The sequence below is a fragment of the Kitasatospora sp. NPDC023120 genome (assembly GCF_055560835.1).
In genome coordinates this window covers 1-55,313 of the sequence record NZ_JBVHHY010000035.1, presented here as the reverse complement: position 1 = coordinate 55,313, position 55,313 = coordinate 1, and the positions used below count along the sequence as shown (strand labels likewise).

Below are 55,313 nucleotides of genomic sequence, written 5' to 3'. Positions count from 1 at the left end.
GTCGGCCAGCCGGGCAAGCTGATCGAGCTGGACGACACCCAGCGGATCTTCTCCAACCCGTCGGTCCAGGCGACCGAGGACTACATCTCCGGCCGCTTCGGCTAGACCGGACCCCGTCACCAGCGGCGCCGCGGCGAGCACGCCGGCGAGCCGCGGCGAGTGACGGAACGCGAGCTGTCCCGTGGTGCTGCATGGCGGTGCCGCCGCGGGACATGAAAAGGGCCCGCCCCCGAGATGTGGGGGCGGGCCCTGTCATGTTCCGCGTGCCGTCCGGGGGAGTCCCCGCGGGATCAGCCCCAGAACAGGTGGACGAACCAGTACACCAGCGCTGCGACGATGGCGGCCGCCGGCATCGTGATGAACCAGCCGAGCACGATGTTCTTCGCGACGCCCCAGCGCACCGCGCGGATCCGCTTGGTGGCCCCCACACCCATGATCGCGGAGGTGATCACGTGGGTGGTGGAGATCGGCGCCTTGTAGACGAACGACGTGATGTACATGACCACCGAGGCGGTGGTCTCGGCCGCGAAGCCCTGCGGCGGGTCCAGCTCGATGATCTTGCGGCCGAGCGTCCGCATGATCCGCCAGCCGCCCGCGTAGGTGCCCAGCGAGAGCATCGTGGCGCAGGAGATCTTCACCCAGACCGGGATGTCGTAGGTGGCCTGCTGGCCGGAGATGACGAGCGCCATGACCACGATGCCCATGGTCTTCTGGGCGTCCTGCAGACCGTGCGCCAGGGCCATCGCGGCGGCCGAGGCGGTCTGGGCGACCCGGAAGCCGCGCTTGGCCCGGTGCGGATTGGCCCGGCGGAAGATCCAGAGGATCGCCAGCATCACCAGGAAGCCGCCGATCAGGCCGACCACCGGCGAGACGACCATCGGAATGATGATCTTGTCGATGACGCCGTCCCAGAGCACCTCGGTGCCGCCGGCCAGCGCCGCACCCACCAGGCCGCCGAACAGGGCGTGCGAGGAGGAGGACGGCAGGCCGAAGTACCAGGTGATCAGGTTCCAGGCGATCGCGCCGATCAGGGCGGCGAACAGGATCGCCATCCCCTGGTTGCCCTTCGGGGTCTCGATGATCCCCTTGGAGACGGTGTGCGCCACGCCGCTGCCCAGGAAGGCGCCGGCCAGGTTCATCACCGCGGCCATCGCGAGCGCGGCCCTGGGGGTGAGCGCCCGGGTGGAGACCGAGGTGGCGATCGCGTTCGCCGAGTCGTGGAAGCCGTTGGTGTAGGTGAAGAAGAACGCCACGCCGATGACGGCGATGAGTGCAGCCGTGTCCACGAGGGTCAGGACTCCTTGACGGCGATGGTCTCCACCGTGTTGGCGACGTGCTCGAACGCGTCCGCCGCCTCCTCAAGGACGTCCACGATCTGCTTGAGCTTGAGCACCTCGATGGCGTCGTACTGACCGGAGAACAGGTGGGCGAGCAGCTTGCGGTGGATCTGGTCGGCCTGGTTCTCCAGCCGGTTGACCTCGATCCAGTACTCGGTGAGGTTCGACATGCTCCGCAGGTTCGGCATCGCCTCCGCGGTGAGCTCGGCGGCCCGCGCCAGCACCTCGATCTGCTGCTCGATCCCCTTCGGCAGGGTCTGGATGTCGTAGAGGACGACCAGGTCGACGGCCTCCTCCATGAAGTCCATGATGTCGTCCAGCGACGAGGCGAGGCTGTAGATGTCCTCGCGGTCGAAGGGCGTGATGAAGGACGAGTTCAGCTGGTGGAAGACGGCATGGGTGGTGTCGTCCCCGGCGTGCTCGGCGGCGCGCATGCGCTCGACGATCTCCGCGCGGGCCGACACGTCTGATCCCAGCAGCTCCAGCAGGAGCTTCGATCCGACGACGAGGTTCTCCGCCGCGGCGGCGAACATGTCGTAGAAGCTCGTCTCCTTCGGGGTCAGGCTAAAACGCACGGAAATCTCCGATGTGCGGGGTAGGGACTGAACGATGCTAGGTGCAACCAAGCGCAATCACGCAAACGGGGGGCCGGGAAAGGAGCCGGAACCTCCCCTTCCGTTCGGCTGCCGCACCGGCTGGTCCGGCCCGCACCACCACGTACGGACCAGGGCCCCAGTCTGACGGAACCTCGCCCGGATTGTCCCCGTCGTGCGTGGGGAAGACCGGGGCGACGCTCAGACGGGTTAACCGCCGCACCGCCCCCGCCGAGGCCCCCGCCCGGCGGCACATGCCGCGTCGGTCGTCGGAACACCACGGGAAGCCCCGGTGTTGGACACTGGTGGCCGACGCAGCCACCAGGCACTCACGACGAAGGCGGGGCCGATGACCACGACGCAAGCGCGTACCGAGCCGAACCACGCGCAGGGGACGGACCCGCAGGCCGAGCACGCCGCACCCGCGGCCGGGCACGGCCCGCACGGCTACAGCGCGCAGAAGGACGCCCACCTGAAGCGGCTGCGCCGGATCGAGGGCCAGATCCGCGGCCTCCAGCGCATGGTCGACGAGGACGTCTACTGCATCGACGTGCTCACCCAGGTCTCGGCCAGCACCAAGGCGCTGCAGTCCTTCGCGCTCTCCCTGCTGGAGGAGCACCTGCGGCACTGCGTCGCCGCGGCCGCCGAGGAGGGCGGCACCGAGCTGGACGCCAAGGTGGCGGAGGCCACGGCCGCGATCAGCCGCCTGCTGCGCAGCTGAGCCCCCGGCCCGCTGCCCTCTGCCGCCCGCTGTCCTGCTGTCCTCGGGCCGACCGGGCCCGCCCCTAGCCGTCGACCTCCCGCTCGGCCGACCCGGGGTCGGTCCGGTCGAGCAGCACCTCGTCGATCCGTTCGGTCGGCAGCCGGTCGCCGGAGCTGGCCGTCGCGGCGATCATCAGCTCGCCGGCCAGCTCGATCTCGTCGAGGGCCGCGTCGTCGTGGCCGCCGCTGCGGCCGCCCGTGGACGACACCACCTGCACCACCCCTTCAGTGCCTCGCCAGCCAGGGCGGCAGCCACCCGACGTCCAGCCTAGGCACTCCGGGGCCCGTCCACATGGCACGGACGGGCCATCTCGGCCCGCCGAAACGGGTGGCCGTCGCTCCCCGGACGGCCACCCGCTCCGGCGGCGCCCCGTCTCGCCCCGGCGCCGGAGCGCTGTCCCGGCGGCCTACTTGGGGCTCTCCGTGGGCTTCATCTGGTAGATGTCCGAGGCCGACGGCTCGGCCGCCTCGACCGGCTTGCCGAAGTCCGACAGCGCGGTGGTCGAGGTCACCTTCACCTGGTCCTTGGGCTCCTTCGACCCGGCCACCCCGGCGAAGGTGAACACCTCGACGACCTTGTGCAGCCGCCCCTGGTCGTCCAGCCAGGCGTCGTACGGGACCTCCTTGACGGTGAAGGTCTGCGCGCCCATCCGCAGGCCGTCCCCGCCCCGCCCGCCGGTCGCGTCGGCCGCCTTGGCAAGGTCCAGGGTGCCTCGGAAGTGGTGCAGCGGGACCCCGTCCACGGTCTCGGTGCCGACCGGCTCCGCCTTCTGCGCCCCGCGCAGAGCCCCCGCCGCCGAGGCCGGGTCGGTCGCGCCACTGCTCACCAGGTTGCCGTCCGGCAGCTGGCGCACGTCCAGCTTGACCCACTTGCCCTCGGGCACCTTGGCGCCGCTGTTCTGCAGGTAGACGGTGCCCGGCAGGACCACCTCGACGATCTTCCCGGTGGTCGCCGCGCCCGGCGGCACCTGGACCTCCAGCCGACCGACCCGCTTCACGTAGTCGTAGCCGCCCGAGCCACTGAAGGCGGCCTTCTTCTCGGCGGACTCGGTGACCAGCTCGGTGGCGGTGCGTGCGGAGCCGGTGCGGCCGGTGATGTCGGCGGCGTTGCGCACCGCCGTCAGCGGGTCCGCGGCGAGCTGGTCCGGGGCGCTCGATTGCCGGTCCGAGGAGCCGCCGGAGCCGCCCGAGCAGCCGGCTGCCCCTGCCGCCAGCGCGGCGGCGAGCAGGGCGGCTCCGGCCGCCGAGCGCAGGTGCGGACCCGGACGGCACATTGGCCGCCCGGTGCGCTGCTGGTCGCTCATCTTCATCCTCGCGACAACCCCCTCGGGCCCGACTGCCCTGCCGGACACCACCGGGCGGGCAGAGCTCTTGCCGGACAAACGAGTTGGGACGCAAAGGGTTACGGGTGTCCGCCGTTCGGAGGGCGTCGCGCACCGGGGGTCCGGCGCGTTACGGTGAACCACGTGCACAGTGAGCTGCCGGCCGCGCCCGGCACCCGGATGCCCGAGCACCACCTCGCGATCAGCGAGCGGGGCTCCTTTGCCTTCGCCTCCTGCAGCTGCGGCTGGTACTCCCCGGCTCGCCGCTCCCGTGACCTGGCCCGCCGCGAGGGGGCCGACCACCTCGCCGAGAGCGGCGTCGAACCGGACTGACCGCGCCGTACCGACGGGCCCGGCGCAGCAGCGGCTCAGGCCGCGAGGTCGGACTCCGGCGGCTGCTCCCCGGCCCGCACCGCCCCGCGCCGACGGCCGCGCGGACCGGTCCCACCGCGGGCCGCCCCGCCGCGCTCCCGCGCCCGGATCAGCGGGGCGACCGCCGTGCGGCTCAGCGCGTGGCAGAACGGGACCAGCACCGCCATCGCGATCGGCGCCAGCAGCAGCACCACGGCGACGGCGAGCGCGAAGCCGCCGATCACGTCGGTCGGGTAGTGGACACCCATGAACATCCGGCAGAAGCCCTGCAGCAGGGCCAGGCCGCCGGCGATCCAGCCGAGCCTGCGGTTCACCAGGAACAGCGCCACCGCGACGCCCATCGTCATGGTCGAGTGGTCGCTGACGAAGGAGTGCGTGCCGGCCTTGCCGTCCACCAGCACCAGCAGCCCGGGGTGGTCGACGAACGGGCGAGGGCGGTCGACGATCGCGGCGATCGGCAGGTTGGCCAGCTCCGCGATGGCGACCGAGAGTGGCACCCAGAGCAGCCCGGCGACTGCCACCGGCGCGTCCGGGCGGCGCCTGGCCTGCAGCCAGGCCACCAGGCCCAGCATGCCCAGGCCGATCAGGATGCCGTACTCGCCGATCCACGAGACCAGGTGGTCCAGCCACTGCGGGGAGCGCTTGGCCAGGCCGTTGACGGCGTAGAGCAGGCCGAGGTCGGGGTTGGTCGTGTCGGCAAGCGGCGTCGACACGCCGCACCTCCTTCTGGTCCGCTGCACCTGATCGTCGTGGCCGGGGCCCGCCCGGTGCGGGAAGCTGACGAGGGGCCACCGGAGGAAACGTCATTTCCGGGGCACAGCGTTCCACGGAAACGCGGGGTTATCGAAACTTGACTCAGCGTCCACAGGGCGCACACAGGTCCCTGGCGTCCCGGCCGCATCCCGGCCTACCGGCCCGCCCCCGCGGGAGCGGGAGCCGATGCGGGAGCCGGTCCGGCCGGTGCGGGCGGGGCCGCCGCGGCGGGCCGGGCGGGGCTCGTCGGAGCCGTCGAACCGGGGCGGGTCGGGGCGTTGACCGCACCGTCGTTGTTCCGGCTCGGCAGCGCCTGCGCGCCGTCCGAGGTGACCCGGGTCGCGCCGATGTACTCCTTGGTGTCGATCTTGTCGTAGCGGATCACCGCGCCGGTGTGCGGCGCGTTGATCATGTAGCCGCCGCCGACGTAGATCCCGACGTGGTGGATGCTCCGCGGATCGCTCAGGTCCGTCGCCCAGAACACCAGGTCGCCCGGCCGCAGCTGATCGCGAGACGGGTGCGGGCCCGCGTACCACTGGTCGTTGGCCACCCGGGGCAGGGTGATCCCCACGCTCGCGTACGCGGCCTGGGTCAGGCCCGAGCAGTCGAACCGCCCGTTCTGCGAGGGCAGGCCCTCACCGCCCCACAGGTACGGGGTGCCGAGCTTGGTCTGCGCGAAGTAGATCGCCGCCGCCGACTGCGCGGACACCTCCAGCGGCGCCGTCGGCGCGGTGAAGCTGCGCGCCATCGCCTGGATGCTCCGCACGTAGCCCTGGGTCTCCTTGTACGGCGGGATCCCCCGGTTGCTCGTCACCGCGTACGGGCCGGCGTTGTAGGCGGCCAGCATGTTGGCCTGCGGGTCGCCCGGGACGTTCGCGACGTCCTTGGCGAGCGCGCAGTCGTAGACCGCCGCCGAGGCGATCGCGTCGTACGGGTCCCAGACGTCCTTCCGGCCGTCACCGTTCGCATCCGTTCCGTACGTCGCCCAGGTGCCCGGCATGAACTGCGCCATTCCCTGCGCGCCGACACCGGAGCGGGCCTTGGGGTCGAATCCGCTTTCCTGGTACAGCTGCGCCGCGAGCATCGGCGGAGAGATCTCCGGGCACAGCGTGCCCCACTTCTGGACCGCCTCCTGGTAGGCCGCGGGGACGGTTCCGGGCGAGAGGGCGGAACGATTCACCGACTGCTGCGGCGTCCCACTTGCCGCATAAGTCCCCATCGTCACCAGGCCGATGAACCCGAACCCGACAACTCCCGCAGCGACGGCGGCCGTCCCGGCCTTCCGGAGTACCATCAGCACCATCCCGACGATTCGTCAGTCGAAGTGTCCCGGAAGGCGTTGCTCACCGCAATCATCAAAGATACAAGGAGTGAGCGCTATCCTTCGTACGGTGGACATCCTCGCGTACGTGTCCGATGCCTCACGACCAATCCGCGAGAAGTAGCCAAGTCGACATCAGATCTGGCCAAGAATAGGTACCGACCCTTCGCGCGGGCCGGGTCCGGGCCCTTGAATTTGCCTGATCGGGCGGTGAGATGGAAATGAACCTGAGCAGCGTGCACACCTATGCGGTCGGCCACCTGGCCGAGGAACCTCCCAAGAAGCCGAATATCGACACCATCATCGGCGGGATCGCCCCGGACTGGGGCCCGTTCGCGAGCCTCGGGTCGGAGGCCCGGGTGATGGTCGAGGTCATCATGGCCGTCGCCATCCTCGTCTGCCTCGGGATCGCCGTCTGGGGCGCCGCCAAGCAGCGGATCGGTGCGACCGCGATGCGGGACAGCTTCGGAGCCGAACAGGGCAAGGGGCTGATCGTCGCCGGGCTGACCGGCGTGTTCATCATCGGATCACTCGGCACCCTGTTCACCATTGTCTACGGCATGGCTATCTGACGATCGGACAGCAGTAGTCCGGCCCGTCCGAGGTCCGGTCCCCGTCCGGGCCCCCTCCGGCGGCGGGCCTGCCAACAGCTCACCCCCGTTCCCACCCTCCGTCCGCGCCCGCCCCCGGGTGGAGGGCCCCCGGAGCCGCCCCCGGCTCCCCGCACCAGGAGGGCCGCCGTGCCGTTGTCCGACGACCAGCCGCACACCCGTACGCGGCTACCGGTCGGCGAACAGCCCTCCTCGCAGCCGAACCTCCGTCAGTCCAGGCCGCTGCGTACCCTGCTGACCGTCCTCGTGGTGGTCACCCTGCTCGTCGTCGCCATCGCCATCGCCAACCGCGGCAAACCCGCCACCGGCAGCGGCGGCAACGGCTCCGCCGACCACGCCGCCCCCAGCGCGCCCTCCGGCGCCGGCCCCGGACCCAGCGGCGACCAGCCCGTCGGCACCACCGTCAACGGCATCGCCGCCGGCTTCCCGCACAGCGACCAGGGCGCCCAGTCCGCCGCCGCCAACTACGCCGTGGCGATCGGCTCCGCGGACATGTTCCGCACCGACAGCCGCCACACCATCGTCGCCACCATCGCCGACCCGGGCGCGGCGGCGACCCTGCAGAGCCGACTGGACCAGGGGTTCGGCGGCGACACCGTCGCCCGCTACGGCCTCGACCCCCAGGGCCGCGCGCCGAAGGGCCTCACCTTCGTCAGCCGCACCGTCCCGGTCGGCACCAAGTCGACGGGCTACACCGAGAGCGACGCCAAGGTCGAGGTGTGGTGCACCGGCCTCACCGGCCTCGCCGGCGAGCGCTCCGTCCAGCCGGTGACCACGAACTGGTTCACCCTCACGCTCTCGCTGCACTGGACGGGCGGCGACTGGAAGCTCGCCGACTTCACCAGCAGGCAGGGCCCTGCGCCGATGCCCGGAGACCAGCAGGCCGCCACCGCCGAGGAGATCACCGGCGCCGTGCAGCAGTTCGGGGGGTTCCGCTATGCCCGTTGACCAGACCTTGCACCGATCCACCACACGCCGCGCCGGCACGCTGGCCGGCGCTCTCGTCACCTTGCAGGTGGCGGCGCTGCTGGCCGCCCAGCGGGTGTTCGCGGAGCCGTCGCCGACCGCCACTCCCACCTGCCAGAAGGTGGATCTTCCGATCCCGGGCAGTGAGGCGGGATGCGCTCCCGGCGGCGCAGTCGTCATTCCCGGCGGCGGCGTCGGGGCCGTCACCGACCCGCTCGGGTCGTTGGCGAAGAGTTGTGCGCAGGCGGCGGCGTGGGTGGTGCGGAACCTGTCGGGGGCGATCGACGGGACGACGCAGGTGGACTTCACCAATGCGTCGTTCCTGCAGCAGTACGCCGTGGTGTTCGCGGTGTCGACGGTGATCACGCTGGTGCTGTGGCTGCTGGCGGTGACGAAGCGCGCGGTGCGGGGGGCGCCGTTGACGACGGCGTTCTCGGAGGCGATCGGCTTCCTGTGGCTGACGGTGGTGGCGTCCGCGTTCACGCCGCTGATCCTGTACACCGTGGTGAGCGTGACGGACGGACTGACCAAGGCGATCGCGGTCGGGACGAAGACGGACACCGGGTCGTATCTGGGCGGGTTCGCGGACACCTTGGAGAAGGGGAACGTCGGCGGCGGTCCGCTGATCCTGGTGCTGGTGTCGCTGGTCGCGGTGCTGGCGGCGGCGGTGCTCTGGATCGAGCTGCTGATCCGGGCGGCGATGCTGTACGTGGGCGCGCTGCTGGGTACGGCGGTGTACGCGGGGCTGGTCGACAAGCAGCTGTGGAAGCACGTGCGCCGGTGGGCGGGGGTGATGCTGGCGGTGGACCTGGCGAAGCCGATCATCGTGATCATCCTGGGCCTGGCGGGCGCGGTGGCGACTGGGGCCGGGGCCAGTGACGACTTCGCGCGGGTGCTGTCGGGGCTGGCGATCCTGTTTCTGTCGATCTTCGCCAGCGCCGCGATCTACCGCTTCGTGCCGGGCTTCGGCGACGAGATCCTGAACATGCGCCAGGCCCGGGCCAACGCGGTGCAGGCGGGTTCGGCGATGATCAACGGCACCGCGAACCTGATGAAGCAGGGCATCACCACCCACGGCGATCGCGGCGGTCAGGCGGGTGGCGGCGGTGCGGGCGGCGGCTCGGTCGCGCCGGGCATCGCCGCCCACGCCGGCCGCACGCCGGCCCCGCCGCCGCAGGCCGGGCCGCCGCCGCAGGCCGCTCCGGTTCCGATCCGCGACAGCAATCCAGCGAAGGGAGGGTGACGGGTAAGTGAGCAGCGAACCGCTCGGCCAGTACGGTGCCCAGTACGCCCAGCCGTACGTGCACCAGCGCCGCACCTACCTGATCGGCAAGGCCCGCCCGAACGCGCCGATCGGCCGGAACCGGGAGTCCGGCGAGATCATGCTGATCATCTTCGGGGCGTTCCTCGGCATGCTCTGGGGCCTGTTGATGCCGATCCTGCCGCTGCGGATCGGCGGCCTGGTCGGCCTGCCGGCGCTTGCCATCGCGGCGGTGTACGTGCCGTACCGCAAGCGGACGTTCTACAAGTGGGTGGAGATCAACCGCACCTACCGCCGGACGGTCCGCAGCGGGCGGGCGGTGTGGCGTTCGGACGTGATGGACGCCGGCACCCGGCTGGACGGCCGGGAGGTGGAGGTCGGCCCGCCGCCCGGGGTTGGGCGGCTGCGCTGGCTGACCGCGCCGTTCGGGCCGGACGAGGTCGGGGTGCTGATGCACCTGGAGCGGCGGACGGTGACGGCCGCGATCGAGATCGAGGGCCCGGGCGTCGGGCTGCGCGACTCGGAGGACCAGGAGGCGCTGGTCGACCGGTTCGGGACGCTGCTGAAGCACGTCGCCAACGGGGACGGCTTCGTGACCCGGCTGCAGATCCTCGCCCGGACCCTGCCGGCCGACCCGGACGCGCACGCCAAGGACGTCGAGCGGCGCGGCGACCGGGACGCGCCGCGCTGGCTGCAGGACTCGTACGACCAGCTGCAGTCGATGGTGTCGACCTCGTCCGAGCAGCACCGGGCGTACCTGGTGGCCTGCATGCACTACACCCGTGACCTGGCCGCCGAGGCGCACGCGATGGGCCGCACGGCCACCGGCCGGCGGGCCCGGGACGACGAGGGGCTGGCGGCCGTGATGGCGCGCGAGCTGACCGACATCTGCGCCCGGCTGGCCGAGGCGGACATCCGGGTGCGCCAGCCGCTGGGCCAGGCCCGGCTCTCCTCGCTGCTGCACTCGATGTACGACCCGGACCACCCGATCGACCACATCCAGGCGATGTCCCGGCGCAACGCCTGGCCGGCCGAGCTGGACGCGACCCACCCGCAGTACCTGCAGGCGAAGACCCGTGAGTCGGCGACCCGGGAGCCGTGGTGCCACGCCACCGCGTGGATCAAGGAGTGGCCGCTCACCCCGGTGGGCGTCAACTTCCTGGCGCCGCTGCTGGTGCACACCCCGGACGTGATCCGGACGGTCGCGGTGACGATGGACCTGGAGCCCACCGACGTCGCGATCGAGCGGATGCTGACCGAGAAGACCAACGACGAGGCGGAGGCCAGCCGCGCCGCCAAGATGAACCGGACGGTCGACCCGCGCGACCTGGCCCACACCGGCCGGGTGGACCAGCGCGGTGACGACCTGGCCTCCGGCGCCGCCGGGGTCAACCTGGTCGGCTACATCACGGTCTCCTCGCGCAACCCCGACGCGCTGGCCCGCGACAAGCGGACCATCCGGGCCTCGGCCGGCAAGAGCTACCTGAAGCTGGAGTGGTGCGACCGCGAGCACCACCGGGCCTTCGTCAACACCCTCCCGTTCGCCACCGGCATCCGCCGCTGAGCACGCCCGTACGGTCCCGTACACCCGTACGCGGCCGCACGACCGCACCCGTCCCCACCGCCCGTCCACCGCTGACCCGTCAGGAGGCCGCCCATGGCGCTCGGCAACCTCACCGAGGCCTTCACCAGCCTGATGTTCGGCAAGGTGGAGACCACCCGTCTGCCGGTGCGCACCTCCACCGGCCAGGCCCAGGCGGTCTACCTGCCCACCGCCGCGCCCGGGCTGGGCGACTCGGGCGTGATCATCGGCCGCGAGGTGTACAGCGGCAAGGGGTACGTGTACGACCCCTTCCAGCTGTACGGGCAGCAGCTGCCCGCCCCGCACTGGCTGGTGCTCGGGGAGTCCGGCAACGGCAAGTCGGCGCTGGAGAAGACGTACGTGCTGCGGCAGTTGAGGTTCCGGGACCGCCAGGTCGTGGTGCTCGACGCGCAGGGCGAGGACGGCGTCGGAGAGTGGAACCTGATTGCCGACGCGCTGGGCATAAAGCCGATCCGGCTGGACCCGATGGCCGCCCGGGACGGCGGGGTGAAGCTCAACCCGCTGGACCCGGCGATCACCCAGACCGGTCAGCTGTCGCTGCTGCGCACCATCGTCGAGGTGGCGATGGGGCGCGGGCTGGAGGAGCGGGCCGGCTTCGCGCTGAAGGCCGCGCACGGCCATGTGGTGGCCTCGGTGACGGGTCGGCAGCCGGTGCTGGACGACATCATCGACACCCTGCGCAACCCCGACCTCTCCTCGGTGGAGTCGCTGGGCGTGGCGGTGGACGAGGTGCAGTCCTGGGGGCTGGACGTGGCGCTGGTGCTGGACCGGCTGGTCGACGGCGACCTGCGCGGCATGTTCGACGGGTCGACCACCGAGGGCATCGACCTGGACGCGCCGCTGATCGTCTTCGACCTCTCGCACATCGACCGCAACTCGATCGCGATGCCGATCCTGATGGCGATCGTCGGGGTGTGGCTGGAGCACACCTGGATCCGGCCGGACCGGAAGAAGCGCATCTTCCTGGTCGAGGAGGCCTGGCACATCATCAACAGCCCCTTCGTGGCCCAACTGTTCCAGCGGCTGCTGAAGTTCGGCCGCCGGCTCGGGCTCTCCTTCGTCGCGGTGGTGCACCACCTGTCGGACGTGGTGGACGGCGCGGCGGCCAAGGAGGCGTCGGCGATCCTGAAGATGGCCTCCACCCGGACGATCTACATGCAGAAGGCCGAGGAGGCTCGGGCGACCGGCCGGGTGCTGGGTCTGCCGCGCTGGGCGGTGGAGATCATTCCCACACTTTCGCCGGGCATCGCGGTCTGGGACGTCAACGGCAACGTCCAGGTGGTCAAGCACATCATCACCGAGACCGAGCGCCCGCTGGTGTACACCGACCGTGCGATGACCGAGGATGCCGTGGCCGAACGGACGCGTGCGGAACGGCAGTTGGCCGCCGAGCCGGGGGTCTGAGGCGGCCCGGGGGCGGGCGCTCCGGGCCGGCTCGGGGTGGCTCCGGGGGGCTCGGCGGAAGGTTCCGGACGGCGGCCTCCGCAGCCTCCGCACCCCGCCGACGGCGATGGTTCGTCAGTAGGTAATCCTCTCGTTACGTTCGACGTCCTGACAGCTACGCGCGTTGACCCTAGGCTTCACACGCGCAACACATGCCAGTACGCCGCTGCTGTCCACAGCCGGTGCTCCTCCGAGGTGCAGGGGACCCCTCATGCTCACCGTCAGATCCCGACGGACGGCGCTCGCCGTCGTCGCCGCCGCAGGTCTGCTCGGCACGGTGGTCGTGCCGACGGCCGCCCAGGCCGCCGACGCCAACGCCAAGCGTCACAAGACCGTCAACCTCCAGCTGCTGGCGATCAACGACTTCCACGGCAACCTGGAGCCCCCGGCGGGCTCGTCCGGCACGATCAAGGAGATCGACCCGGCCACCGGCAAGGAGGTCGCCACCCCGGCCGGCGGCATCGAGTACCTGGCCACCGAGCTGCGCAAGGCGCGCATCCCGGCCGACGACTCGATCACCGTCGCGGCCGGCGACATCGTCGGCGCCAGCCCGCTCACCTCGGCGCTCTTCCACGACGAGCCGACCATCGAGGCGATGGACAAGCTCGGACTGGACGTCACCTCCGTGGGCAACCACGAGTTCGACGAGGGCGCGCAGGAGCTGCTGCGCATGCAGGAGGGCGGCTGCCACCCGACCGACGGCTGCTACGAGCCCGGCCGGACCTTCAAGGGCGCCAACTTCAACTACCTGTCGGCGAACGTCACCGACGAGAAGACCGGGAAGCCGCTGCTCGCCCCGTACTGGATCACCAAGTCCCAGGGCGTGAAGGTCGGTTTCATCGGCGTCACCCTGGAGGGCACGCCGAACATCGTGACCGCCGAGGGCGTCAAGGGCCTGAAGTTCGCCAACGAGGTCACCACGATCAACAAGTACGCCGCCGAGCTCAAGGCCAAGGGCGTCAACTCGATCGTCGCGCTGATCCACGAGGGCGGCTACCCGGCCAGCACCGTCTACAACTACGACTGCGGCGCGGCCGGTCAGGGCATCTCCGGCCCGATCGTCGACATCGCGAAGAAGATAGACCCGGCGGTCGGCGCCATCGTCACCGGCCACACCCACAACGCGTACGCCTGCAGCATCCCCGACCCCAACGGCGTTCCGCGCTCGGTGACCAGCGCGGCCTCCTTCGGCCGGCTCTTCACCCAGATCGACATGAAGCTGGACAAGACCACCGGCGAGATCGTCCGCCCCTCGGTCAAGGCCGAGAACCACGTGGTGCGCCGCACGGTCGACAAGGCCCCGGACATGACGGAACTGGTCCAGCACTACCAGAAGCTGGCCGCCCCGATCGCCAACCGTCCGATCGGCTACATCGGTTCGGACATCAACGGCCGCGGCAGCATCGACCTGGAGAAGCCGCTCGGTGACGTGATCGCCGACGCCCAGCTGGCGGGGCTCGCCCCGGCCGACAAGGGCGGGGCGCAGGTCGCCTTCATGAACCCCGGCGGCATCCGCTCCGACCTGGTCTACAAGGCCTCGGGCAGCGAGGGCGACGGCGTGGTGACCTACGGCGAGGCGTTCACCGTCCAGCCGTTCACCAACATGATGCAGGTCAAGACGCTGACCGGCGCCCAGCTCGTCCAGCTGCTCCAGCAGCAGGTGAGCGGCCCCAACGCCGCCGCGCCGAAGATCCTCCAGCTGTCGTCGAACCTGCACTACACCCTGGACATGCGCAAGACCGGCGCGGACCGGGTGCTCGTGGACTCGATCCGGCTGAACGGCGCTCCGATCGACCCGGCCGCCAAGTACCGCGTCGCGGCGAACGAGTTCCTGGCCGGCGGCGGCGACGGCTTCCCGGCCTTCGCGGCCGGCACCGACAAGCTCGTCGGCGCCTCCGACCTGGACGTCTTCACGGCCTACCTGGGTGCCCACAGCTCGGCGGCCGCGCCGCTGAAGGCCCCGGCGCAGGACCGGATCAAGGTCATCGGCCCGGGCAGCGACATCGACTGACCGTGAGCCGGCTGGGGCCTTCGGGCCCCGGGGACGGGCGGGGCGCTGTCGGGGCGCCCCGCCCGTCCCGTTTTTCGTCCCGTTCTTCGTCCTGTTCCCGTCCCGCTTACCGGCCCGTCACTCGGGCGCGGGCCCGCCGGGCAGCCGGACGGTGGCCAGCGCGCCCGGACCGCCGTCCGCGGCCGCGCCGAGCGTGACCTCGCCGCCCGCCTCCCGGACGCTCTGCGCGACGATCGACAGCCCGAGCCCGGAGCCGGGCAGCTGCCGCGAGGACGGAGAACGCCAGAACCGGTCGAAGACGTACGGGAGTTCCTCGGCCGGGATGCCCGGACCGTGGTCTCGGACGGTCAACACGCCCTGGCTCAGCCGGACGTCGATGGTGCCGCCGGGCGGGCTGTACTTGACCGCGTTGTCCAGCAGGTTGATCACCGCCCGCTCCAGCCCGGCCGCGTCGCCGTGCACGTACCAGGGCTCGGTGCTCGTCTCGAAGACCAGCCCCGGGCCACGCAGCTTCGCCCGCTCGACGGCCCGCCCGGCGATCTCGTGCAGGGCGACCACGGCGAGGTTCGGGCCGGTCTTGGGGGAGTCGGGGCGGGACAGCTGCAGCAGGTCGCCGATCAGGACCGTGAGTTCCTGCATCTGCGCCTTCATGTTGCCGAGCAGCTTGGTCTTGGTCGCTGCGGGCAGCGGACGGCCGGTGTCGTTGCTGCGGATCAGCAGGTCGACGTTGGTCCGCAGGGACGTGAGGGGCGTGCGCAGCTCGTGGCCCGCGTCGGCGATCAGCCTGGTCTGCCGCTCGCGGGAGTTGGCGAGGGCGGTGCTCATCGAGTTGAAGGAGGTGGAGAGCCGGGCGATCTCGTCGTCCCCGTGGACGGGGATGGTGGTGCCGACCTCCTCGGTCCGGGCGATGTGTTCGACGGCGTCGGTGAGCTGGTCGACCGGCTTGAGGGCGGACCGGGCGACCAGGCGGCCGGCGAGGGCGGCGAGCAGGATGCCGCCGACGGAAACGGAGCCGAGGAGGATGGCGAGGCCTTGGAGGGAGTCCTCGACGGGGGCGGTCTGTGCGGCGACCATGACCAGGACCGGCGGGTATCCGGGCTTGAGATTCGGGTACCAGGCGAGGCGGACCATGGCGGGCTTGCCGTCCGTATACTGCCCGTCGCGGACGACCGACTGGCCCTTTTTGAGGGCGAAGACCTTGGCGTCGCTCTGCTCGATGACGATCGCCCGCTTCGCGCCGGGCGGCAGGCACACCTGGGAGAAGTCGGAGGAGACGTTCTGGGTGTCCCGTAGCGGAGGGCTGCCAAGGTCCGTCGGAGGACGGCTGGTGCGAGGAGTGGCCAACGACTGGGCGAGTGCGTCCTGCGGGGTGTTGCCGCAGGGCGGGTTCGGGCCTCGCAGCGGCTCCGGCTCGGCACTGAGCAGGTCCGTCCGGACCTGGGCGTAGAGCTGCTTCTCCACGATGAACCAGCACGCCAGCGCCGACAGCGCGATGGCCACCGCCACCGCCGCCGCGCTCAGGAAGGTGAGGCGGCTGCGCAGGGAGCGGGAGCGGAACCAGTGGACGAGGCGCCGGCGGCGGCCGGGGGTGCGGGGCGGGGCCAGCGGCGGGGGCGGGACGCTGGTCACGCGCCGGCGCCGGCGGCCGGGCGCAGGGCGTAGCCGACGCCGCGTACGGTCTGGATCAGGCGGGGCATGCCGCCCTGTTCGGTCTTGCGGCGCAGGTACATCACGTAGACGTCCAGGGAGTTGGAGGAGGGCTCGAAGTCGAAGCCCCAGACCGCCTTGAGGATCTGTTCGCGGGTGAGGACCTGGCGGGGGTGGGAGAGGAACATCTCCAGCAGCATGAACTCGGTACGGGTGAGTTCGATCGGCTTGCCGCCCCGGGTGACCTCGCGGGTGGCGGTGTTCATCCGCAGGTCGGCGAAGGCGAGCACCTCGCTCTCGTCCTCGGCGGCGGCGCGGGCGGCGGCCTCGGCGGCGAGGGCGTTGCGGCGCAGCAGGGCGCGGACGCGGGCGAGCAGTTCGTCGAGTTCGAAGGGCTTGGCGAGGTAGTCGTCGGCGCCGACGTCGAGGCCGGTGACGCGGTCGCCGACGGCGTCGCGGGCGGTGAGCATCAGCACCGGGACGGTGTCGCCGCGCGAACGCATCCGGCGGACGGCGGTGAGGCCGTCCATCCGGGGCATCATGATGTCCAGCAGGACGAGGTCGGGCCGGTCGCGTTCGACGGACTCGAGTGCTTCGTAGCCGTCGGTGGCGGTGGCGACCTCGTAGCCCTCGAAGGCGAGGCTGCTCTCCAGGGCGTCCCGGAGGGCGGGTTCGTCGTCGACCACGAGGAGCCGGGCGGCGGGGTGACCGGGCTCGGCGGGGGTGCGGTCGTCGGCGGACGGGGTCATGGGCGGCTGCCCTTTCTCGTCGGGTGGAGGGCCTGCTGGGAGCAATTGTCCGTCGTGGGGGCGGTGCCCCGGACGTTCCGGTCTACAGGTTCTGGCCGGCTTCGAGCTTCGGCAGGACCTGCTTGATGGAGTCGATCGGGATGGCGAAGCCGAGGCCGACGCTGCCGGCGGTGCCGCTGCCGGCGGTGGAGCTGGTGCCGTTGGGGGCGTACATGGCCGAGTTGATGCCGATGACCTGGCCGTTGGCGTTGATCAGCGGGCCGCCGGAGTTGCCGGGGTTGAGGGCGGCGTCGGTCTGGAAGGCCTTGTAGGTGGTGCTGGTGCCGCTGTTCGACTGGGGCTGGGTGCCGCGCAGGCCGGGCAGGTCGGGGAAGCCGAAGCCGCCGTTGCCGCCGGTGCTGCCCTCGTCGAGCTGGACGGTGACGTCGCGGTTCTCGGCGCTGATGATGCCGGAGGTGACGGTGCCGGTGAGGCCGTCGGGGTTGCCGATGGCGACGACCGGGTCGCCGACGGCCACGGTGGAGGAGTCGCCGAGGACGGCGGGGGTGAGGTTCCGGGCGCCGGTGGCGGTGATGACGGCGACGTCGAGGGACTTGTCGGTGCCGGTGACGGTGGCCTGGGCGGTGGAGCCGTCCTTGAAGGTGACGGTGATCCGGCCGCCGTCGGCCGCGGTGTCGATCACGTGGTAGTTGGTGAGGATCCGGCCGTCCTTGTCCAGGACGACGCCGGTGCCGGTGGCGGTGCCCTTGCTGCTCTTGACGGTGATCTGGACGACGCTGGGCGAGACGGCGGCGGCGATGGCGGGCACGTTCGCGCTGCCGTCGCTGCGGGCGGAGACCGGGCTGGCGACGGTGCCGACCCGGGTGTCGGCGGACTGCCGGTCGGCGGCGACCACTCCGCCGGTGACCCCGCCGAGGACGGCGGCGACCGCGGCGACGGCGGTCACCAGGACGAGCCGGCCGCGCAGCAGGCCGCGCCGGGCCCGGCTGCCGCGGCCTCCGCCGTCCTCGGGGGTGCCGGGGCCGAGGATGGTGGGCGGCTCGGGCGGCATGGGCGGGGGAGGCGGCGGCCCGTCGAAGCCGCCGCCGGAGTGGTCCTCGCGGTAGGCGTACCCGGCCGGGCCGTTGCTGCCCGCGGTGCTGCCCGTTGTGCTGCTGCCGAGCACGGTGCCCTCGATCACCCGGGGCTCGTACGGGCCGTACCGGTGGTCGTGGCGGTCGCCGGGGTACTGCTGCTGTTCGCTCATGCCGACCAAGCTCCGCCCGGTGGATGAGGAGTGGATGAGAACCGGCTCAGAACGGGGAGAGAAGCCCGTCGGGTTCTCATAAAGCCTGGTCAGGCAGCCTACGGAGTGGAATGGTCGGTTCCGGCGGCGGGCCGGCCGGGGGCGGTGCCGGCGCAGCCGCAGGAGCGGCGGATGACCAGGCGGGACGGGAACTTGCGGACCCGCTCGGTGTCCGAGCCGGGCACCATCAGCGAGTCGTCCAGCACCAGGTCCACGGCGGCCCGGGCCATCGCGTCGCGGTCGGAGGCGACGGTGGTCAGCGGCGGGTCGGCGAGCGCGGCCTCCGGCACGTCGTCGAAGCCGGCCACCGCGAGGTCCTCGGGGACGCGCAGGCCGACCTCGCGGGCGGCCCGCAGCACGCCGATGGCCTGGTCGTCGGTGGAGCAGAAGACCGCCCGCGGCCGGTCCGGTGAGCGCAGCACGTCGAGGGCGACCTCGTACGCGCCGTAGCGGTGGAAGGGGGCGTCGATCAGGTGCGGCTCGGTGGGGATGCCGTGCGCGTCCATGGCGCGCTGCCAGCCCTCGACGTGGTCGATGACCGGGTCGCCGGGGGCGGGGGACTCGACCGGGCCGCCGAAGCAGGCGACGTACGGGTGCCCGTGTACCTCCAGCAGGTGGCGGACGACGGCCTCGGCGCCGCCCACGTCGTCGGTGACCACCGCGACGTCGTCGATCGCCTCGGGGCGGCGGTGCAGCAGCACCACCTTGGCGCCCTCCATCGCGGCGAACTCCTCCGCGGCGCGCTGCGAGGGGCCCTGGCTGACCAGGATCAGGCCGGAGACGCGCATGCCGAGGAAGGCGCGGACGTAGTGGACCTCGCGGTCGTCCACGTAGTCGGAGTTGCCGATCAGCACGAGCTTGCCGCGCTCGGACGCGGCGCGTTCGACGGCGTGCGCCATCTCGGCGAAGAAGGGCTGGCGGGCGTCCGGGACGACCATGCCGATCAGGTTGGTCCGGCGGGAGGCCATCGCCTGGGCGACGCTGTTCGGCCGGTAGCCGAGCTGCTCGATCGCCGCGAGGACCTTCTCCCGGGTCGCGGGTGCGACCGGGCGCGGTCCGTTGTTGATGACGTAGCTGACGACCGCGGTCGAGGTTCCAGCCAGTCGGGCTACATCGTCGCGCGTCACTTTGGCCACGGGTGGAGTCTACGCGTGTGGTCTCCGGGGCGGCAGTGGGGACCTGGGGCCGCTCCCCGGTGGACGGCGGGTGGCTCCGGGATGAACCGGACAAGCCGGGCGGCGAACCGGGCAAGCCGGGCAGCGCGCCGGAGGAGTCCGGACGGTGGACCGGGGAAGCCGGGCGGGGGACGGCCCGCCCGGCCCGCGGGTCAGGCGTCCAGGGTGCCGGCGGGGTGCTGGGCGAGCTCTGGGCGGTCGCCCTTCTCGGGCTTCTCCGGGACGACGAAGCGGTAGCCGACGTTGCGCACGGTGCCGATCAGCTGTTCGTTCTCCACACCGAGCTTGGCGCGCAGCCGCCGGACGTGGACGTCCACCGTCCGAGTGCCGCCGAAGTAGTCGTAGCCCCAGACCTCCTGCAGCAGCTGCGCCCGGGTGAAGACCCGGCCGGGGTGCTGGGCGAGGTACTTGAGCAGCTCGAACTCCTTGAAGGTGAGGTCGAGCGCCCGGCCCTTGAGCTTCGCCGAGTAGGTGGCCTCGTCGACCGAGAGGTCGCCGTTGCGGATCTCCATCGGGCTGTCGTCGATGGCCACCTGGAGGCGGCCGAGCGCGAGCCGCAGTCGGGCCTCGACCTCGGCCGGGCCGGCGGTGTCCAGCAGGACGTCGTCGATGCCCCATTCGGCGGTGACGGCGGCCAGGCCGCCCTCGGTGACCACCAGGATCAGCGGACTGCCGATGCCGGTGGAGCGGAGCAGCTGGCAGAGGCTGCGGATCTGCGGCAGGTCGCGTCGGCCGTCCACCAGGATGACGTCCGCGCTGGGGGTGTCCACCAGGGCGGAGCCCTCGGCGGGGGCCACCCGGACGTTGTGGAGGAGCAGGCCGAGGGCGGGCAGCACCTCGGCCGAGGGCTGCAGCGCGTTGGTGAGGAGGAGGAGAGAACTCATACCCGGTGGTCCCCTTTCCGGGTCGTCGCGGTCGCGTGACGGCTGCCGCCACAGCCGGATGGCGCACGTGCTGAGGGGGAGGAGAGGAGGACGGGCGTCCGGGGTGCGCCGGGGGAGTCGGCGGCGCGCAGGGCTCGACGGCGGACCCGCCGGGGGTCCCGCAACCCCTGGCGCACCGTTTCTGCCCTGCTCGTCACGCGAACCCTCCGGTCTGGTCCGGTCCCCGGGCGGCGGCCCGGGCGCCGGGTGGCGACGTCCCGACCGGTCGTGGCACGCCGTTGTGCCGCGTCGGTCGGGGCGGTCCCTGCGGCGCGCCGGGGGTGGACCGACGAATCGCAAGAACGTCCGTACTGGCGTCCTGAAAGCACAAAAGGACCCGGGGGCGACTCTGCCCGGATCCCTCTTGGTGGTCGAGGATAGCCGACCCGCACCCGCGCCGGGAGTGTTCGCATCCGGCGCTTGCCCCTCCCCCGGCCGAAAACGGCTGGGAAGTGCCCCCACCGGGCGTACGCCGGGTGAGCCTGGACACAGCTTCGAGCGGCGTTCCGCACCTGTCGGGCCAGGGCGATTGCCGGTCGTGGCGGCGGACACGCCATCATGGGACGCACATCGGCGGCGCTGCGCGGGTCCATCGTTCGGGTGGTCGGGTGGGGCGCCCCGGTGGCGAGCCGGACCGGGGCACCGGGGCCGGGCGAGGACGACGAGAAGGGGTGGCCCGATGGGCGCGACCACCGAGCCCGCGAGCGGCGCCCGGGTGCGCGGGACGATCCGCTACTGGGCGGCGGCGAAGTCCGAGGCCGGGCTGGCCGAGGAGCCGTACGAGGCGGCGACCCTGGCGGAGGCGCTGGCCGCGGCCAAGGAGCGGCACGCCGACAAGCCGAAGTTCGTCCGGCTGCTAGGGCACAGCTCGTACCTGGTCGACGGCGCCCAGGTGGGTGCCCGCGACCACGCGACCGTCGTCCTGACCGAGGGCGGGACGGTCGAGGTCCTCCCGCCGTTCGCGGGAGGCTGAGCGGCGTGACGGACATGAACAACCCGAACCGCGGCGGCTACGGCGAATGGCCGCAGCAGCCCCAGCAGCCCCAGCAGCCCCAGGCTCCGCAGGGGTACCCGCAGCACGGACAGCACGCACAGCACGCGCAGTACCCGCCGCAGCAGCAGGGGCAGCAGCCGCCGTACGGCTATCCGGTGGACGACGCGGCGGCGACCAGCCTGCTGCCGCCGGTGCCGGCCTTCGACGACGCGGCCGCGACCGCCCTGCTGCCGCCCTGGCCGCCGCTGGACGACGCCGCGGCCACCACGCTGCTGCCGCCGGTGGTGGGGTCGGGCCCGATGCCCGCCGTGCCGCCGCAGCAGCACCAGCCGCCGGTCCAGCCGCAGCCGCAGGCGCAGCCCCGGGCTCGGGCCCGGCACGCTGCCCCGGCGCCGCAGCCCGCTGCCGCGCAGCAGGCGGCGGAGGCCTTCGACCCGCCGACCATGACGCTCAAGCGCCCGCCCGCCCCTGGCCCGGCGGGTCCGGCGGCGCCGGTGGGCGCTCCGCGCGCGGCGCCGTTCGCGGCCGTCCCCGCGCAGCCCCTTCCCCCGCAGCCCGTCCCGGCGCAGCCCGTCCCGGCCGTCGGCCCGGGTGGCCGCACCGGTTCGCCGATCATCGACCCGGGCCTGCAGCCCGCCCTGATCACCGCCGGCACGGCCGCGCTGCTGGCCGGCGGTGCCGCGCTCGGGCAGGTGGCGCTGGCCCTGGTGGTGGCGCTGCTGCAGCTGCTGACGGCGGCCGGCTGGTTCCGGCTGAACGGCATGTGGCCGGCCCGACAGGGCATCCTGCTCGCCGCGCTGGCCGGGCTCACCGCGGACGCCGCGGTGCTGCTGGCGGACGCGGACGGTGGCGTGGCGGCCGTGGTGGGCACCCTGGGCGGGTTCTTCCTGCTGGTCCTGGTGCTGCAGACGTTCCGTCCGTCGGACCCGAAGGAGCGTTTCTACGCGCTGACCGTGCTGGGCTCGGCGACCGTGGTGACGGCCCTGTGCACCGCGTTCCTGCTGGCCGACTGGGTGCCGGCCGGGGTGGGCGCGGTCGCGCTGGCCACTGTGCTGGCCGCTGCGCCGCTGCCCGGTCCCAAGCAGCTGGGCCCGGTCCTGGGCCTGGTCGCGGCCGTGGCGCTGGGTCTGCTGGTGGGTGCGCCGCCGGCGCTCGGTGCGCTCGCCGGGCTGGGGGCGCTGGTCGGCCGCCGGGTCGCGGCGTACGACTTCCCGTCCCGCTTCGTGCACATGACGGCGGGCGTGGCGCTGCCGCTGGCGGTGGCCGCGCCGCTGATCTGGATCGCCACCGACCTGCTGGCCTGACCCTCCGCGCGCCCAGGCGCCGCTTCCCGTACGACGTCCGGCCCCGGAACCATGCTCCGGGGCCGGACGTCGTACGGTCGTGCGGAAGCGGCCGCGTCCGGTGGCCGCCGCGGAACGGCGAACGACAGCAGCGAACGACAAGCGAACGACAGCAACCAACGACCGCAGCAACCAACGACAGCGACCGGCGACGACGGGGGAGACGATGCGCGGATGGCTGAAGGCCACGATCGGCCTGGCGGTGCTCTCCGGCCTCCTGGTGGGCGCCGACCGGATCGCGGTCGGCGTGGCCGAGGACGAGGCCGCCGACCGGATGGTGAAGAGCGGCCGGATGAGCCAGCGGCCGGACGTCTCGATCGAGGGCTTCCCGTTCCTCACCCAGGTGCTGTCGATGAAGCTGGACGACGTCCGGATCTCCGCCGACGGCGTGACCGTCGGCGACGGCGGCCGCCAGGTGGCGCTGCACTCGTTCAAGGCCAAGCTCGCCGGCGTCACGGTGAGCGACAGCATGAACAGCGCCACGGTGGACAGCGGCACCGGCAGCGGGGTGATCTCCTACCCGGACCTCGCGCAGCTGCTGCCGCCGGCCTCCCAGCTGCTGCACGGCACCAAGCTGCCGGTGGGCAGCAACTCCCGGCTGAGCCTGTCGTACGGCGGGCCGGGCAAGGTGAAGGCCTCGCTGGGGCCGATCGCGATCGGCGAGGGCACCGTGCACAACGACGGGAACACCGTGACGGTGGACGGCTTCCGGCTCAGCTCGCTGGCGGGGATGGTCGCCGGGATCACCAACCAGCAGATCGAGCCGATGAGCTTCACCCTCGACACGCTGCCGGCCGGGCTGAAGCTGGCCGCGAAGGACGGTGACAAGGACGGCGTGACGCCGCTGCCGGAGGGCCTCCAGCTGACCTTCGACGGCAAGGGCGTCAAGCTCCTGGGCTGAGCCCCCAAGCCGCCGGTCGTCGGCGCCGACATCCTGCCGAAACGTTCCGCTCCGCGAGACGCGCTGTCCGGCGCGGACCGCGGAGCGGTGTCGTTTCTGCCCGTTGTGCGCCGCCGAGGGGCGGCCCGGTGGGGCCGGACGGACCGGGAAGGGGCCAAATCTCGCCATGCGACCGTTTCGATCCCAGTATTCGATACGCTGATGACAGCGGGCCGTCGGTGTCCCTAGCATCGTCGGCATGAAGCGACAGACGGATCTCACGAAGCGGCGGGCGGTCGACCTGTGCCGCGTGGCCGCCTGTCTGTGTCGAATGCGCTGACTCGGCGTCCTGGCAGGGCAGTTGATGCCCGCCGCCGATCCCCCTGGTGACCGTTCCCGGCCGTACTCGCGGGCCGGCGCCGAAGTTCTCCGCAGTTCCCCGCCCGGTCACCCCGGTCCGTCCGCTCGTCCCATTATTCGGACATGGATTCGGACCATCTCTCGCCCGGGTGCTCTGCAGAACCTCCTGAGCAGCACCAGCAAGACCTTCCGCAAACCGCCCTCGGATGGAGAACACCACCATGAGCCGCAGCGACGTCCTGGTCGATGCCGACTGGGTCCAGGCCCACCTGGACGACCCGAAGGTCGTCATCGTCGAGGTCGACGAGGACACCTCCGCGTACGACAAGAACCACATCCGCAACGCCGTCCGGATCGACTGGAAGAAGGACCTCCAGGACCCGGTCCGCCGCGACTTCATCGACCAGGCGGGCTTCGAGGCGCTGCTCAGCGCCAAGGGCATCGCCAACGACGACACCGTCGTGCTGTACGGCGGCAACAACAACTGGTTCGCCTCCTACGCCTACTGGTACTTCAAGCTGTACGGCCACGGTGACGTCCGCCTGCTGGACGGCGGCCGCAAGAAGTGGGAGCTGGACTCGCGCGACCTCGTCGCCGAGGTGCCGGCCCGCCCCGCCACCGAGTACACGGCGCAGGCCGCCGACTCGTCGATCCGCGCCTTCCGCGACGACGTGATCGCCGCCATCGGCTCGCTCAACCTGGTCGACGTCCGCTCGCCCGACGAGTTCTCCGGCAAGCTGCTCGCCCCGGCCCACCTCCCGCAGGAGCAGTCGCAGCGCCCCGGCCACGTGCCGAGCGCCCGCAACATCCCGTGGGCCAAGAACGCCAACGACGACGGCACCTTCAAGAGCGACGACGAGCTCAAGGCCCTGTACGAGGCCGAGGGCATCGACCTGGCGAAGGACACCATCGCCTACTGCCGCATCGGTGAGCGCTCCGCGCTCACCTGGTTCGTGCTGCACGAGCTGCTCGGCCAGGAGAACGTCAAGAACTACGACGGTTCGTGGACCGAGTACGGCAGCCTGGTCGGCGTGCCGATCGAGCTTGGCAGCAACTGAGCCCCCGGCTCGACCCGTAAGTCAGAAGGGAAGTACAGACATGTGCGGTGCGAAGGCCGGCGGCCCGGACCTGGCAGGAGTTGACGTGGCGAACGAGACGATCATCCAGGGTTCGGTGACCCGCGACGGTGAGCCGGTCAACGGCTACGTCCGGCTGCTGGACGAGGGCGGCGAGTTCACGGCCGAGGTGCCCACCTCGGCGACCGGCCAGTTCCGGTTCTTCGCCCGCCCGGGCAAGTGGACCCTGCGCGCGCTGGTGCCGGGCCAGACCGTGGACCGTCAGGTGGTGGCCTCCCAGGGCACCGCCGTCGAGGTCGCGATCGCGGTCTGACCGACACGACGCAGCACCGAAGGCCCCTGCTCCGGCAGGGGCCTTCGGTCTACCGTGGAGGGGTGCAGGCAAGGCGGCGGCGTCGCTACTACTTCGTCATGATGGGCGTGTGCCTGGGCCTGTTCGTCATGGCCTGGGGCGTGGTGCGGTTCTTCTCGGTCGGCGCGGCGATCGGCATGTGCGTGGTCGCGATGGTGATCCCGCCGGCCGCCGCGGTGTTCGCCAACAAGCGGGACCCGGACGACGACTGGTGGAACGACCCGCGCTGGGACGACCCGAAGTGGGACGAGCCCGGCCACGACCGGGACCGCCCCGACCACGAGCAGCGGCCGTAGCCGCCGGCGGGCGTCAGTAGACGAGCGCCTGGACGCCGTCCGCCATGATCTCGCTGACGAAGACCTGCGCGCCCGCGATCCGGACACCCTCGACGGTGTCCTTCTGCTCGATCCCGCGCCGGGCCGCGCACTGGGTGCACAGCGTCACCGAGCCGGCCCCGAGGATCGACTCCAGCAGGTCCGGCAGCGGCGCCGCGTGCGGCAGTTCGAACTCCGCCGCCCGGCCCGGCAGCGCGAACCAGGAGGACTCCCCGGTCAGCCAGAGCGAGACCTCGATCCCACTGGCGACGGCCACCGCCGCCACCGTGAACGCCTGCGAGCACCGCTCCGGCGCGTCCGCCCCTGCGGTGACCTTGATGACCAGTTTCTTCGACATGGCGCCACCATAGAGGTCCCGCCGCCCCCGCCGTCCGTCATCCCCGGAACCCTTGGGCAAAGCTTGGGCGGCGTGACGGCCCCGGCGCGCGAAGGTGACGTGGTGGGGCTCACCGCGACCGCCCGGAGCCCGACGGATAGAGTGAGCGCAGCAAAATCCACCACACTGTCGCCGCCTGGGAGCCCCCCGTGTCCGGTCTGGAAATGTTCTTCGACGGTCTGCTGGCCCTCATGGCCGTGCTGATCACCTGGTTCGCCATCTTCTCGGTGATGAAGCTGTACCAGGGCCAGCGCTGAGCCTGCCGTACGGTTGAGGCAGCCCCACACCGACGACGACAGCGACCAGGAACATGATCGAGATCCCCTCTGACCTCCACAAGGACGTCGTGCCGCTCGCCTTCCTCCTCGGCACCTGGGAGGGCGCGGGCGTCTACGCCCCTCTGCCGGGTGAAGGGGGCCCGGGCGCGGAGAAGTGCAACTTCGGCCAGGAGATCGTGATCCGCCACGACGGCCGGCCCTTCCTGGAGTTCCGCTCCCGCACCTGGGTGCTGAACGAGGAGGGCGAGAAGGTCCGCCCGCTGGAGAACGAGCACGCGTTCTGGCGCATCACCAGCAACCAGGACGGCACCACCGGCGCCCGCGGGATCGAGATCTCCTCCGTCCGTGACGACGGCACGGTCGAGATCTGGTACGGCGAGCTGGCCGACGGCAAGCCGCAGATCGACGTCTCCACCGACGCGGTGGCCCGGATCGAGGGTTCGCCGGAGTACTCCGGCGGCAAGCGGCTGTACGGCTTCGTCAACGGCGAGTTGCTCTGGGTCGGCGAGAAGGCCGCCCCGAACGTGCCGCTGCGCCCGTACATGTCCGCGCAGCTGAAGAAGGTGCTCAGCCCGGCCCAGCTGATCAAGGACATCAACGACCTGCCGGACGACGGCATCGCCTTCTTCAAGTAGGCGTTCGCGTAGGCGTTCAGGAAAGCACGGCCCGACCGACGGCACAGTCGGCGAAAGTGTAGGGACCGGCCCGCGGCCGGTCCCTACACTGGCATCAGGACCCCCGACTTTGGCAGGGACAGCACCGTGGCGGACACCGGCACCACCGACTGGCAGCTCTCCGGCGACTGGCACCTCTCCGACGACTGGAAGGCCGACCTGCGCGAGCGCGGCTACCGGCTCACCCCGCAGCGGCAGCTGGTGCTGGAGGCCGTCGACGTGCTCGATCACGCCACCCCCGACGACATCCTCTGCCACGTCCGGCGCACCGCCAGCGGCATCAACATCTCCACCGTCTACCGGACCCTGGAGCTGCTCGAGGAGCTGGGCCTGGTCTCGCACGCCCACCTCGGCCACGGCGCCCCGACCTACCACCTGGCCGGCCGTCACCACCACCTGCACCTGGTCTGCCGGGACTGCGAGAAGGTCACCGAGACCGGCACCGAGATCGCCCAGCCGCTGATCGACAGCCTGCGCGCGCAGCATGGCTTCGACACCGACCTCAAGCATTTCGCCATCTTCGGCCGCTGCGCCGACTGCACCGCCAAGCTGGCGGACGGCCGGTCGTAAGCTGGCCGGTATGACCGGTGTGAAGAGCCCGCTGCTTGCCCTGCCCGGAGCCGTCCCCGCCGAGGGGGCCGACGAGGGCGTCGCCGCCCACTACGGCGACATCTTCCGGGAGCAACGCAATCTCTCCCAGGGCAGCGGCTTCGTCGACCTCTCGCACCGCGGGGTGGTCACCGTCACCGGAGCGGACCGCCTGACCTGGCTGCACCTGCTGCTCACCCAGCACGTCAGCGAGCTGCCGGCGCAGCGGGCCACCGAGGCGCTGGTGCTCTCCCCGAACGGGCACGTCGAGCACGCGCTCTACCTGGTGGACGACGGCACCACCACCTGGGCGCACGTCGAGCCGGGCACCCAGGGCGCGCTGGTCGCCTACCTGGAGAGCATGAAGTTCTTCTATCGGGTGGAGGTCGCCGACGCGACCGCCGAGTACGCCGTGGTCCACCTGCCGGCCGGCTCCGCCGCGTCCGTCGAGGGCGTGGCGGCCGTCCGCGAACTCCCGTACGGGCGGGACCTGTTCGTGCCGCGCGGCGATCTGGAGGAGCTCACCGCCGGATACGGTCCGGCGGCCGGGGTCTGGGCGTACGAGGCCCTGCGGATCGAGGACCACCGGCCCCGGCTCGGCTTCGAGACCGACCACCGGACCATCCCGCACGAGGTGGACTGGCTGCGCACCGCCGTCCACCTGCAGAAGGGCTGCTACCGCGGCCAGGAGACCGTCGCCCGGGTGCACAACCTGGGCCGCCCGCCGCGCCGGCTGGTCTTCCTGCACCTGGACGGCACCGAGGAGACGCTGCCCCCGCACGGCACCGAGGTGCGGCTGGCCTCCGACCCGGACGGGCGGGCGCTGGGCTTCGTGACCTCCTCGGCCCGGCACCACGAGCTGGGGCCGATCGCGCTGGCGATCGTGAAGCGGAACGTCCCGGTGGACGCGGTGCTGCTGGCCGGGACGGTGCCGGGGACGCAGGACGTGATCGTCTCGCAGTAGCGCGGGTCCTCGTGGGTCCGGGTCTCAGACCTCGACGAGGACGGTGAACGGGCCGTCGTTCACCAGCGCCACCTGCATGTCGGCGCCGAACCGGCCCGTCTCCACCTTGGCGCCCAGCTCCCGCAGCCGGGCGACCACCTCGTCCACCAGCGGCTCGGCGACCGGACCGGGGGCGGCGGCGTTCCAGGTGGGGCGGCGGCCCTTGCGGGCGTCGCCGTAGAGCGTGAACTGGCTGATCACCAGCAGCGGGGCCCCGAGGTCCGAGCAACTCTGCTCGACCCCTTCCTCGTCGGCCTCCAGCAGCCGCAGCGTCCAGAGCTTGCGGGCCAGTTGGGCGGCCTTGGCGGGGGTGTCGTCGTGCGTGACGCCGACCAGGACGCAGAGCCCGGGCCCCTCGATCGCGCCGACGGTCTCACCGGCCACGGTCACCCGGGCCTCGGTCACTCGCTGCACCACTGCTCGCATGCGGCCATTGTGCCGGAGCGCCGTACGGCGGCCGGAGGGGGTCGGGGTCCGTCCCGCGGGGCCCGGTGAAGCGTGCGCATCCCCCACGTGCGTCACAGGGGCCGCCCCAGGCGCACGAGAGGGGCGCGTACGAGGGTGGCGCACGCCGTTGGGTGCACGCCTGCGCGGGGTCGGGCGCCGCTCTTCCTGCGGAAAGGACCGGTCGTATCAGCCACCCCCGTTCGCCAGGGGGCCGTTCGGGTGCACGGGCGGTGCGCGCGCGCCGGGCGGGGTGGCACGCTGGGGGACTGTACGAAGGGTCCGGGGCGCCATGAGGTCCGCCGCGCCGGGTCCGGGTTCGGCCGGGCGGTCGAGCCGGTAGGTCAGGCGTTCTGGCGGTGTCGCCCCCACGGGTGGTCGCGGCCGGGGATCGGAACCTCCGGGGGGCTCCCGGGCGTGCCGACGGACGGAACGCCGAGCCCGTCGGGGGACGGGCCGGACCGGCGGCAGGGACGGGGTGCCGCGAGCGGGCGGGATCGGACGACGGCAGGTGGTTGGGTGATGGACGCGAGCAGCGCGGCGCGGGACCGGTCCGGGCGGGTGGTGCGGGCTCCCGGGGACCCGCACGGTCCGGTGGCGGACGTGGCGGACGAGCCCGATCTGGAGGGGCTGGGGCTGGACCAGCTGCGGGTGCTGCGCCGGGAGACCCTGGAGCAGGAGGCCGACCTGTCCTACCTGCGGCGGCTGCTGCACGGGCGGATGGACATCCTGCGCGCCGAGCTCGACCGGCGCCCCGGCGTGGGCCCGGTCCGTACGGCCGGGTTGCCCGACCCGGCCCCCGGCGACCTGCTGGACCGGCTGCCCGCCATCCTGACCGACGCGCCCTCCACCGTGCGGCGCTCGGCCCGGCACGTCACCCTCGGCCCCCCGCGCACCGGGGAGTCCCGGCTGGAGGCGGACGAGCTGATGGGCGACGTCCAGCTGGCCGACCTGGCCGCGCACCCGGCGGAGGAGCTGCTGGCCGCCCTGGAGCGGCTGCGGGCGCACGAGCGGGAGGTGTCCGGGCGGCGCCAGCGGCTGCTGCGGACGGCCGACGGTTGCAATGCCGAGATCACCCGCAGGTACCGTGATGGGGAAGCACGGGTCGACGACCTGCTCGCAGGGGGGCCGCTCTGACCGGGTGAGTCGATGCGGGCGGGTGCGGGGCCCGGCTCGCTCCCGGTTCACCCTCGCCCCGGAAGGCACAACCCGCATGTCCCAGCTCGCCACCGCGCCCGTTCTCGCCGAGGTCATACGATCCGGCTTCGTCGAGGGCCGCCACCACGGCTCCCTGGTACTGCTCGCCGCCGACGGCTCGGTCGAGTTCGCGCTGGGCGACCCGGACGCGCCGGTCTTCCCGCGGTCGACCGCCAAGCCGTTCCAGGCGGTGGCGACGCTGCGGGCCGGGCTGGCGATCGAGGGCGAGCTGCTGGCGCTGGCGGCCTCCAGCCACTCTGCGGAATCGTTTCACCTGACCGGTGTGCGGGCCATCCTCGGTGCCGCCGGGCTCGACGAGTCGGCCCTGCGCACCCCGGCCGACCTGCCGCTGGACGAGGTCGAGGCGGAGCTGCTGCTCGGCGCCGGTGGCCTGCGCACCCCGATCCTGATGGACTGCTCCGGCAAGCACGCCGGCTGGCTGGCCGCCTGCGTGGCCAACGGCTGGGACACCGCGAGCTACCTCGACCCGGCCCACCCGATCCAGGAGCTGGCCCGCGAGGCCCTGGAGGAGGGCACCGGCGAGACCCCCGCCCACGCGGGCGTGGACGGCTGCGGAGCCCCGCTGCTCGCCGTCACGCTGACCGGCCTGGCCCGCGGCTACCGCGGCCTGGTGCTGGCCGCCGAGGGCTCCGCGCCGCGCCGGGTCGCCGACGCGATGCGCGCCCACCCCGAGTACGTGGCCGGCACCCGCCGGGCCGACACCTGGCTGATGCGGGCGGTCCCGGGCGCGCTGTCCAAGATGGGCGCCGAGGCCGTCCAGGTGGTGGCGCTGCCGGACGGGCGGGCGCTGGCCTTCAAGATCGACGACGGCGGCGAGCGCGCCCGCGGCCCGGTGCTGGCCGCCGCCCTGCGCCGGCTCGGGGTGACCGGGGCGGACGAGACCGTCGAGCGGATCGGCTCGGCCCCGCTGCTCGGCGGCGGCGCTCCGGTCGGGCAGGTCCGGGCGGCGTTCTAGGGCAGGAACCTCAGGACCCCCTCAGGACCCTTCAGGACCCGCGGACCCCCTGTACGGAGGTCGGTGGCCGCCCGTCGGGGTGCGGGCGGCGCGGGCGCGGTGCACGGTGGACCGGGGGCCGTCGCACAGCTGAGGGAGTCCGCCATGACCGACCATGTGTACCGGGTGACCGAGATCGTCGGGTCCTCGACCGAGAGCGTCGACGCCGCGATCCGCAACGGGGTGGAGCGGGCCGCCCGGACGCTGCGCAACCTCGACTGGTTCGAGGTCTCGCAGGTCCGGGGCCATCTGGAGGACGGCCGGATCAAGCACTTCCAGGTCTGCATGAAGGTCGGCTTCCGGCTGGAGGACTGACCGGTCAGGCCGACTCCGGCGGGAACGGCAGAGGCCGGGGTCCGCGGACGAATCCGCGGACCCCGGCCCCGGGCTGTCCCGACCTACCTCGAACCGCTTCGATCGAACGAGAATCGAACGGGAATCAAACGAGATCGGAACGACGGCTCAGTGGCCGCCCTGCTCCGCCAGGCGCTTGATCGAAGCGGTGACCTCGGCCTCGGCCTCGGCGCGGCCGACCCAGTTGGCACCCTCGACGGACTTGCCGGGCTCCAGGTCCTTGTAGACCTCGAAGAAGTGCTGGATCTCCAGGCGGTCGAACTCCGACACGTGGTGGATGTCGCGCAGGTGCTCCCAGCGCGGGTCGGTCGCCGGGACGCAGAGCAGCTTGTCGTCGCCGCCGGCCTCGTCGGTCATGTGGAACATGCCGATGGCGCGGCACTTGATGAGGCAGCCCGGGAAGGTCGGCTCGTCCAGGATGACCAGGGCGTCCAGCGGGTCGCCGTCCTCGCCGAGCGTGCCCTCGACGTAGCCGTAGTCGGCCGGGTAGCGGGTCGAGGTGAAGAGCATCCGGTCGAGCCGAAGGCGGCCGGTCTCGTGGTCGACCTCGTACTTGTTACGAGAGCCCTTCGGGATTTCGATAAGGACGTCGAACTCCAACGGTTCCTCCAAGGTAGGGACTGACAGAATCCAAGTGTCTCCTACGGGAGCGAGTGCTCGGGAGAGGGGCCGGTCGGTGGGAGCAGGGGGAGGCGCGGCTCGCCGCCGCAGGGGGACGGCCGCGGGGCTGTTCGGAGCGGCACTGCTGGTCGCCGGAACGGTCCTGACCTCGGGTGGTGCGTACGCGCAGCCCGCCCCGCCGCCGGGCGGGCACAGCGCCGGGCAGGGCGAGGACGAGGACCGCGACGCCCAGGGCGGCCACGGCGGGAAGAAGGACGACCACGGGAAGGGCGGCGCCAAGCCGCGACCGGGCGACGGTCCGAGCGCCCCGCCCGGCCGCCGGTCCGGGTCGCCCGCCGGCTCCGCGTCCGCCGCCGACGGCAGCGACTCCTCCGGCGCGCGCCCGGTCCCCGCGCCGGGCGCCGTCCTGGCCGTCGCCGAGGCCGGTCCGGAGACCGCCGTCCCGACCGCGCAGGGCCTTCAGCAGGCGCTCGCCGCAGTCGTCGCCGACCACAGCCTCGGCGAGGTCACCCTCGCCGTCGCGGACGCCACCGGCGGCCAACTCCTGTACGGCTCGGGGGAGAACGCCCCGGCCACCCCCGCCTCCACCACCAAGCTGGCCACCGCGATCGCGGCGCTGTCCCTGATCCCCGGCGACACCCGGCTGAGCACCCGGGTCGTCCGCGGCGCGGAGCCGGGCACGGTCACCCTGGTCGGCGGCGGCGACCCGACGCTGACCGCGCTGCCCGCCGACCAGGTGCAGATCGGCGGACAGCCCGCCGACGCCGACACCGCCCCCGCCTCGCTGGACGCCCTCGCCCGGCAGACCGCCGCCGCCCTCGCCGCCGCCGGCACCACCACGGTCAGGCTGGACTACGACCTGTCGATGTACACGGGCAGCCCGCAGCACCGCAACCACGACGCGCAGAACATCGCGCTGGTCGTCCCGTTCATGGTGGACGAGGCCAAGGCGGACCCGAAGAGCCGTGAGGACGCGCCGAACCGCGTCGCCGACCCGGCCTCCGCGGCCGCCGACGCCTTTGCCGCCCTGCTCAGGGCCCAGGGCATCACCGTCGAGGGCAGGGCCAAGCCCGCTGCCGCACCGGCCGCCGCCGACGCGCCCGTCCTCGGCCGGGTGGACTCGCCCACGCTCGACCGGCTGGTCGAGCGCCTGCTGACCACCTCCGACAACCAGCTCGCCGAGGCGATCGCCCGTCAGGTCGCGCTCGCCGCCCACCAGCCGGCGAGCTTCGAGGGGGCGGCCGCCGCCGTCACCCAGGAGCTGGCCCGGCTCGGCGTGCCGATGGGCGACGTGGTCCTCAACGACGGCAGCGGCCTGCACCCTGACAACCTGATACCGCCCGCCGTCCTGGTCCGACTCCTCTCCCTGGCCGCCTCCGAGCGGCACCCCGCGCTGCGCCCGGTCCTCACCGGCCTCCCGGTCGCCGGCTTCACCGGCACCCTCGGCAAGCGCTACGGCTCCGCCTCCGGCGCATCCGCCGCGGCGGGCCTGATCCGCGCCAAGACCGGCACCCTCAGCGGCGTCAACACCCTCGCCGGCACCGTCGTCGACGCCGACGGCCGCCTCCTCGCCTTCGCCGTCATGACCCGCACCCCCGCCACCGTCCACGTCGACACCGCCCGCGCCGCGATGGACCGCGTCGCCGCCCGCATCGCCGCCTGCGGCTGCCGCTGAGCCGCCCGGCGCGCGGTGCCAGGACGGCCTCACCGCCCGGGAGTTGGGGTGCCGGCGGGCGTGCGGATGCCCGGTCGCGGGGTGCCCGGGGGGAGGTGTTCCCGGCGGGTGGCTGCCGTTGGTGGTGGGGAGCACGTACGGTGAGGGCATGACGAGCGCGAGTGGCGGTGCTGACATGGTCGACTGGAACCTCGCGGTCGCAACTGCGACCAGGCTGGTGCGGCCGGGGCCGGAGGTGAGCCGCGCGGAGGCGGCGGCGGTGGTCGCCGAGCTGCGTCGGCACGCCCTGGAGGCGGAGGAGCACGTACGGGCGTTCACCGGCATGCGGTCGTCGAGTCTGGCCCGGGCCGCGGCGACGCCGGTGCTGGTGGTGGACCGCCCCGGGTGGGTGCGGGCCAACGTGGCGGGCTTCCGTACGGTCGTCCAGCCGCTGGTGGAGAAGTTGCAGGCGCGCCGGGCGAACAGCGCGACGGCCGGGGTGTTCGGCACCGTGGGGGAGAAGGCGACCGGTATCGAGGTCGGGGCGCTGCTGGCGTTCCTGGCGACCAAGGTGCTGGGCCAGTACGAGACCTTCGCCCCGGCCGAGCCCTCGCTGGAGGCCCCGGACAGCCCGGCGGCGCTGTTCGACAAGCCGCGGCTGGGGCCGGACGGTCCCGGGCCGGGCCGGTTGCTGCTGGTGGCGCCGAACATCGTGCACGTCGAGCGGGAGCTGGACGTCGACCCGTCCGACTTCCGGCTCTGGGTCTGCCTGCACGAGGAGACGCACCGCACACAGTTCACCGCGGTGCCGTGGCTGCGCGACCACATCCAGTCCGAGGTGCAGTCCTTCCTCTCCGAGACGGACGTCGACCCGGGCGCGCTGCTGGACCGGCTGCGGGACGCGGCGGGCTCGCTGGGCGGGCTCCCGGGTGTCGGCGGCCGGGAGGGCTCCTCCTCGTCGAACCTGCTGGAGATCGTCCAGTCGCCCGCGCAGCGCGAGATCCTCGGCCGTCTGACGGCGGTGATGTCGCTGCTGGAGGGCCACGCGGACGTGGTGATGGACGGGGTTGGACCGGCGGTGGTGCCGACGGTCGCGGAGATCCGGGAGAAGTTCCAGCAGCGCCGGGACCGCGGTGCGAACCGGCTGGACCTGCTGCTGCGCCGGCTGCTGGGCATGGACGCCAAGCTGCGCCAGTACCAGGACGGCGCGGTGTTCGTGCGCGGGGTGGTGGAGCAGGTCGGCATGGAGGGGTTCAACCGGGTGTGGACCTCCCCGAACACCCTGCCGACCAAGGAGGAGATCCACGACCCGGCCGCCTGGGTGGCCCGGGTGGCGCGCTGAGCGTGTCCGAGCGGGCCGACCGGACGCTGCCGCGCGGCGAGCCGGGCGGCAAGCGGCGCGCGGTGGTCAAACCCGCTCGTACGAGTGGTCCAATCGGGCAGATGACGAGTGAAGAAGCGTTTCTTCATTCACCCGAACGTGGGACGGTGGTCGTACCGGTGGCGCGGGTGGCGTAGCGGGTCGCTCCTTTCTGCCACCATCTGTGAGCGCCCGGTAACTGGGTGCATGCAGGTGCGCGGTCCCCGCCGCCCGCCGCAGTCCTGTCCCCCCTCCCTCGAGGAGTCGTCCGCCGTGGGCCCTCACCCCGCCGTCGCCGCGATACGCCTGGCCGTCCGCCGCACGCTCACCGACCTCGCCGCCGAGGCCGGTTCCACCTTCACCGCGCCCGTGCGCGAGTCCCGGCAGCGCCCGGCCGGGGCGCCGCTGGTGGGTGCCGCCGTCGGCACCACCCTGATCGGCAACGCCGCGCGCCACCCGTCCGGGCTGCCCCGTACCCCGGCAGCGCCCGGCTCGCCGCTGGTGCTGGTCGCCGTCAGCGGCGGCGCGGACTCGATGGCGCTGGCCATCGCCGCCGCCTTCGAGGCCCCCAAGATCGGCCTGCGGGTCGGCGCGGTCACCGTCGACCACGGCCTGCAGCCCGGCTCCGCCGAGCGCGCCGAACAGGTGGCCGAACGGCTGCGCTCGCTCGGCCTCGACCCGGTCGAGGCGGTCCCGGTGCACGTCGGACGCGCCGGCGGCCCGGAGGCGGCCGCCCGGGACGCCCGCTACGCCGCCCTGGACGAGGCCGCCGACCGCCACGGCGCGATCGCGGTCCTGCTCGGCCACACCCGGGACGACCAGGCCGAGACCGTGCTGCTGGGCTTGGCCCGCGGCTCGGGTGCCCGCTCGCTGGCCGGGATGCCGGCCCAGAAGGGCCGCTACCGCCGTCCGCTGCTGGAGCTGGACCGCGCCGCCACCCGGCAGGCCTGCTCCGCCCAGTCGATCCCGGTCTGGGACGACCCGCACAACTGTGATCCCGCCTACACCCGCTCCCGGGTCCGCCACGAGGTGCTGCCGGTGCTGGAGAAGCACCTGGGCGGCGGAGTGGTCGAGGCGCTGGCCCGTACCGCCCGGCTGTTCCGCGACGACGCGGACGCCCTGGACCAGTGGGCCTCCCTGGCCGAGCGCGACCTCCGTACGGGCGAGGGCACCCTGGACGCCGTGAAACTGGCCGAACTGCCGCCCGCCGTGCGCCGCCGGGTGCTGCGCCGGGCCGCGCTCCGCGCGGGCTGCCCGGCGGGGGACCTCTTCGCCCGGCACCTGGAGACGATCGACCTGCTGGTCACCGGATGGCGCGGCCAGGGGCCGCTGCACCTACCCGGGGGCGTCGAGGCCACTCGCAGGTGTGGCACGCTGGTCTTTCGGCGGCAGGGCGACTGACGGGGGAGGCATGCCCCGGGGGAGCCGGCCGCCGGCCACACAGACCCCGAACGTTTGAGGACGTATCCCCGGTGGACCAGAACGACATGGGCGCTGACCTCGCGAAGGTGCTCATCAGCAAGGACGAGATCGATGCCAAGCTCCTCGAGCTGGCAGAGCGCATCGACCGGGACTACGCAGGCAAGGACCTGCTGATCGTCGGCGTCCTCAAGGGTGCCGTGATGGTCATGGCCGACCTCGCCCGGGCCCTGCACTCGCAGGTGACCATGGACTGGATGGCCGTCTCCTCGTACGGGATGGGGACCAAGTCCTCCGGCGTGGTGCGGATCCTGAAGGACCTGGACACCGACATCGCCGGCCGCGACGTCCTGATCGTCGAGGACATCATCGACTCCGGGCTGACGCTGTCCTGGCTGCTGGGCAACCTGGGCTCGCGCGGCCCAGCCTCGCTCGAGGTCTGCACCCTGCTGCGCAAGCCGGACGCGGCCAAGGTCGAGATCGACGTGAAGTACGTCGGTTTCGACATCCCGAACGAATTCGTGGTCGGCTATGGCCTGGACTACGCGGAGAAGCTGCGTAACCTCCCCTTCATCGGCACTCTCGCCCCGCACGTCTACGGCGGCTGAGCGCCCCGTTCGGGCTATGGGCGGGAACAGTAGGTCGTTCCCGCCCGTTGGACCGGGGGGACAAAGAACCAAAGCCGTGTCGCCGTGCTCCCGCCATGGGCGGGTCCGACTGCGGTACGGTCCAATAAACCGCTCTTCACATGAGCACCAATCGGATGCGCCGCGGCCCACAGCCTCCCGGCGCCGTTGAGTGGCAGGAGGGACGGGGCGGCAACGCCCCGCATGGATGGACGTCAAGCGATACTTCCGTGCGCCGATCATGTGGATCGTGCTGGCCGTCCTCGCCGTCATCGTACTGATGCAGGTCGTTTCGGACTCGAACGGCTACAAGACGGTGGACACCGGTCAGGTCGTCGCGGCGATCGACGCGCACAACGTCAAGTCGGCGCAGATCACCACCGGTGACTCGAACACGATCAAGATCCAGCTGAAGGACGGCGCAACACTGCCCAGCGCCGGTACGGGCAAGGCCCCGTCCGGCAACAAGTTCCAGGCCTCGTACATCGGCGACCAGGGTGTCGCGATCGCCGACAAGCTGCAGGCCCAGATCAACGACAAGGACTCGAGCACGCTCGCCGAGGGCTACACGGTGAGCCCGGAGAAGCAGAGCACCTTCGTCAGCCTGCTGCTGTCGATGCTGCCGATCGTGATCATCGTCCTGGTCTTCCTGTTCCTGATGAACCAGATGCAGGGCGGCGGCTCCCGCGTCATGCAGTTCGGCAAGTCGAAGGCCAAGCTGCTCACCAAGGACACCCCGAAGACCACCTTCGCCGACGTCGCCGGTGCCGACGAGGCGGTCGAGGAGCTCCACGAGATCAAGGAGTTCCTGCAGGAGCCGGCCAAGTTCCAGGCCGTCGGCGCCAAGATCCCCAAGGGCGTGCTGCTCTACGGCCCGCCCGGTACCGGCAAGACCCTGCTGGCGCGCGCCGTCGCGGGCGAGGCCGGGGTGCCGTTCTACTCCATCTCCGGCTCGGACTTCGTCGAGATGTTCGTCGGTGTCGGTGCCAGCCGCGTCCGCGACCTCTTCGAGCAGGCCAAGGCGAACGCCCCGGCGATCGTCTTCGTCGACGAGATCGACGCCGTCGGCCGGCACCGCGGCGCGGGCCTCGGCGGCGGGCACGACGAGCGCGAGCAGACCCTCAACCAGCTGCTGGTCGAGATGGACGGCTTCGACGTCAAGGGCGGCGTGATCCTGATCGCCGCGACCAACCGCCCCGACATCCTGGACCCGGCGCTGCTGCGCCCGGGCCGCTTCGACCGCCAGATCGCGGTGGAGCGCCCCGACCTCCAGGGCCGGCTGGACATCCTCAAGGTGCACCAGAAGGGCAAGCCGATCGCGCCCGACGTCGACCTCTCGGCCGTCGCCAAGCGCACCCCCGGCTTCACCGGTGCCGACCTGTCGAACGTCCTCAACGAGGCGGCGCTGCTGACCGCCCGCTCGGACAAGAAGCTGATCGACAACGGCATCCTGGACGAGGCGATCGACCGCGTCGTGGCCGGTCCGCAGAAGCGCACGCGGATCATGTCCGACAAGGAGAAGAAGATCACCGCGTACCACGAGGGCGGTCACGCCCTGGTCGCGGCGGCCTGCCAGTACAGCGACCCGGTGCACAAGATCACCATCCTGTCCCGCGGTCGGGCCCTCGGCTACACCATGGTGCTGCCGGACGAGGACAAGTACTCCACCACCCGCAACGAGATGCTCGACCAGCTGGCCTACATGCTGGGCGGGCGCGCGGCGGAGGAGCTGGTCTTCCACGACCCGACCACCGGCGCCTCGAACGACATCGAGAAGGCCACCGCCACGGCGCGGGCCATGGTCACCCAGTACGGCATGACCGAGCGCCTGGGCGCGATCAAGTTCGGCACCGACAACTCGGAGCCGTTCCTGGGCCGCGAGATGGGCCACCAGCGCGACTACTCGGAAGAGGTCGCCGCGCTGGTCGACGAAGAGGTCAAGAAGCTCATCGAGAGCGCGCACAACGAGGCCTGGGAGATCCTGGTCGAGAACCGCGACGTGCTCGACAATCTGGTGCTGGAGCTCCTCGAGAAGGAGACCCTGAACAAGGAGCAGATCGCCGAGATCTTCGCCCCGGTGGTCAAGCGCCCGGCCCGGCCGGCCTGGACGGGTTCCACCCGTCGTACGCCGTCCACCCGGCCGCCGGTGCAGTCGCCGAAGGAGCTGGCGCTCACCAACGGCGCCGCCGCCGGGGACACCGCTCCGGTGGACGTCGTGAAGCTCCCGCCGCTGCCGGCCGCCGAGCCGCCGGTCGAGGGCTGACCTCCGGTCCCGTAGGGAATGGATGCCGCGTCACCAGGGTTTGTACCCTGGAGGCGCGGCATCCGTGCTGTTCAGCCAGAGATTTCCCACACCTAAGCGAGGCCCGCATGATCGACCCGGTGACGCTCGACGGTCCGCCCGCCGTCGGGACCTTCGACCAGAAGCGGGCCGAGAACGCCATCCGCGAGCTGCTGCTCGCCGTGGGGGAGGACCCGGACCGCGAGGGCCTGCTGGAGACCCCGGCCCGGGTCGCGCGCGCCTACAAGGAGATATTCGCGGGCCTCTGGCAGGAGCCCGAGGAGGTCCTCACCACCACCTTCGACCTCGGCCACGACGAGATGGTGCTGGTCAAGGACATCGAGCTGACCTCGGTCTGCGAGCACCACCTGGTGCCGTTCCGCGGGGTGGCGCACGTCGGGTACATCCCGTCCATCGACGGCAAGATCACCGGGCTGTCCAAGCTCGCCCGGCTGGTCGACGTCTACGCCCGCCGCCCGCAGGTGCAGGAACGGTTGACCAGCCAGGTCGCCGACGCGCTGATGCGGATCCTGGAGCCGCGCGGGGCGATCGTCGTGGTCGAGTGCGAGCACATGTGCATGTCGATGCGCGGCATCCGCAAGCCCGGCGCCAAGACCATCACCTCGTGCGTGCGCGGCCAGCTGCGCGACCCGGCCACCCGGGCCGAGGCGATGAGCCTCATCATCGGCCGCTGAGCGGCCGCAGGGTCTGCCGGGGCCAGGACTCAGGGCACCTCGTGCTCCGCGTGCGGCGGAGCCGGGGTGCCCAGTGCGTTGCGGCGCTCGGGCATCCGCAGCGTGACCATCCGGCGCCAGCCGTACGCGCGGTCGTACAGGTAGAGCGCGTGCACCCCGAGGGTGACCACGGCGAGCTGCCAACGCGGCCAGCGCAGGATCCGGGCCATCCGGGCGGTGACCGCCAGGCCGACGTCCCGGTGGGTGCGGATCTCGCCGCGGGCGCTGGCCTCCAGGGTGTGCCGGATGTACGGGCCGTGGCCCTCGGCACGCAGCCGCAGCAGCTCCTCGTGGCAGTACGCGAGGTGGTTGTCCTCGTCGGCGGAGATCATCCGCATCGCCCGGCCGAGGTCGGGGTTGTCCCCGTACACCTTGACCAGCTGGCGCATCTGCTCGGCGGCGCGCTGCTCGGTGACCCGGCTGTGCGCGAGGTAGGTGATGATCTCGCGGTCGGTCAGCGGGACGTCGCTGTTCAGCCGCTCGTGGGAGAGGCCGACGCCCTGACGCTCCAGCAGCATGCAGTAGTCGGCCTCGTCCGGGACGGGCACCTTGGGCAGGCCGCGCTTGTTCAGCAGCTGGGTGAAGATCCGGCCGTGCTTGCGCTCGTCGGCGCCGTGCCGGGCGACCTTCGGGGCGAGGACCGGGTCCGTGGTGAGCGCGGTGATCCGCTCGTTCTCCCAGCCGCCCTGGTCCTCGCCGCCGGCCGCGATGCTGCAGAACAGCTGGTACGCCTGGTCGTTCCGGTAGATCTCGTTGAAGAGCGATCGGGTGCTCAGCACGGCGCCTCCTGCGCGGGTCCGGGGCGGCGCCCGCCCTCCGGGCGGACGACGGGGGTTTGAAGACGGGCCCTAGCCGAGGTGGGTGCCCAGCCATTCGAGTGAGGCCGGCAGCTCCTTGGTCCAGCTGTCGACGTTGTGCCCGCCGTCGTCCAGGTAGAGCGAGTCGGCCTTGAACTGCGGGTTGGCCGCCGCGACCTGGGTGGCCTGGTCGACGAACTGGACGGTCTGCGGGTAGTCCGACTCCTTGCGGGTGGAGACCACCAGCAGGTTGAGCGCCGGGACCGGCAGGTTCTTCAGCCGCCAGCCGAGGTCGTGCTGCTGGGCCAGCGCCTTGTCGCCGTTGAAGAGGTCGCCGCCGGTGTAGCCGTCCTGGCGCACGGTGAAGTCGCCGTGCAGGCTCGCCGCGCTGCCGAAGACGTTCGGGAAGCGCATCGCCAGGCGCAGCGCGCAGCTGCCCCCGGTGGAGTAGCCGAAGGTGGCCCAGGAGCCGGCCGTGCGGCCGACCCGGTAGGTGCTGCGGACGGCCTCGGGCACGTCCTGGGCGAACCAGGCCTCGGTGCGCGGCCCGCCGGGGACGTCCACGCACTCGGTGTCCCGGGACGGGACCACCCCGGGGCGGACCATCACCAGGACGGTCGGCGGCATCTTGCCGGAGCGCTGCAGCTCGATCGCGGTCTGCGGGAGGGACAGGTCCTTGACCAGGTTCAGCGCCGTGCCCGGGTAGCCGGCGATGGCGAGCAGGACGGGGAACCGGACGAGGGCGAACTTCGGGTCGAAGTACTCGGGCGGCAGGTAGACGAACATCTGGTCGGAGAAGCCCGTCTCCTTGCCGTTGACCCGGACCGACTCGACCTTGCCGACCTCCTCGGGCGGGCCCTTCGGCAGGTTGGGGACGGTCTCCAGGCCGCCCTCCTCGGTGGGCTGGATCCGCGCGTCGGCGACCGGGGTGCCCTTGTGGTTCTCGTTGCTGGTCAGCGCGAGCTTGGCGTCGCTGGATCCGAGCAGGTCGTCCCAGGACGTGTAGAACCCGAACGAGTTGTTCACCGCCAGCGCGAGCACTGCCACGATCGAGGCTTGAACGACCGTCATCAGTCCGATCCGGCCGAGCATCGGCAGGGGGCGCTGGCGCGCCAGCCGGGGCCAGATCCACAGCGTGGTGACCAGGGCGGCAGCGCCGAGTGCGAGCAGCGAGTTCATCAGCGCGTCGCTGGTCAGTTCCATGCCGTCGGCCTTCCGCTGGGACGCTGTCGGGGCAGGCTTCATCGTCTGGTGGCCCGTCAGGCCGGGCCACCGCAGCTAGGCTGTCCGGGCGCCCCGACGGGGGCCGGAAGGGCGGGGGACGTCGCAGGCAACCGGCACCCTAGAATGCGGCGTCCACCGTACGTAAAGCGTCCCGGAGGGTCCTGCCGCGCCACGCTGCGGAGGCCCCCCGGCTCCTACCGCCGGCTCAACCCGCAGCGCGTCCACGGACCCGGTTTACCGACCGTTTCCGGGTCCTTGGTATGCGCATTGCCTGATGAAGGAATAGGCATGAAGGTCCATCACGCGTCCTCCCCCGGAGTGACCGGACACCGCCCCGCAGCCTCTACGCTGAGCTTCCATGAGCGTTCCCGTGTCCGTTGAGCCGAGCCCCGAGCAGCCGCCGCGCCGTCGCCGCGGCCTGCAGACGCTGCGCACCCAGGCAGCCGCCGTTCCGAGGGCCTGGCTCCCGAGCGCGGTCGGCTACGCCTGTCTGCTGATCGGACTGGTCGACATCGCCAGCGCGGTGTTCCCCAAGCTCCGGCACACCAAGATGCACACCTTCGCCGGGCAGCTGCCGGGCGGCACCACCAGCCTGGCCGCGGTCGGCACGCTGATGGTCGGCATCCTGCTGGTGCCGCTCGCCCACGCGCTGCGCCGGCGCAAGCGGCGGGCCTGGCGGGCGGTGTGCGTGCTGCTGCCGGTCGGCGCGGCGCTGCACATCGTGCGCTGGCACCAGATCGGCCCGGCGGTCGTCTCGCTGGTCGTCCTCGCCGTGATGCTGCTCCACCAGCGCGAGTTCTACGCCAAGGCCGACCCGCGCACCCGCTGGCGGGCGGCGGTCAACCTGGTCGTCATGGGCACCCTCAGCGTGCTGCTCGGCCTGCTGATCGTGAGCACCCGCACCAAGTACGAGATCGGCCACCCGGGCCTGGGCGAGCGGATCCAGCACGTCGGGTACGGACTCTTCGGCTTCGAGGGCCCGATCCGCTACACCAACATGCGGATGTCCGACCTGGTCGCCTACCTGCTCGGCGGGCTCGGCCTGCTGACCGCCTTCACCACCGCCTACCTGGCGCTGCGCCCGGGCAAGCCGAAGCCCGAGCTCACCGAGGAGGACGAGGAGAAGGTCCGCGAGCTGCTGGCGCGGCACGGCGAGCGCGACTCGCTCGGCTACTTCGCGCTGCGCCGCGACAAGAGCGTGCTGTTCTCGCCCACCGGCAAGGCCGCGATCTCCTACCGGGTGGTCTCCGGCGTGATGCTCGCCTCCGGCGACCCGGTCGGCGACGTCGAGGCCTGGCCGGGCGCGATCAAGGTGTTCATGGCCGAGGCCCGCGAGCACGCCTGGGTGCCGGCCGTGATGGGCTGCAGCGAGGTCGGCGGCGAGGTCTGGACCCGCGAGGCGGGCCTGGACGCGCTGGAGCTGGGCGACGAGGCGATCGTCGACACCTCCACCTTCTCGCTCTCCGGCCGGGCCATGCGCAACGTCCGCCAGATGGTCAAGCGCATCGAGCGCAACGGCTACTCCTGCAAGGTGCGCCGGGTCTCCGAGCTCACCGTGGACGAGAAGTACCGGATCGCCGACGCCGCCGCCCGCTGGCGCGGCACGGACACCGAGCGCGGCTTCTCGATGGCGCTGGGCCGCTTCGGCGACCCGCTGGACGACGAGTGCGTGGTGGTCACCGCCCACAAGGAGCCCGAGGAGGGCGAGAGCGGCGACGACCTGAAGGCCGTGCTGCACTTCGTGCCCTGGGGGCCGGACGGCATCTCGCTGGAGCTGATGCGCCGCGACCGCGCCGCCGACCCGGGCCTGAACGAGCTGCTGATCGTCGCCGCCCTGCAGGCGGTGGGCGCCATGGGCATCCGCCGGGTGTCGCTCAACTTTGCGATGTTCCGCTCGGCGCTGGCCCGCGGCGAGCGGATCGGCGCCGGTCCGGTGCTGCGCGCCTGGCGCGGGCTGCTGGTGTTCCTGTCGCGCTGGTTCCAGATCGAGTCGCTGTACAAGTTCAACGCCAAGTTCCAGCCCGAGTGGGAGCCGCGCTTCCTGGTCTTCCCGAACACCCGGGACCTGCCGCGGATCGGCTTCGCCGCGATGCAGGCGGAGGCCTTCATCACCCTCGGCATGCCGCGCTTCGGGCGCAAGCGCCAGCGCGAGGGCCTGATGCCGGTCCCGTCGACCCGCGAGGTCACCGAGGCGGCCTGAGGCACCGCGCCGCTCGGGGCACCGCGCCGCTCGGGGCGCCGAGCTGCTCGAGGCGCCGGAGGCTCCGACAGGGCCCCCGCCGGGAATCCCCGGCGGGGGCCCCGTTCGATAATGGGCGCATGAGCGATACGCCGTCCTTCACCCTCCCGGCCGGTCTGCCGCGGCTCGAGCGCTGCGCCGTGATGGGCGTGGTCAACGTCACGCCCGACTCCTTCTCGGACGGCGGGCTCTGGCACGACCCCGCCAAGGCGATCGCGCACGGGCTCGCCCTGCGCGCCCGCGGTGCGGACCTGGTGGACGTCGGCGGCGAGTCCACCCGGCCGGGCTCGCAGCGGGTGCCCGAGGAGGAGGAGCTGCGCCGGGTGATCCCGGTGGTGCGCGAGCTCGCCGACGCCGGGGTGATGGTCTCCGTCGACACCATGCGTGCCTCGGTCGCCGAGCGGGCCGTCGAGGCCGGCGCCGCGATCGTCAACGACGTCTCCGGCGGGCTCGCCGACCCGGCGATGGCCCGGGTGGTCGCCGAGACCGGCGTGCCCTTCGTGGTGATGCACTGGCGCGGGCAGTCCGCCGACATGGACGAGCTGGCCGTCTACGACGACGTGGTGCGGGACGTCGTCGCCGAGCTGACCGCCCGGGTGGACGCGCTGCTGGCCGCCGGGGTCAAGGAGGACCAGCTGATCCTCGACCCGGGGCTCGGCTTCGCCAAGACCTCGGAGCACAACTGGGCGCTGCTCGGCCGGCTGGACGCGCTCATCGGGCTCGGCCGTCCCGTCCTCGTGGCCGCTTCGCGCAAGCGGTTCCTGGGTACGCTGCTCGCCGACCCGGCAACCGGGGAACTGCGCCCGGCCCGGGAGCGCGACGACGCGACGGCCGCGGTGTCGGCGCTGTCGGCCCGGGCCGGAGCCTGGGCGGTGAGGGTGCACGACGTGTCCGGCACGGCGGACGCCGTCCGGGTGGTCGCGGCCTGGCAGCGCGCGGCGCGGCTGGGGTGAGGGAGGGTCTGTGACAGGTGACGGCAGGTTGAGCGGCGGAACGGCCGGGCGGGCCCGCGAGGCGGACCTGGAGGCCGTGCTGGCGGCGAACCGAGGGCTCTACGAGGCGCTGGAACGGGGAGACCTGGAGGCGGTCGAGGACGCCTGGCTGGGCGCCGCGGACGCCGACGACAAGGGCGGCGTGGTGTGCGTGCACCCCGGCTGGCCGGTGCTGCGCGGACGGGCTCAGGTGACCCGCTCGTACATGTTGATCATGATGAACACGGAGTACATCCAGTTCTTCCTGACTGATGTCGAGGCCGAGGTCCACGGCGATGTGGCCCTTGTCACGTGCACCGAGAACATCCTCTCCGGGGGTGAGGCGGAGGAGGAGGGCGAGCTCGGACCACTGGTCGGCGGAAAGGTCGTGTCGACGAATCTGTTCCGCCGCACCCCGGCCGGGTGGAAGCTCTGGTCGCACCACGGCTCACCCGTTCTGACCAGCGGCGACGAGGACGACGAGGGCTGATTCCGGGGGTTGTCGAAATACGGTGCCGGCACGTCGCCCGGGAATTTCCGAGTGGTCACCGAACGTTCACGTCAATCGCCATTCCGGCGCGCGTGGCGTCGTTTCCTGCCGGGTAGGACGGTCAGGCGTTGTCCGTGCTCGCGGGTAGATTCGAAACGGAGTGGCGGGCGTGCTGCCCGCCTTCGCCCTGCCCGTCCAAGCGTTTCTCCGGGCTGGGCCCGTCCGACTGGGAGCAGTGATTCGTTTGCTGGACCGCGTCACCCTGCGGGGGCTGCGTGCCCGGGGCCACCACGGCGTCTTCGAGCGCGAGCGCATCGAGGGCCAGACCTTCGTGGTCGACCTCGTGCTCTACCTGGACACCCGCCCCGCCGCGTCCGGAGACGACCTCACCCGCACGGCGCACTACGGCATCGTGGCCGAGGAGGTCACGGCGATCATCGCCGGGGAGCCGGTCGACCTGATCGAGACCCTGGCCCAGCGCATCGCCGACCAGTGCCTCAAGCACGAAGCGGTCGAGGAGGTCGAGGTCACCGTGCACAAGCCGGACGCCCCGATCACCGTGCCGTTCGACGACGTGACCGTGACCATCCACCGGGGCCGCGCATGACCCCCACCGCGCGCCCGGTATCCGATGCAGAGGGAACCTTGATGAGTAAGAGCGACCCGACCGCCACGCCGAACGCGTTCGACCTGGAGAACCGGGTGGACTCCGCCGACACCACCCTGCACAGCCAGCGCTGCGCGGTGATCGCGCTCGGCAGCAACCTGGGCAACCGGCTGGACACCCTGCAGGGCGCCGTGGACGCGCTCGCGGACACCCCGGGGCTGAAGATCAAGGCCGTCTCCGCGGTCTACGAGACCGAGGCCGTCGGCGGCCCCGACGAGCAGCCCAACTACTACAACGCGGTCGTCGTGCTGCGCACCTCGCTGCCCCCGCGGGACCTGCTGGAGCGCGGCAACGCGATCGAGGACGCCTTCGGGCGGGTGCGGACCGTCCACTGGGGTCCGCGCACCCTGGACGTCGACATCCTGGCCTACGAGGGCGAGCTCAGCGACGACCCGCAGCTGCTGCTGCCGCACCCGCGCTCGCACGAGCGGGCCTTCGTCCTCGCCCCCTGGCTGGACGCCCAGCCGGAGGCCGAGGTGCCCGGGCACGGGCGGGTCGACGCGCTGCTGGAGGCGCTCGGCGGCCCGGACGCGCAGGGCGTGAAGCGCCGCGAGGACATCCGGCTGACGCTGCCGGAGTAGGCGGGCGAGTCCCCGCCCCGAGGCGCCGTGTCGCGAGCGGGCGAGTCCCCGCCCCGAGGCGCCGTGTCGCGAGCGGGCGAGTAACAGCCGGGGAACTCGGACGGGGGGTCGGCCGTACCAGTAGGTGTCCGCCGTTCGCGCGGGTGTCCGCCCGGCCGGGCCCGGTACGGTGGGCTGGCGCCGCCGCGTCGGGCCTCCGGGCGGCCGGCCGGTTCTGGTGACCCCGGGAAGGACCTCCTCCGAGTGAAGCTGCTTCGCCTCCGCCTGCTGATCGGCATCATCGCCGCCACGACGGCGCTGTCCTGGGCCGGCTCCAAGCTGTGGGCTTCCCTGGACACGCTGCCGGCCGTGCCGGGCGCGGCGCCGGTGGTGCTGGCGGCGGTGGCGGTGATCCTGCTGGCGACCGCGCTGTCGCTGCGGTCCCGGCTGAAGGCGGTGCGCGAGCGGCAGCCCGGCGCGAAGGGCGTCGACCCGCTGCTCGCGGCGCGGGCGCTGGTGCTGGGGCAGGCCAGTGCGCTGGTCTCGGCCGTCGTCACCGGCATCTACGCGGGCGCGGGGATCTACCTGCTGGGGGAGCTGGACGTGTCGGCCCGCAAGGGCCAGGCCGTCACGGCCGGGTTCGCGGTGCTGGCGGGGGTCGCGGTGATCGCCGCGGCGCTCTGGCTCCAGCACGTCTGCAGGTTGCCCGAGAACCACGACGGTCCGAGCGGTCCGAGCGGTCCGGCGGCATCCCGCCGCTGAGCAGGGCCTTCTTCGTGATCTTGAGTGAAAAGCCGGGCACGTGCGGTAAAAACCTCACCCTGTCAAGGGCGGAAGGGGACCCTGGGCTGACAGGGCCCCAATTCGCACGCTAGTTTCTTGGCATGTCTCGCGGACGCCACCGTCATTCTTCCGTCCTCGGCCGGGTCTTTCCCCCCATCGCCGCCGGCGTACTGCTGGTCGCCGCTCTGGCCGCTCTGCTTTTCAGTCAGGACACCATCCTGGTCCGCTCGGTGGGCATCGCGGCGGTGATCGCGACGCTCGGCTTCGCCCTGTTGCTGCGTCAGCGGGACAAGGCGGCCCGGGCGGCCGCCGAGATGTCCGCGGCGCAGCGGATGCGGGCCGAGGAGCGGTTCGAGGAGCAGCTGGCGGAGGCCGAGTACGCGGCCGAGGTCGCCGAGGAGCGGGCCACCCGCTTCGGCCGGCGGCTGACCGCGGAGAAGTCGCGGCTGGCGAAGGCCGAGACCGAGATCGCCCGGCTGCTGCGGGAGCGCGCCGTGGCGGTCGCCGAGCAGGCGCTCAAGGAGGCCGAGGCGGCCCAGCGGGCGCTCGCCGCGAGCCGACCCAAGTACCCGGCCAGCCCGGCCGCCTTCGTGCGGGCGGGGGCCGTGCTGCGGCTGCTGGAGCGCCGCGCGGCGGAGCAGGAGGCGCGGCGGGCGCGTACGGCGAGTGCGGAGGTCGCGCTGCGGGCGTCCGCGGTCCCGGCCGCCCAGTCCGGGCCGGCGCCCGCGCCGGTGGCCGTGCCCGCGCCGGTGGCCGTGCCCGCGCCGGTGGTGCCCGCGGTGCCCACGCCGGCCCCCGCGTCGGCGGTCACGCCCCCGGTGGCGCCCGCGCCGGTGCGTCCGGCGCTGACGGCGACGGTCGGTCAGCTCGGCGGGACGCCGGCCGCTCCGGTCGCGGCGCCCGTACCGGCCGAGCGGCAGCGGCCGAGGTCGGCGCAGTCCGGGCAGGTGCGTGGGCCGGGCTTCAGCTTCTTCGGCCGCGGCTCGGGCGCGCCGGTGCGTCCGGCGGCTCCGGCACCGGCGGTGGGCAGCGTCGCCGAGCTGGGGGAGCGGACCGACCTCGCGGACGTGGTGGGCGACGAGGCGGTGGCCGCCAAGGCCGCTGCCGAGGCCCGGGCGGCGGAGCCGACCGCGGTGCGGAAGGACGCTCGGGAGCCGCAGTCGGCCGAGCGGTCGCAGCAGGACGGCGCGCAGCAGGACGGGCCGACCGTGGTGGACCTGACGCCGGAGGACGAGACCGAGCTGATCCAGCTGCCGGAGCTGCGCGCCTCGCGCTGAGACGGGTGGACGAACGCGGCGCGGGAAGTCGGACGGACCGACTTCCCGCGCCGCGGCGTTGTCAGGGGGTGCGTCAGATCTGGACGCCGAAGTCCTGGGCGATGCCCGCCAGGCCGGAGGCGTAGCCCTGGCCGACGGCGCGGAACTTCCACTCGGCGCCGTTGCGGTAGAGCTCGCCGAAGATCATCGCGGTCTCGGTGGCGGCGTCCTCGGAGAGGTCGTAGCGGGCGATCTCGGCGCCGCCGGCGGCGTTCACCACGCGGATGTAGGCGTTGCGGACCTGGCCGAAGTTCTGGCCGCGGGCGATGCCGTCGTAGATGGTGACCGGGAAGGTGATCTTGACGGCCTCGGCCGGCAGGCCGGCCAGGTTGATGTTGATCGCCTCGTCGTCGCCCGCGCCCTCGCCGGTGCGGTTGTCACCGGTGTGCACGACGGTGTTGTCCGGCGTGCTGGTGTTGTTGAAGAAGACGAAGTGGGCGTTGGACAGCACCTTGCCGTCCGCGTTCAGGACGATCGCGCTGGCGTCGAGGTCGAACTCGGCGCCGGTCGTGGTGCGGACGTCCCAGCCCAGGCCGACGGTGACCGCGGACAGGCCGGGGGCCTCCTTGGTCAGCGAGACGTTGCCACCCTTGGAGAGGCTCACTGGCATGGCGATTGCAGTCCCTTCGTTCGCTTCGTGCGCTTTTCCCCGGGACAACGCAATACTCCGGGGGCTTGGTTCCGCAGGGGCCGTGAATTCTTCGTGGGCGTGAATGCCCGGGCAAAGCCGCGGCAAAGTCGGGGGTCAGACCCGGCGGAACCGGCCCTGCAGCGACCAGATGTTCGGGTTGTCGGCCAGGTCCGGGTGCATGTCGAACAGGTCGGCGAGGGTGTCCTGGAGGAAGTCCCGGGCCTCGCGGCGCAGGTCGCTGTGGCGGACCACGGCGGCCGGCTCGTCCGGCAGCCAGGTCGCGGTGATCTCGACCCAGTTGAAGCGGCGGGCGAAGCGCAGCAGCTCGGTGTTCTGGGTGAAGTCGAGGTCGGCGGTCTGCACCCGGGCGGCCCGGCTGCCGTCCGGGTCGCGGTCGAGGTGCTCGGCGATGTCGCACAGCGCCCAGGCGAAGTCGAGCACCGGCACCCAGCCCCAGGCGGTGGACAGCTCGGCGCCCTCGGCGTCCAGGTAGACGTCGCCGCAGAACAGGTCGTACCGCAGGGCGTGCACGGACGCGGTGCGGTAGTCCGTCTGCGGGGGGTCGGGGAAGCGGTTGGAGAGGGAGTAGCCGAGCTCGATCACGTACGCCATTGTCGGGCTTGGGGGCACGTGGAGGTAACCGGGTGCGGGATGGGGCGCCCCCGCCTTCGTCCCGGAGGCGAGCGGGCGAGTAAACCGCGTGACCGGGGCGGGGCGGGCGCGGGATGATGGGCGCATGCCCGAGCCCATCCGCGTACGGGGGTCGGTGGTCGTCCCCGACGCCGAGCTCGTCTGGCGCTTCTCGCGTTCCTCCGGCCCCGGTGGCCAGCACGTCAACACCTCCGACTCCAAGGTCGAGCTGCGCTTCGACCTGGCCTCCACCAAGGCGCTGCCCGAGGTGTGGCGCGAGCGTGCGCTGGAGCGGCTGGCCGGGCGGCTGGTGGACGGGCGGGTGCTGGTGGTCCAGGCCTCCGAGTTCCGCTCGCAGTGGCGCAACCGGGAGGCGGCCGCGGCCCGGCTGTCGGCGCTGCTGACCGAGGGGTGCGCCCCGCCGCCGAAGTCCCGGCGGGCGACCAAGCCGAGCCGGGGGATGGTCGAGCGGCGGCTGTTCAACAAGAAGCACCGCTCCGAGGTGAAGCAGGGCCGCCGGTCGCCGCGGGGCGGCGAGTAGCGCAGCCGCTCAGCCCAGGGTGCGGTAGCCGCCGCGGAAGTACAGCAGCGGACGGCCGCCCGGATCGGGCACCGCGGCTTCCAGGACGCGGCCGAGCAGCAGGGTGTGGTCGCCCGCGGGTATCCGCTGCTCGGTGCGGCACTCGACGGTGGCCAGCGCGCCCTCGATCAGCGGGGCGCCGGTGCGCGGGCCGCGGTGGTGCGCGGTGTCCGCGAACAGCAGCCGGTCGCTGAGCCGGCCCTTCATGGCGAAGCGCGAGCCGATCGTCTTCTGCCCCTCGGCCAGCACCGAGACCGCCCAGGTGTCGACCCGGGACAGCACCTCGTCCGTCCGGGAGTCCTCGCGCACCGAGATCAGCACCAGCGGGGGCTCCAGCGACACCGAGAGGAAGGACGTGGCGGTCATGCCGATGTCCTCGCCGTCCTCCGGGTCGTGGACGGTCACCAGGCTCACGCCGGCGGCGAGCTGGGAGAGTGCTGCCCGGAACTCGTCGGGCGTGGCGTGGGGGGCAGCTTCGGGCTGCGGGGACGGGTACACGTACCGCACGGTAGTCGTCACCCGCGGGAAACGGCATCGGGCCTTGGTCGTAGGACCGGCGGTGCGGCCGTCGTGCGCCCGCGGTGCGGCTGCGGGGTTGCGGGTCGGTGACCGTACTCACCCTCACGAGTGAAGCCGGGCGGACCGGCGGGCGCAGCCGACTTCAGCTCGCTCCCGAGGAGGTCGACCAGGGGAAAGTCCTGATTTCGCTTTATGTCCCGCTCTGGGGCGGATGAACTGATTAAGGGCGCATTAGTGTCGTGTGATTTAAGTCACAAGTGATGGCCTATTGCTGACCGAGCGTGCCGAACGCTGTGCTCCCTGTGATTCAGTTCTTCTGGCAATCGGACGATAACCAATCAAGAACTATCCGAAGCAGCCGGGGAGCCCCCGCATGGAAGCCGAGTCGGAGCCGTACGTCCGTCTCGCGACCCTCCGCACCTTGCACCGGGTCGTGGCGGACCTCAACGCTGCCCGCAGCCTGGCGGGGACCCTGCAGGCCGTCGTCGAGGGCGCGGTGCACGGGCTCGGCTTCGACGCCGCCGCGGTCAGCCTGGTCCGCCCGGACGGCGACCTCGTGGTGGCGGCCGTCTGGGAGCTGGAGGAGAGCCCGATGGGCGGCCCCTCCGTCCTCCTCGGCCAGGTCGGCTCCCGGGAGTCCTGGGACCGGCTGCTCGGCGTCAGCGACCACTGGGGCACCCTGCGCTTCCTGCCGTACGACCGAGGCTGGGCCGTCGCCAGCGACATCCCGCGCTGGATCGGGGACGGCCCGCAGCCCGTGTACGCGAACGACTGGCACCCCGCCGACGGGCTGCTCGCCCCGATGTACAGCGCCGGCGGCGACCTGCTCGGGGTGCTCTCGGTGGACCGCCCGCGCAGCGGCAAGCGGCCCGGCGCCTGGACCCGCGAGGCACTGGAGATGTTCTCGCTGCAGGCCTCGATCGCGATCGGCAACGCCCGGCTGCGGGCCGAGATGCAACGCGCACTGGCCCGCCTGGAGAAGGAGCAGCAGGCGCTGCGGGCCAGCGAGGAGAGCTTCCGGCAGGCCTTCGAGTACGCCCCCAGCGGGATGGCCATCACCGAGCTGCACGGCGCCGGACGCGGCCAGCTGACCAGGGTCAACGACGCGCTCTGCCGACTGCTCGGCCGCCCCCGCGCGGTGCTGCGCCAGCAGAGCTTCGCCGACCTCGTCCACCCCGAGGACCGCGCGCTGCTGGAGCGCACCAGCGCCGAGAGCGGCCGGGCGGAGCTGCGGCTGTCCCGGCGGGACGGCGGCTACCAGTGGGTCTGCCTGCGCAACTCGATCGTGGCGGACGCGGCCGAGGGGCCCAGCTTCCTGCTCACCCACGTCGAGGACATCGAGGACCGCAAGCGGCACGAGTTCCAGCTCGCCCACCGGGCCAGCCACGACGCGCTCACCGGCCTGCCCAACGGCGCCGAGCTCAAGGCCCGGCTGGCCCGCCGGCTCTGCGCCCAGCCGCAGCCGGTCGGCGCCGCGCCCGGCCCGGCCGAGGCGGCCTACCCGCCGCCGTACGGGTACCCGGCCGACTCCTACAGCGCGCACGCGGCCCACGACGGGCTGGAGGGCGCGGACCCGTACGCCGCGGCGGTGCACGGCTACGGGCTGCCCGAGGGCGGCCCGCCGCCCGGCCTCGGCCCTGGCTACGGGGAGCACGTGCACGCGGTGGTCCCGGCCGACCACGGGCCGGGCGGCGACGCCTGGTCCGCGCCGTTCCGCTCCGGCGGGGCGGCCGTGGTGGACAAGGGGCTCGCGGTGATCTTCTGCGACCTGGACGGCTTCAAGTCGATCAACGACCGGTTCGGCCACAACGCGGGCGACGCGGTGCTGGTCGAGGTCGCCCGGCGGCTGAGCCAGGCCGTCCGGGACGGCGACACCGTGGCGCGGCTCGGCGGCGACGAGTTCGTGGTGCTGGCCGACGGCATCGGCCGCGAGGAGGCCAAGGACCTCGCCCACCGGTTGCGCAACGCGATCATCCCGCCGATGCGGATCGACGGCCGGGCGATGCGGGTCGGCGTGAGCCTCGGGATCGGCTGGGCCGGCTGCGGGATGAGCATCGAGGAGGTGCTGCACACCGCGGACGAACGGATGTACGACGAGAAGCGGGCCCGCGGCGGGGCGGTGCGCGGGGCGCGCGGCGAGCGCTCGCACCGGCGGGCGGGCTGAGCCCGTACGGGGACGGAGGACGCGGCGCCACCGGCTCCGGGGACACGGGCCGGGCGAGGTTACCCGTGAGTTGTCAAGGGTTCTTTTCCGGCTGTCACGTGCGGCAGGTAGGGTGCGCGGTACGACAGCGTCCATGATCTGCGCCGCCCGCAGCCGGCGGCGCGCACCGGATGGGGGAGCAGACCACCGTGACGACCGCCGGCAGCAACGGAATGCCCGAGGGCCAGGGGGGCGGTGCCCCGCAGGACGACGACCCGTTCGGCTACCTCTACCGCCCGGCCGACGGCTCCACCGGGCAGCCGGCCGAGCCGCAGCAGGGGGTCCCCCGGACGTCGTACAACCGGCCGATGGAGGTCGGGCGCGCCCAGTACGGCTACGGCTACCCGCCGCGCGCGCAGCAGCAGCCGTACGGCCAGCCGGGCACGCCGCAGGGGTACCCGGGCGGCCAGCCGCAGGGCCCGTACGGCCAGCCCGGTGTGCCGCAGCAGGCCGAGTACGGTGCCGCGCCCGCCCAGCAGCCCCGCTACGCCGAGCACTCCCGCCCGCAGCCGGGCGACGACCGGCCGAGCAGCGGCCGGAGCAAGGGCGCGGTGATCGGTGCGGTCGCCGTGGTCGCGGCCATAGCGATCGGCGCGGGGATAGCGCTCTCCACGGGCGGCCAGGACGGCGACAAGAACGCCAAGGGCGGCACCGCCACCACCGCCGCGCCGGGCCCCAACACCTCGGCTCCGACCGCCCCGACCGGGACCGGTTCCCCCACGGCGACCGCCACCCCGATAACGGGCCCGTCGACCGTGGACGCGAGCCAGCTGCAGGGGCAGAACGCGCCCTCCGGCAACAGCGTCAAGGGCGCCAAATCGGCGGACGGCAGCTACCTGACCCTCCAGCCGGGCGGCTCGGTGACCTGGAGCGGCGAGATCGCCACGGCCGGGACGTACAAGCTGACCGTGCACTACAACTACTCGGGCGCCGACCTCAAGGGCGCGGCCGCGGTGAACGGCAAGGACTGGCCGAGCGGGTTGACCTACAAGATCTACGGGCCGGCTCCCAAGGACCAGGCGTCCGCGTGGTACACGACCTACATACTGCCGCAGCTCCAGGCAGGGCCGAACTCGGTGACCTTCACGGGGCCCGCCGGGGCGACGATCCTGATCGACCAGATCACCCTGGAGCCGAACGGCGGCTGAGCCGCCCACCGCACGCACCGCGGCCGCCCGTCCCCGCTGGGGGAGGGCGGCCGTCGTCGTTCGCAGCCGAGCGCGGTCAGGCGGGCTTCACGGTGGAGAAGCGATCGCCGCCGACGGCCCATCGGCCGCGGCGCATCACGGCGACCAGGTCGAAGGTCCCGGAGTCGACCACGACGAGGTCGGCGAGCTTGCCGGTCTCCAGTGAGCCGATCGAGTCGCTCAGGCCGAGCAGCCGGGCCGGGGTCGCGGACAGCGACTCGACGGTCTGGCCGAGGCTCAGGCCGTTGACGGTCACCGAGCGCTTGAACGCCACGTCCAGGGTGAGGGTGGAGCCGGCGATCGCGCCGCCCTCGACCAGCCGGGCGACGCCGTTCTCGACCCGGACCTGGAGGGGGCCGAGGGGGTAGAGGCCGTCGCCCATGCCGGCGGCGCCCATGGCGTCGGTGATCAGGGCGAC

Annotated in this window: 58 protein-coding genes (1 of these 58 running past the window's edge); 38 read left to right on the top strand and 20 right to left on the bottom strand. The window is 72.5% G+C overall.

The window, feature by feature from the left end:
- A protein-coding gene (gene pstB / locus ACZ3TI_RS35625) for a phosphate ABC transporter ATP-binding protein PstB (protein WP_465733761.1) crosses the window boundary here: on the top strand, positions 1-105 show its 3' end. The gene continues 672 nt to the left of window position 1, outside the view; only the last 105 of its 777 coding nucleotides appear in the window; its start codon lies off the left edge, out of view; the stop codon is at positions 103-105.
- Positions 106-290: 185 nt separating this feature from the next.
- Here pstB and ACZ3TI_RS35620 read toward each other — a convergent pair whose 3' ends face one another.
- Both ACZ3TI_RS35620 and ACZ3TI_RS35615 read right to left on the bottom strand, forming a co-directional pair.
- Positions 291-1,286: an inorganic phosphate transporter gene (locus ACZ3TI_RS35620; RefSeq protein ID WP_465733759.1), complete on the bottom strand. Its 996-nt coding sequence runs from the start codon at positions 1,284-1,286 to the stop codon at positions 291-293.
- 5 nt (positions 1,287-1,291) lie between these two features.
- Entirely contained in the window at positions 1,292-1,912 is a 621-nt protein-coding gene (locus ACZ3TI_RS35615; protein WP_031064133.1) for a DUF47 domain-containing protein, read from the bottom strand.
- 367 nt (positions 1,913-2,279) lie between these two features.
- Between ACZ3TI_RS35615 and ACZ3TI_RS35610 the strand changes: the two genes are divergently transcribed.
- On the top strand, positions 2,280-2,651 hold the full coding sequence (locus tag ACZ3TI_RS35610) for a metal-sensitive transcriptional regulator (RefSeq protein ID WP_465733757.1): 372 nt from the start codon (positions 2,280-2,282) through the stop codon (positions 2,649-2,651).
- Between the two features lie 64 nt (positions 2,652-2,715).
- Here the strand turns inward: ACZ3TI_RS35610 and ACZ3TI_RS35605 are convergent, their stop codons facing one another.
- Positions 2,716-2,904, bottom strand: a complete 189-nt coding sequence (locus tag ACZ3TI_RS35605) for a hypothetical protein (protein WP_465733755.1) — start codon at positions 2,902-2,904, stop codon at positions 2,716-2,718.
- Between the two features lie 195 nt (positions 2,905-3,099).
- Positions 3,100-3,996, bottom strand: a complete 897-nt coding sequence (locus tag ACZ3TI_RS35600) for an SCO4651 family lipoprotein (RefSeq protein WP_465733753.1) — start codon at positions 3,994-3,996, stop codon at positions 3,100-3,102.
- A 162-nt stretch (positions 3,997-4,158) separates the two neighbouring features.
- Here ACZ3TI_RS35600 and ACZ3TI_RS35595 point away from each other — a divergent pair, with 162 nt between their 5' ends.
- On the top strand, positions 4,159-4,347 hold the full coding sequence (locus tag ACZ3TI_RS35595) for a hypothetical protein (protein ID WP_465733751.1): 189 nt from the start codon (positions 4,159-4,161) through the stop codon (positions 4,345-4,347).
- 35 nt (positions 4,348-4,382) lie between these two features.
- Here the strand turns inward: ACZ3TI_RS35595 and ACZ3TI_RS35590 are convergent, their stop codons facing one another.
- Positions 4,383-5,099, bottom strand: a complete 717-nt coding sequence (locus ACZ3TI_RS35590) for a phosphatase PAP2 family protein (protein WP_465733749.1) — start codon at positions 5,097-5,099, stop codon at positions 4,383-4,385.
- A 194-nt stretch (positions 5,100-5,293) separates the two neighbouring features.
- Entirely contained in the window at positions 5,294-6,433 is a 1,140-nt protein-coding gene (locus ACZ3TI_RS35585) for a C40 family peptidase (RefSeq protein WP_465733747.1), read from the bottom strand.
- A 248-nt stretch (positions 6,434-6,681) separates the two neighbouring features.
- Between ACZ3TI_RS35585 and ACZ3TI_RS35580 the strand changes: the two genes are divergently transcribed.
- The 6 genes from ACZ3TI_RS35580 to ACZ3TI_RS35555 all read left to right on the top strand — a co-directional run bounded on the left by ACZ3TI_RS35580 (position 6,682) and on the right by ACZ3TI_RS35555 (position 14,355).
- Positions 6,682-7,032, top strand: a complete 351-nt coding sequence (locus ACZ3TI_RS35580) for a hypothetical protein (protein ID WP_465733745.1) — start codon at positions 6,682-6,684, stop codon at positions 7,030-7,032.
- 168 nt (positions 7,033-7,200) lie between these two features.
- A complete protein-coding gene (locus ACZ3TI_RS35575; RefSeq protein WP_465733743.1) occupies positions 7,201-8,019 on the top strand; it encodes a DUF8175 domain-containg protein in 819 nt (272 codons plus the stop codon).
- A complete protein-coding gene (locus ACZ3TI_RS35570) occupies positions 8,009-9,280 on the top strand; it encodes a hypothetical protein (protein WP_465733741.1) in 1,272 nt (423 codons plus the stop codon). The genes ACZ3TI_RS35575 and ACZ3TI_RS35570 overlap by 11 nt, the downstream gene beginning before the upstream one ends.
- A 7-nt stretch (positions 9,281-9,287) precedes the next feature.
- On the top strand, positions 9,288-10,862 hold the full coding sequence (locus ACZ3TI_RS35565; protein ID WP_465733739.1) for an SCO6880 family protein: 1,575 nt from the start codon (positions 9,288-9,290) through the stop codon (positions 10,860-10,862).
- A 93-nt stretch (positions 10,863-10,955) separates the two neighbouring features.
- The gene (locus tag ACZ3TI_RS35560; protein ID WP_465733737.1) at positions 10,956-12,305 is read left to right on the top strand and encodes an ATP-binding protein; all 1,350 of its coding nucleotides are present in this window, start codon (positions 10,956-10,958) and stop codon (positions 12,303-12,305) included.
- A 250-nt stretch (positions 12,306-12,555) separates the two neighbouring features.
- Positions 12,556-14,355, top strand: coding sequence for a bifunctional metallophosphatase/5'-nucleotidase (locus ACZ3TI_RS35555; protein WP_465733735.1), 1,800 nt, complete (start codon positions 12,556-12,558; stop codon positions 14,353-14,355).
- Positions 14,356-14,472: 117 nt separating this feature from the next.
- On the opposite strand, the gene ACZ3TI_RS35550 is transcribed toward ACZ3TI_RS35555, so the two are convergent.
- The 5 genes from ACZ3TI_RS35550 to ACZ3TI_RS35530 all read right to left on the bottom strand — a co-directional run bounded on the left by ACZ3TI_RS35550 (position 14,473) and on the right by ACZ3TI_RS35530 (position 20,095).
- Positions 14,473-15,984 (bottom strand): sensor histidine kinase, encoded by a 1,512-nt coding sequence (locus tag ACZ3TI_RS35550; RefSeq protein ID WP_465733733.1) that lies wholly within the window; start codon positions 15,982-15,984, stop codon positions 14,473-14,475.
- Positions 15,981-16,751 carry a response regulator transcription factor gene (locus ACZ3TI_RS35545; RefSeq protein ID WP_465733731.1) on the bottom strand — a complete coding sequence of 257 codons (771 nt, stop codon included), beginning with the start codon at positions 16,749-16,751 and terminating at the stop codon, positions 15,981-15,983. The genes ACZ3TI_RS35550 and ACZ3TI_RS35545 overlap by 4 nt, the downstream gene beginning before the upstream one ends.
- Positions 16,752-16,833: 82 nt before the next feature.
- Positions 16,834-17,997 carry a S1C family serine protease gene (locus tag ACZ3TI_RS35540; RefSeq protein ID WP_465733729.1) on the bottom strand — a complete coding sequence of 388 codons (1,164 nt, stop codon included), beginning with the start codon at positions 17,995-17,997 and terminating at the stop codon, positions 16,834-16,836.
- Between the two features lie 98 nt (positions 17,998-18,095).
- On the bottom strand, positions 18,096-19,172 hold the full coding sequence (locus ACZ3TI_RS35535; protein ID WP_465733727.1) for a LacI family DNA-binding transcriptional regulator: 1,077 nt from the start codon (positions 19,170-19,172) through the stop codon (positions 18,096-18,098).
- Positions 19,173-19,363: 191 nt separating this feature from the next.
- On the bottom strand, positions 19,364-20,095 hold the full coding sequence (locus ACZ3TI_RS35530; protein ID WP_465733725.1) for a winged helix-turn-helix transcriptional regulator: 732 nt from the start codon (positions 20,093-20,095) through the stop codon (positions 19,364-19,366).
- 718 nt (positions 20,096-20,813) lie between these two features.
- Here ACZ3TI_RS35530 and ACZ3TI_RS35525 point away from each other — a divergent pair.
- The 7 genes from ACZ3TI_RS35525 to ACZ3TI_RS35495 all read left to right on the top strand — a co-directional run bounded on the left by ACZ3TI_RS35525 (position 20,814) and on the right by ACZ3TI_RS35495 (position 25,435).
- Positions 20,814-21,107: a MoaD/ThiS family protein gene (locus tag ACZ3TI_RS35525; protein ID WP_465733723.1), complete on the top strand. Its 294-nt coding sequence runs from the start codon at positions 20,814-20,816 to the stop codon at positions 21,105-21,107.
- Between the two features lie 14 nt (positions 21,108-21,121).
- On the top strand, positions 21,122-22,432 hold the full coding sequence (locus ACZ3TI_RS35520; RefSeq protein WP_465733779.1) for a hypothetical protein: 1,311 nt from the start codon (positions 21,122-21,124) through the stop codon (positions 22,430-22,432).
- A gap of 205 nt (positions 22,433-22,637) precedes the next feature.
- Entirely contained in the window at positions 22,638-23,372 is a 735-nt protein-coding gene (locus tag ACZ3TI_RS35515; RefSeq protein WP_465733721.1) for an LmeA family phospholipid-binding protein, read from the top strand.
- A gap of 238 nt (positions 23,373-23,610) precedes the next feature.
- A complete protein-coding gene (locus ACZ3TI_RS35510; protein ID WP_350517234.1) occupies positions 23,611-23,691 on the top strand; it encodes an Ms5788A family Cys-rich leader peptide in 81 nt (26 codons plus the stop codon).
- A gap of 241 nt (positions 23,692-23,932) precedes the next feature.
- Positions 23,933-24,769, top strand: a complete 837-nt coding sequence (locus tag ACZ3TI_RS35505) for a sulfurtransferase (RefSeq protein WP_465733719.1) — start codon at positions 23,933-23,935, stop codon at positions 24,767-24,769.
- A 40-nt stretch (positions 24,770-24,809) separates the two neighbouring features.
- Entirely contained in the window at positions 24,810-25,100 is a 291-nt protein-coding gene (locus ACZ3TI_RS35500; protein WP_030059605.1) for a DUF1416 domain-containing protein, read from the top strand.
- A 62-nt stretch (positions 25,101-25,162) separates the two neighbouring features.
- Positions 25,163-25,435: a DUF3099 domain-containing protein gene (locus ACZ3TI_RS35495; RefSeq protein ID WP_465733717.1), complete on the top strand. Its 273-nt coding sequence runs from the start codon at positions 25,163-25,165 to the stop codon at positions 25,433-25,435.
- A gap of 13 nt (positions 25,436-25,448) precedes the next feature.
- Here the strand turns inward: ACZ3TI_RS35495 and ACZ3TI_RS35490 are convergent, their stop codons facing one another.
- Complete coding sequence (locus ACZ3TI_RS35490; RefSeq protein ID WP_465733716.1) at positions 25,449-25,811, bottom strand: DsrE family protein; 363 nt, start codon at positions 25,809-25,811, stop codon at positions 25,449-25,451.
- A 349-nt stretch (positions 25,812-26,160) separates the two neighbouring features.
- Here ACZ3TI_RS35490 and ACZ3TI_RS35485 point away from each other — a divergent pair, with 349 nt between their 5' ends.
- From ACZ3TI_RS35485 to ygfZ, 3 genes are all read left to right on the top strand, one after another.
- Positions 26,161-26,763, top strand: coding sequence for a heme-binding beta-barrel domain-containing protein (locus ACZ3TI_RS35485; protein ID WP_465733714.1), 603 nt, complete (start codon positions 26,161-26,163; stop codon positions 26,761-26,763).
- A gap of 126 nt (positions 26,764-26,889) precedes the next feature.
- The gene (locus ACZ3TI_RS35480; protein WP_465733712.1) at positions 26,890-27,372 is read left to right on the top strand and encodes a Fur family transcriptional regulator; all 483 of its coding nucleotides are present in this window, start codon (positions 26,890-26,892) and stop codon (positions 27,370-27,372) included.
- Positions 27,373-27,391: 19 nt separating this feature from the next.
- Positions 27,392-28,354 (top strand): CAF17-like 4Fe-4S cluster assembly/insertion protein YgfZ, encoded by a 963-nt coding sequence (ygfZ, locus tag ACZ3TI_RS35475; RefSeq protein WP_465733777.1) that lies wholly within the window; start codon positions 27,392-27,394, stop codon positions 28,352-28,354.
- A gap of 24 nt (positions 28,355-28,378) precedes the next feature.
- Here ygfZ and dtd read toward each other — a convergent pair whose 3' ends face one another.
- Positions 28,379-28,819 (bottom strand): D-aminoacyl-tRNA deacylase, encoded by a 441-nt coding sequence (gene dtd, locus ACZ3TI_RS35470; RefSeq protein WP_465733710.1) that lies wholly within the window; start codon positions 28,817-28,819, stop codon positions 28,379-28,381.
- 540 nt (positions 28,820-29,359) lie between these two features.
- Between dtd and ACZ3TI_RS35465 the strand changes: the two genes are divergently transcribed.
- The 3 genes from ACZ3TI_RS35465 (at position 29,360) to ACZ3TI_RS35455 (ending at position 31,364) form a co-directional block, all read left to right on the top strand.
- Positions 29,360-29,974 carry an RsiG family protein gene (locus ACZ3TI_RS35465; RefSeq protein WP_465733708.1) on the top strand — a complete coding sequence of 205 codons (615 nt, stop codon included), beginning with the start codon at positions 29,360-29,362 and terminating at the stop codon, positions 29,972-29,974.
- Between the two features lie 76 nt (positions 29,975-30,050).
- Complete coding sequence (locus ACZ3TI_RS35460) at positions 30,051-31,010, top strand: asparaginase (protein WP_465733706.1); 960 nt, start codon at positions 30,051-30,053, stop codon at positions 31,008-31,010.
- Positions 31,011-31,154: 144 nt separating this feature from the next.
- A complete protein-coding gene (locus tag ACZ3TI_RS35455) occupies positions 31,155-31,364 on the top strand; it encodes a dodecin (protein WP_402225363.1) in 210 nt (69 codons plus the stop codon).
- Positions 31,365-31,511: 147 nt separating this feature from the next.
- Here ACZ3TI_RS35455 and ACZ3TI_RS35450 read toward each other — a convergent pair whose 3' ends face one another.
- Positions 31,512-32,003 (bottom strand): inorganic diphosphatase, encoded by a 492-nt coding sequence (locus ACZ3TI_RS35450; protein ID WP_030059594.1) that lies wholly within the window; start codon positions 32,001-32,003, stop codon positions 31,512-31,514.
- 76 nt (positions 32,004-32,079) lie between these two features.
- Between ACZ3TI_RS35450 and dacB the strand changes: the two genes are divergently transcribed.
- The 6 genes from dacB to folE all read left to right on the top strand — a co-directional run bounded on the left by dacB (position 32,080) and on the right by folE (position 40,059).
- Positions 32,080-33,699: a D-alanyl-D-alanine carboxypeptidase/D-alanyl-D-alanine endopeptidase gene (dacB, locus tag ACZ3TI_RS35445; protein ID WP_465733703.1), complete on the top strand. Its 1,620-nt coding sequence runs from the start codon at positions 32,080-32,082 to the stop codon at positions 33,697-33,699.
- Positions 33,700-33,847: 148 nt separating this feature from the next.
- Complete coding sequence (locus ACZ3TI_RS35440) at positions 33,848-35,020, top strand: zinc-dependent metalloprotease (RefSeq protein ID WP_465733701.1); 1,173 nt, start codon at positions 33,848-33,850, stop codon at positions 35,018-35,020.
- A 291-nt stretch (positions 35,021-35,311) separates the two neighbouring features.
- Entirely contained in the window at positions 35,312-36,439 is a 1,128-nt protein-coding gene (gene tilS / locus ACZ3TI_RS35435; RefSeq protein WP_465733699.1) for a tRNA lysidine(34) synthetase TilS, read from the top strand.
- Between the two features lie 71 nt (positions 36,440-36,510).
- Positions 36,511-37,065 carry a hypoxanthine phosphoribosyltransferase gene (gene hpt / locus ACZ3TI_RS35430; RefSeq protein WP_030059589.1) on the top strand — a complete coding sequence of 185 codons (555 nt, stop codon included), beginning with the start codon at positions 36,511-36,513 and terminating at the stop codon, positions 37,063-37,065.
- Between the two features lie 226 nt (positions 37,066-37,291).
- The gene (gene ftsH / locus ACZ3TI_RS35425) at positions 37,292-39,346 is read left to right on the top strand and encodes an ATP-dependent zinc metalloprotease FtsH (RefSeq protein WP_465733697.1); all 2,055 of its coding nucleotides are present in this window, start codon (positions 37,292-37,294) and stop codon (positions 39,344-39,346) included.
- A gap of 107 nt (positions 39,347-39,453) precedes the next feature.
- Positions 39,454-40,059 (top strand): GTP cyclohydrolase I FolE, encoded by a 606-nt coding sequence (folE, locus tag ACZ3TI_RS35420; protein ID WP_465733695.1) that lies wholly within the window; start codon positions 39,454-39,456, stop codon positions 40,057-40,059.
- 29 nt (positions 40,060-40,088) lie between these two features.
- Here the strand turns inward: folE and ACZ3TI_RS35415 are convergent, their stop codons facing one another.
- A complete protein-coding gene (locus ACZ3TI_RS35415; protein WP_465733693.1) occupies positions 40,089-40,877 on the bottom strand; it encodes a ferritin-like domain-containing protein in 789 nt (262 codons plus the stop codon).
- Between the two features lie 69 nt (positions 40,878-40,946).
- Positions 40,947-42,098 carry an alpha/beta hydrolase gene (locus ACZ3TI_RS35410; RefSeq protein ID WP_465733691.1) on the bottom strand — a complete coding sequence of 384 codons (1,152 nt, stop codon included), beginning with the start codon at positions 42,096-42,098 and terminating at the stop codon, positions 40,947-40,949.
- Between the two features lie 379 nt (positions 42,099-42,477).
- Here ACZ3TI_RS35410 and ACZ3TI_RS35405 point away from each other — a divergent pair, with 379 nt between their 5' ends.
- The 7 genes from ACZ3TI_RS35405 to ACZ3TI_RS35375 all read left to right on the top strand — a co-directional run bounded on the left by ACZ3TI_RS35405 (position 42,478) and on the right by ACZ3TI_RS35375 (position 49,106).
- On the top strand, positions 42,478-44,319 hold the full coding sequence (locus ACZ3TI_RS35405) for a phosphatidylglycerol lysyltransferase domain-containing protein (RefSeq protein ID WP_465733689.1): 1,842 nt from the start codon (positions 42,478-42,480) through the stop codon (positions 44,317-44,319).
- Positions 44,320-44,438: 119 nt separating this feature from the next.
- Positions 44,439-45,311 carry a dihydropteroate synthase gene (gene folP / locus ACZ3TI_RS35400; protein ID WP_465733687.1) on the top strand — a complete coding sequence of 291 codons (873 nt, stop codon included), beginning with the start codon at positions 44,439-44,441 and terminating at the stop codon, positions 45,309-45,311.
- A gap of 28 nt (positions 45,312-45,339) precedes the next feature.
- Entirely contained in the window at positions 45,340-45,819 is a 480-nt protein-coding gene (locus ACZ3TI_RS35395) for a nuclear transport factor 2 family protein (protein ID WP_465733685.1), read from the top strand.
- Between the two features lie 247 nt (positions 45,820-46,066).
- Positions 46,067-46,426, top strand: a complete 360-nt coding sequence (folB, locus tag ACZ3TI_RS35390; protein ID WP_465733775.1) for a dihydroneopterin aldolase — start codon at positions 46,067-46,069, stop codon at positions 46,424-46,426.
- 41 nt (positions 46,427-46,467) lie between these two features.
- Positions 46,468-47,067 carry a 2-amino-4-hydroxy-6-hydroxymethyldihydropteridine diphosphokinase gene (gene folK / locus ACZ3TI_RS35385; protein WP_465733683.1) on the top strand — a complete coding sequence of 200 codons (600 nt, stop codon included), beginning with the start codon at positions 46,468-46,470 and terminating at the stop codon, positions 47,065-47,067.
- A gap of 243 nt (positions 47,068-47,310) precedes the next feature.
- A complete protein-coding gene (locus tag ACZ3TI_RS35380; RefSeq protein WP_465733681.1) occupies positions 47,311-47,808 on the top strand; it encodes a DUF3180 domain-containing protein in 498 nt (165 codons plus the stop codon).
- A gap of 122 nt (positions 47,809-47,930) precedes the next feature.
- On the top strand, positions 47,931-49,106 hold the full coding sequence (locus ACZ3TI_RS35375) for a hypothetical protein (RefSeq protein ID WP_465733679.1): 1,176 nt from the start codon (positions 47,931-47,933) through the stop codon (positions 49,104-49,106).
- A gap of 73 nt (positions 49,107-49,179) precedes the next feature.
- On the opposite strand, the gene ACZ3TI_RS35370 is transcribed toward ACZ3TI_RS35375, so the two are convergent.
- Both ACZ3TI_RS35370 and ACZ3TI_RS35365 read right to left on the bottom strand, forming a co-directional pair.
- Complete coding sequence (locus ACZ3TI_RS35370; protein ID WP_465733677.1) at positions 49,180-49,755, bottom strand: TerD family protein; 576 nt, start codon at positions 49,753-49,755, stop codon at positions 49,180-49,182.
- Positions 49,756-49,890: 135 nt separating this feature from the next.
- A complete protein-coding gene (locus ACZ3TI_RS35365; protein WP_465733675.1) occupies positions 49,891-50,388 on the bottom strand; it encodes a hypothetical protein in 498 nt (165 codons plus the stop codon).
- Positions 50,389-50,512: 124 nt separating this feature from the next.
- Between ACZ3TI_RS35365 and arfB the strand changes: the two genes are divergently transcribed.
- Entirely contained in the window at positions 50,513-50,947 is a 435-nt protein-coding gene (gene arfB, locus ACZ3TI_RS35360; protein WP_465733673.1) for an alternative ribosome rescue aminoacyl-tRNA hydrolase ArfB, read from the top strand.
- A 9-nt stretch (positions 50,948-50,956) separates the two neighbouring features.
- Here the strand turns inward: arfB and ACZ3TI_RS35355 are convergent, their stop codons facing one another.
- Positions 50,957-51,484: a flavin reductase family protein gene (locus tag ACZ3TI_RS35355; RefSeq protein WP_465733671.1), complete on the bottom strand. Its 528-nt coding sequence runs from the start codon at positions 51,482-51,484 to the stop codon at positions 50,957-50,959.
- A 394-nt stretch (positions 51,485-51,878) separates the two neighbouring features.
- Here ACZ3TI_RS35355 and ACZ3TI_RS35350 point away from each other — a divergent pair, with 394 nt between their 5' ends.
- Entirely contained in the window at positions 51,879-53,669 is a 1,791-nt protein-coding gene (locus ACZ3TI_RS35350; RefSeq protein WP_465733669.1) for a GGDEF domain-containing protein, read from the top strand.
- Positions 53,670-53,857: 188 nt separating this feature from the next.
- Positions 53,858-54,856, top strand: coding sequence for a carbohydrate-binding protein (locus ACZ3TI_RS35345; RefSeq protein ID WP_465733667.1), 999 nt, complete (start codon positions 53,858-53,860; stop codon positions 54,854-54,856).
- Positions 54,857-54,932: 76 nt separating this feature from the next.
- On the opposite strand, the gene ACZ3TI_RS35340 is transcribed toward ACZ3TI_RS35345, so the two are convergent.
- Positions 54,933-55,313: amidohydrolase family protein (locus tag ACZ3TI_RS35340; RefSeq protein ID WP_465733665.1), on the bottom strand; the 381-nt coding region annotated here is incomplete at its 5' end.

What these genes read in the sequence shown, in the direction of transcription:
- folK (WP_465733683.1), top strand. Translation starts at nt 46,468, where the DNA reads ATGAGTAAGAGCGACCCGACCGCCACGCCGAACGCGTTCGACCTGGAG.
- ACZ3TI_RS35560 (WP_465733737.1), top strand. Translation starts at nt 10,956, where the DNA reads ATGGCGCTCGGCAACCTCACCGAGGCCTTCACCAGCCTGATGTTCGGC.
- ACZ3TI_RS35365 (WP_465733675.1), bottom strand. Translation starts at nt 50,388, where the DNA reads ATGGCGTACGTGATCGAGCTCGGCTACTCCCTCTCCAACCGCTTCCCC.
- folP (WP_465733687.1), top strand. Translation starts at nt 44,439, where the DNA reads ATGAGCGATACGCCGTCCTTCACCCTCCCGGCCGGTCTGCCGCGGCTC.
- ACZ3TI_RS35525 (WP_465733723.1), top strand. Translation starts at nt 20,814, where the DNA reads ATGGGCGCGACCACCGAGCCCGCGAGCGGCGCCCGGGTGCGCGGGACG.
- ACZ3TI_RS35410 (WP_465733691.1), bottom strand. Translation starts at nt 42,098, where the DNA reads ATGGAACTGACCAGCGACGCGCTGATGAACTCGCTGCTCGCACTCGGC.
- ACZ3TI_RS35465 (WP_465733708.1), top strand. Translation starts at nt 29,360, where the DNA reads ATGGACGCGAGCAGCGCGGCGCGGGACCGGTCCGGGCGGGTGGTGCGG.
- arfB (WP_465733673.1), top strand. Translation starts at nt 50,513, where the DNA reads ATGCCCGAGCCCATCCGCGTACGGGGGTCGGTGGTCGTCCCCGACGCC.
- ftsH (WP_465733697.1), top strand. Translation starts at nt 37,292, where the DNA reads ATGGACGTCAAGCGATACTTCCGTGCGCCGATCATGTGGATCGTGCTG.
- ACZ3TI_RS35440 (WP_465733701.1), top strand. Translation starts at nt 33,848, where the DNA reads ATGACGAGCGCGAGTGGCGGTGCTGACATGGTCGACTGGAACCTCGCG.
- ACZ3TI_RS35580 (WP_465733745.1), top strand. Translation starts at nt 6,682, where the DNA reads ATGAACCTGAGCAGCGTGCACACCTATGCGGTCGGCCACCTGGCCGAG.
- ACZ3TI_RS35370 (WP_465733677.1), bottom strand. Translation starts at nt 49,755, where the DNA reads ATGCCAGTGAGCCTCTCCAAGGGTGGCAACGTCTCGCTGACCAAGGAG.
- ACZ3TI_RS35455 (WP_402225363.1), top strand. Translation starts at nt 31,155, where the DNA reads ATGACCGACCATGTGTACCGGGTGACCGAGATCGTCGGGTCCTCGACC.
- ACZ3TI_RS35375 (WP_465733679.1), top strand. Translation starts at nt 47,931, where the DNA reads ATGTCTCGCGGACGCCACCGTCATTCTTCCGTCCTCGGCCGGGTCTTT.
- ACZ3TI_RS35405 (WP_465733689.1), top strand. Translation starts at nt 42,478, where the DNA reads ATGAGCGTTCCCGTGTCCGTTGAGCCGAGCCCCGAGCAGCCGCCGCGC.
- ACZ3TI_RS35515 (WP_465733721.1), top strand. Translation starts at nt 22,638, where the DNA reads ATGCGCGGATGGCTGAAGGCCACGATCGGCCTGGCGGTGCTCTCCGGC.
- ACZ3TI_RS35600 (WP_465733753.1), bottom strand. Translation starts at nt 3,996, where the DNA reads ATGAGCGACCAGCAGCGCACCGGGCGGCCAATGTGCCGTCCGGGTCCG.
- ACZ3TI_RS35505 (WP_465733719.1), top strand. Translation starts at nt 23,933, where the DNA reads ATGAGCCGCAGCGACGTCCTGGTCGATGCCGACTGGGTCCAGGCCCAC.
- ACZ3TI_RS35610 (WP_465733757.1), top strand. Translation starts at nt 2,280, where the DNA reads ATGACCACGACGCAAGCGCGTACCGAGCCGAACCACGCGCAGGGGACG.
- ACZ3TI_RS35570 (WP_465733741.1), top strand. Translation starts at nt 8,009, where the DNA reads ATGCCCGTTGACCAGACCTTGCACCGATCCACCACACGCCGCGCCGGC.
- ACZ3TI_RS35585 (WP_465733747.1), bottom strand. Translation starts at nt 6,433, where the DNA reads ATGGTACTCCGGAAGGCCGGGACGGCCGCCGTCGCTGCGGGAGTTGTC.
- ACZ3TI_RS35460 (WP_465733706.1), top strand. Translation starts at nt 30,051, where the DNA reads ATGTCCCAGCTCGCCACCGCGCCCGTTCTCGCCGAGGTCATACGATCC.
- ACZ3TI_RS35510 (WP_350517234.1), top strand. Translation starts at nt 23,611, where the DNA reads ATGAAGCGACAGACGGATCTCACGAAGCGGCGGGCGGTCGACCTGTGC.
- ACZ3TI_RS35490 (WP_465733716.1), bottom strand. Translation starts at nt 25,811, where the DNA reads ATGTCGAAGAAACTGGTCATCAAGGTCACCGCAGGGGCGGACGCGCCG.
- ACZ3TI_RS35530 (WP_465733725.1), bottom strand. Translation starts at nt 20,095, where the DNA reads ATGAGTTCTCTCCTCCTCCTCACCAACGCGCTGCAGCCCTCGGCCGAG.
- ACZ3TI_RS35540 (WP_465733729.1), bottom strand. Translation starts at nt 17,997, where the DNA reads ATGAGCGAACAGCAGCAGTACCCCGGCGACCGCCACGACCACCGGTAC.
- ACZ3TI_RS35555 (WP_465733735.1), top strand. Translation starts at nt 12,556, where the DNA reads ATGCTCACCGTCAGATCCCGACGGACGGCGCTCGCCGTCGTCGCCGCC.
- folE (WP_465733695.1), top strand. Translation starts at nt 39,454, where the DNA reads ATGATCGACCCGGTGACGCTCGACGGTCCGCCCGCCGTCGGGACCTTC.
- ACZ3TI_RS35350 (WP_465733669.1), top strand. Translation starts at nt 51,879, where the DNA reads ATGGAAGCCGAGTCGGAGCCGTACGTCCGTCTCGCGACCCTCCGCACC.
- ACZ3TI_RS35500 (WP_030059605.1), top strand. Translation starts at nt 24,810, where the DNA reads ATGTGCGGTGCGAAGGCCGGCGGCCCGGACCTGGCAGGAGTTGACGTG.
- dtd (WP_465733710.1), bottom strand. Translation starts at nt 28,819, where the DNA reads ATGCGAGCAGTGGTGCAGCGAGTGACCGAGGCCCGGGTGACCGTGGCC.
- ACZ3TI_RS35520 (WP_465733779.1), top strand. Translation starts at nt 21,122, where the DNA reads ATGAACAACCCGAACCGCGGCGGCTACGGCGAATGGCCGCAGCAGCCC.
- ACZ3TI_RS35545 (WP_465733731.1), bottom strand. Translation starts at nt 16,751, where the DNA reads ATGACCCCGTCCGCCGACGACCGCACCCCCGCCGAGCCCGGTCACCCC.
- ACZ3TI_RS35485 (WP_465733714.1), top strand. Translation starts at nt 26,161, where the DNA reads ATGATCGAGATCCCCTCTGACCTCCACAAGGACGTCGTGCCGCTCGCC.